Origin of the sequence: Rheinheimera sp., assembly GCF_036782235.1 — a bacterium.
In the GTDB taxonomy this organism is placed as follows: Bacteria; Pseudomonadota; Gammaproteobacteria; order Enterobacterales; family Alteromonadaceae; genus Pararheinheimera.
Map to the genome: position 1 here is coordinate 1 of NZ_DAIPZL010000005.1, position 57671 is coordinate 57671.

The window sequence follows — 57671 nt, forward strand, 5'->3', positions numbered from 1 at the left end:
GTAAATATCCGCACAAAAAATAATGCCAGTCAGCTTAACTGACTGGCATTACAGCCAAAGCTGCTTTTTTTATTGTGAATGGTACCAAGTGGCCCAAAGCAGATGTTTATCTTTTAATCAGTCACCGCAGCGGTTCGATCTTTGGGTTAAACCTTTGTCTGAGCGCTTTGAAACAACCGAGCAGAGCCCATCCTGAAGAAAATCACAAAAGCAACAAACCACAACAACAGGCTGTCGCCGGTGCGGCTATATAAAGTGCGGCCCTGCGCCAGTTGCACTTGCGCTGTTAATACGCCATCGGCAAATTGTGGCAGCTGCGCCTGTAAGCTGCCGTCCGGCCGCGCTATACCGGTTAAGCCGTTATTGGTGGCGCGCAACAAAGGCCTGCCAAACTCCAGCGCACGCATCTGGGCAATCTGCATATGCTGCAGCGGGCCAATAGAAGCACCAAACCAGGCATCATTGCTGACTGTTAATAAAAAGTCGGTGTCATTGGTAAAGTTGGCCTGAATTTGCCTTGGGAAGGCAATTTCAAAACACAGGGCAGCCAGCAGCTGATAACCGTTGGCGTTCAGGTTAGGCTGCAGCCAGTCACCACGGGCAAAAGAGCTGTTGGGTAAATCAAAAAAGGGCGCAACGTCTCTGAGCCAGCGTTCAAAAGGCACAAATTCACCAATTGGCAATAAATGATGTTTCTGGTAACGGTTTTTGCTTTCGTACAGGTAATCACCGGCTGTGGTTTTGCTGCCTGATTTGCCAAGTACAATAATGCCGTTGTAGGCATCACCATTATTTTTGTAATCAAGAATGCCGGTGATCACTGCACTTTGTTGCTCGGCAGCCTGCATATCCAGATTTAACAAATAAGCCTGGGCCAAAGGTTCCAGCTGCGGAATAGCAGCTTCGGGCCACACCACAATTTGCTGCTGTAAATGCGGTTTACTCAGCTGCATATACTTTTTCATGGTCGGCAGCTCTTGCTCCGGATCCCAGCGCAGTTCCTGTTTAATATTGCCTTGCACCAGCGCCACTGAGACTTGTTCGTCGGTCAGTTGCCAGCCTTTTAACGAATTTAATAACGGACTGCTGAGTAATAACAACGCAGCCACAGCAAGCGGAATAAAACGTTGTTGCTGTTTAACTGCGCTGCTGAGTGCCGGCAGCACTGCAGCTGCGGCAAACACCAGCAAAAAGGTAATGCCGGTTTCGCCAATCAGCGGCGCCCAAGGCGCCAGCCAGCCTTCAGTTTGACTATAACCTAATGATAACCATGGAAAACCTGTAAAAAGCCAGGAACGCAGGTTTTCACTGAGTACCCAGCAGCTGGCAAACAGCAGTGGAAATAACAGCAGATTGCCTTTGTTGATGCGATACACCGCATAACTGGCCAGAGCCGGGAACAGGCTTAAATAAGCCACCAGCAGCGCCATAATGCCAAGGCTGGCGGCCAGCGGCATACCCCCAAAAGTAGCAATGCTGACATGCACCCAGCTGACACCAAGACCAAACCAACCCAGGCCGTAAGCAAAACCAAAAAGGGCGGCCTGTGTGGCCGATGTGGCGATGCCAAGCGACAGCGCCAGCAGCGCCAAAGTGAATAAAGGTAAAAAATGCAGCTGATAAGGTGCAAAAGCCAGGGTATTGGCAAGGCCTGCCAACAATAACAACAGGCTTAACAACAACGGATGCTGACGGAAAAACACAACAAGATTGGACACGGTTTGTTTACCACTTTAACTGGAACTGACAACCAACAAGCCACCATGTTTTTGCCTGAAGCCGGCAGCAACAAGCGGATCATTGCCGGGTTGTTGGATTTTGTACTCTTTGTTCTGCAGAACGACGCTTATTCAGCGTCGTTCTGTTCGGTTTTAGGTTTGACCACCTGCAGCTGCACTAAACGGCGGCTATTGGCTTTGTACACTTTAAAGGTCAGGCCACCCAGTTCAATCACTTCACCTTTGGTTGGCATATGGCCAAAAGCATGCAGCACTATACCACCTATGGTGCCGGCTTCTTCTTCATCAAAGCTGGTGCCGAAACTTTCGTTAAATTCATCCAGCGGCGTCAGGGCGCTGACCAGATACACATGGCTGCCCAATTGGCGGATATCGGAACCTTCTTCATTGTCGTGTTCATCTTCGATGTCCCCAACAATCTGCTCCAGAATATCTTCAATGGTAATCAGACCCGACACACCACCATATTCATCGACCACTATCGCCATATGGTAGCGTTTTTGCCGGAACTCTTTGAGCAGTGCATCCACTCTTTTGCTTTCCGGAATAATCACGGCAGGGCGCAATAAATCTTTTAAATGCCACTCTACATCGGGCGTCAGTGCATATTGCAGTATGTCTTTGACAATCAAAATGCCTTCGATATGGTCTTTGTCTTCATTGACCACCGGATAACGGCTGTGATTGTTTTCCAGCAGAATAGGCAGGAATTCACTGAGCGGCTGATCAATGTCGATGGTGGCCATTTGTGAGCGTGGCACCATAATATCGCGGGCGCGCATTTTGGATACATCCAGCACCCCTTGCAGCATGCCTTTGGTATCGGAGTCGATCAGATTGCGCGAATTGGCTTCGGCAATGACTTCTTCTAAATCAGACAGGTCCTGAGGTTCTGCGGTAAAAATGGCGGCGATACGCTCAAGCCATGACTTCGCGGCAGAACCGCTTCTCGAGTGTGGATTGTCGTCACTCATAATGTAAAAACCAGCTCCGTGTTAGGTTGAACTCTGTTATTCAGGAATCACATAAGGATCGGCAAAACCAAGTTCTGCCAGGATCTGAATTTCTTCTGCTTCCATTTCGGTCGCATCTTCTTCATTTATATGGTCAAAGCCAAGTAAATGCAAGCTGCCATGCACCACCATATGGGCCCAATGTGCAGTTAAAGTTTTGTTTTGTTCAGCGGCTTCTCGGGCCACCACCTGAGCACAAATCACTAAATCTCCGAGGAGCGGCAGTTCCACACCGGGCGGGCACTGAAACGGAAAACTCAGCACATTGGTGGGTTTATTTTTTTCACGATAATCAAAATTCAGTTGCTGGCTTTCAGCTTCATCGACAATCCGCACCGTCACTTCAGCTTCAGCCTGAAAAGGTAAAATGGCCGCTTCCAGCCATTGCTGAATTTGATGTTCGCCGGGCAGATTGTCGGCTGTACTGGCCAGTTGTAAATCTAAAATAATACTCATGATGCTGCTGTATCCGAATTGGGCGTTGCTTTTTTCGCCCTGCTGCGTGTTTTGGCTGCCGGCGGCTCAGCTGCTATTGCTGGTGTTGCGACAGGGGTTGTGATGGCACTGGCTGCCAGCCTTGCGGCCTGCTCAGCTTCGCGCTCTGCCTGTTTTTCTGCGGCCGCTTCAGCCTCAAAGGCCTCATAAGCCAGCACAATTTTTTGCACCACAGGGTGGCGCACCACATCTTTGGCAACAAAATAGTTAAAACTCAGCGCATCCACTTTGGACAGCACGTCAATAGCGTGTTTTAGGCCTGAATAAGTGCCACGGGGTAAATCCACCTGGGTAACATCACCGGTAATCACCGCTTTGGAATTAAAACCAATGCGGGTTAAGAACATTTTCATCTGTTCAACAGTGGTGTTCTGGCTTTCATCCAGAATAATAAAAGCATCACTTAAAGTTCGGCCACGCATATAAGCCAGCGGCGCTATTTCGATGGTGCCACGCTCAAGATACTTTTCTACTTTTTCAAAACCCAGCATATCAAACAAGGCGTCGTATAAAGGGCGCAGATAAGGGTCCACTTTTTGTGCTAAATCACCAGGTAAAAAACCCAGTTTTTCACCGGCTTCTACCGCAGGGCGGGTCAGCACAATACGGCGCACCTGGTTTTTCTCCAGAGCGTCCACGGCACAAGCCACAGCTAAATAAGTTTTACCTGTGCCGGCCGGGCCAATACCAAAAGTAACATCGTGGCGCAAAATATTGGCCACATAACGGCTTTGGTTTGGATTGCGCCCTTTAATTAACCCTTTTTTGGTTTTAATGCTGACTTCCTGCGCCTGCTCATCCACCTGCACTAAAGTGGCCGGATGTTCTACGCCGCTGATAGCTAAATGCACCTGCTCGGATGTTAAAGGCACCAGCTTACCGCTGTCATTGATGGTTTCCTGATACAGGTTTTGCACCAACTGCTGTACTAACGGCAATTGTGCTGTGAAACCAAGTAAACGGAATTTGTCGTCACGTAAACTGAGCTGAACCCGGAAATGGCGTTCAATCTGGCGGATATGGTCATCAAAGGGGCCGCATAATAACGACAAACGCTGATGATCGGTGGGTTCTAGGGTAAATTCGATACTGCTGACTGGATTATCCAAAGGTCCTGTTCTCTGTGGTTAACGAGGCCGCGGCTTTAGCCTGGTGCGGCCTCTGTAAAACTGTACTCGACTCAGGGTTGATAGGTCTGTACCCCAAGTGGATCTGCTTTTGGCTGACGTGCCAGAATTTGTTGTGGTGACACGTCGCGGCGTAAACCCATTTCTTTTTCGGTGCGAACCACCACACCTTTTAAAGAATTGGTAAATACATCAGTAATTTTGACATCAACAAAACCACCGATCATATCCGGGGTGCCTTCGAAGTTGACGACCCTGTTGTTTTCGGTGCGGCCGGTCAGTTCCATCAAGTCTTTTTTCGACGGACCTTCCACCAGAATACGTTGTTCCGTGCCTAACATGCCACGGGCTATCTGCAATGATTGCTGGTTAATGCGATCCTGCAGAATGTATAACCGTTGTTTTTTCTCTTCTTCACTGACGTCGTCCGGTAAATCGGCAGCAGGTGTGCCTGGACGGGCGCTGTAAATAAAGCTGAAGCTCATATCAAAACCGATACTGGCGATTAAGTCCATGGTTTGGGCAAAATCTTCTGCCGTTTCACCCGGGAAACCAATAATAAAGTCGGATGACATGCTTAAATTTGGCCGGATTTTTTTCAGCGCACGAATTTTGGCTTTGTACTCCAGCGCTGTGTGGTTGCGTTTCATCAGCGTCAGAATACGGTCTGAACCTGACTGCACAGGTAAATGCAAATGATCCACCAGCTCTGGCACGTCACGGTACACTTCAATAATATCGTCTGTAAATTCAACAGGATGGGATGTGGTATAACGAATACGGTCAATACCGTCTATAGCGGCCACTAACCGTAATAACTCGGAAAAATGGCAAATTTTGCCATCATGGGTTTCACCGCGGTAAGCGTTCACGTTCTGACCCAATAAATTGACTTCACGCACACCTTGTTCGGCCAGCTGGGCAATTTCCAGCAGCACGTCATCCAGCGGACGGCTGACTTCTTCACCGCGGGTATAAGGCACCACACAGAAAGTACAATATTTAGAGCAGCCTTCCATAATGGACACAAAGGCGGTTGGGCCTTCAGCTTTAGGTTCTGGCAGACGGTCGAATTTTTCAATTTCAGGGAAAGACACATCCACCACAGGCGAACGGTCGCCCTTCACTGAGTTGATCATTTCCGGCAGACGGTGCAGCGTTTGTGGCCCAAAAATAATGTCAACATAAGGCGCACGTTCACGGATAGAAGCACCTTCCTGTGAGGCAACACAACCACCCACACCAATAATCAAATTTGGGTTTTTCTTTTTCAGCGGGCGCCAGCGGCCCAGTTGATGAAACACTTTTTCCTGTGCTTTTTCACGGATAGAACAAGTGTTCAGCAGAATAACATCGGCTTCTTCCGCCTCTTCAGTCAGCGTATAGCCATGAGTGGCATCCAACAAGTCGGCCATTTTTGATGAATCGTATTCGTTCATCTGGCAGCCCCAGGTTTTAATGTGCAGCTTTTTGCTCATGGTAAATTCTTGCCTGTAAAAGTCGTCAACTACAAAAGGGCTGGCATTTTACCCGAGCCGGCTGCTGAGTGCCAGCATCTGCTGTGTTTAATCACAATGGCAACAACAGGCTTTTTTGTGTTGAACGCCGAATTGCCGCTGCAGGGTTATTTTGTTGCGCTACACTGGAAATATTGCTTATTTAAAGCCGGACTTCAGCGCCGCCTGAACCTCGCCCCGTCTTCCCAATCCCCGGTCCTGCAGTATGGTGACTGGGGATTTTTTCTTTGTGTTGCTTTTCTTTGCTTGATTAGTTACCTCTTTATTTTTTATCCATTTTTTTGCTTTTGCCGGCGGGATTTAAGCCGGCATTTTTACCCCTTACAAAAATTATTTCAGCTTTTACTAAACCATTTTTGTGCTCAGTACGACTCTGTTTACAACAGCTGTCACTGATAACGACACAAAAGGAGTTTTAATGAAAATAGCTGAACCCAGTGGCCAGGATGAGATCCGACGCCAGCGTAAAAAAATAACGCCAGCCCTTGGCTGGAGCCTTGCTGCTGTTGCACTGCTGGTATTGCTGGGCTGGCAACTCAGCCCGGCGCTTGCCCGTTGGCAGGACTCAGAGATGTCGGTATCCATGGCCAGAGTTCGGCTGGACGCGGTCAAAACCGCTGCTTTTATCCGGGATGTGTCTGTGCAGGGCAAAGTGGTGGCGGCGGTCAGTCCTAAACTTTATGCACCGGCCGACGGCACCGTCAGCTTTTTTGCCGAAGCCGGCACCACTGTCAAAAAAGGCGATGTGATAGCTGCGATTGACAGCCCTGAGCTTGATAGCAAGCTCAAACAGGAACAGGCCAGCCTTAATAGTCTGGCCACGGGCCTGGAGCGGCAAAAAATTCAGTCGCGTAAACAGCAGCTGATGGACCAAAAGGCGGTGGATTTAGCCAAAGTGGCACTGACCACGGCCGAGCGGGAAAAACGCCGTGCTGATCAGGGTTACAGCGTAAAAGCCATTAGCCAGATTGATTATGAAAAAGCCGGTGATGAGTTAAATAACGCCAGGCTGCAGTTTGAGCATGCGGTACGGGACGCCAAACTGAATAAAGAAAGTCTGGATTTTGAATCCACAGCATTGTCGCAGGAGCTGGAGCGCCAGACCTTACTGGTAGCCAATTTACAACGTCAGGTGTCGGCTTTGCAGGTGCAATCGCCGGTGGACGGCATTATCGGCAACCTCGCCACCGACAATAAAACCTACTTAAGCAAAAACCAGTTGTTGTTGTCTGTGGTGGATTTAAGCCAGTTTGAAGTGGAAATTGCCATTCCGGAAAGTTATGCCGACGACTTAAGCCTGGGCATGCCGGTGGAAGTGACGCTGGATCAGCAGCTGTATCAGGCACAGCTGGTCAGCATCTCCCCTGAGATTGTTGATAATCAGGTGACAGGCCGGGTTCGTTTTAAAGACAAAACGCCAGCTGGCCTTCGGCAAAACCAACGCCTGGCCAGCCGCATTTTGCTGGAGCAGCGTGACGCTGTATTGCAGGTGGCGCGTGGCCAGTTTTTAGAAAGCTCCAATGGCCAGTTTGCCTACAAGGTGCAAAACGGTGTGGCGGTAAAAACACCTATTACACTCGGCGCCCGCAGCCTGGCTGCTGTTGAAGTGCTCAGCGGCCTGAATGAAGGCGACCAAATTATTATTTCCGGCACCGATATGTTTCAGGGCGCCAATCAAGTTCAGCTGAATCAATAACAGGCTCTGGGAGCCCTGAGGTTTATTTATGTTAAAAATGAAACAGTTAGGTAAGGTTTTTCACACAGGCGAAGTATCTACTCATGCACTGCGTGAGGTGGATTTACATGTCAGAGAAGGGGATTTTGTCAGCGTGACCGGACCATCCGGCTCGGGTAAAACCACTTTTTTAAATATTGCCGGTTTGCTGGAAGTGGCAAGTTCAGGTGAGTTTTTGCTGGATGGTGACAACGTCAATTTATTGTCTGACTCACAGCGCTCTAAAATGCGTAACCAAAAAATTGGTTTTATTTTTCAGGGGTTTAATTTAATTCCTGAGCTGAATTTATTCGACAATGTGGATGTGCCTCTGCGTTATCGTGGTTTTGATGCCAAAGAACGTAAACGCCGGATAGAGCAGCAGCTGGAGCTGGTGGGGCTGGCGTCCAGAATGAAACATTTGCCCAGCCAGTTGTCCGGTGGCCAGCAACAAAGGGTGGCCATCGCCCGTGCCCTGGCTACCAGTCCGAGGTTTTTGCTGGCGGACGAACCCACAGGCAACCTCGACAGCCAGATGGCTCAGAGTGTGATGGCGCTTTTGGAAGATATTAACCGCCAGGGCACCACCATTATTATGGTGACACACGACCACGGCCTGGCGCAGCGCGCCAAACGGCAAATTTTTATCAAAGACGGCCGGGTGTCAGAGCTGACCGCTGTGGAGGGGTTGCACAGTGCCGGTCTGGAAAGGGTAACGCCTCTGCATACCCATGGCAGTGCTGATGCTGCCCGTCAGCTGGGGGTCTGATCATGCTGGCTTATTATTTACGTCTTGCCTTGATCAGCATCCGGCAAAGTCCGGGGCTGAGTCTGCTGATGGTGCTGGCGATTGGCCTGGGTATTGGCGCCGCCATGACCACTGTCACTGTGAATTACCTGATGTCGGCCAACCCCATTCCACATAAAAGTGAGCAGCTGTTTTATGTGCAGCTCGACAGTTGGGATCCACATCAGGCCGCCAATGAAAACGGCGATCCGCCAGATCAGTTGACCTACCGTGACGCCACTGCGCTTTTGGCAGCCAAAAAAGCCTATCGTCAGGTGATACAGGCGCAAATTGGCACAGTGGTGGAGCCTGAAGGCAAAGACAGCCTGCCGTTTCAGGTGTCAGGCCGGGCCAACTCGGCGGATTTTTTTGCCATCTTTGATGTGCCTTTTTTATATGGCGGCGCCTGGAGTGAAAACGCTGACACTGAGCAGCAACGCGTGGTAGTGCTGAGCCAGAGCCTGAATGAGCGGTTATTTGGCGGCAAAGATTCGGTTGGGCAAAAAGTAAAAATGGCCGGTGATTATTATCAGGTGGTTGGCGTGATGGCGAACTGGCAACCCAGACCGCGTTTTTATGATGTAACCACAGGCGCTTTTAACGAAGTGGAAGAGCTGTTTGTGCCTTTTAGCCTGCTGGCAGAGCCAAAACTCAGCCGTAATGGCAACACCAATTGCTGGAAACCCAGTGGTGAAGGTTATCCGGCCTTTTTAAATTCTGAATGTGTCTGGACTCAGATGTGGGTGGAGCTTAGAAACGACAGTGAAAAGCAGCAATATCTTGATTTTTTAAACGCTTATGTTGAGGAGCAGAAAAAGCTTGGCCGTTTTGCCAGACCTTTAAATAACAGGCTCAGTGATGTGATGCAGTGGATGGAAAACCAGCAGGTGGTGGCTGAAGATGCCAGTCTGATGATGGTGATGTCGCTGATGTTTTTATTGGTGTGTTTACTGAACACCATAGGTTTATTGCTGGCCAAGTTTTTAAGCAAAGCCCCACAAATTGGTTTACGTCAGGCGCTGGGTGCCAGCAGGCAACATTTGTTTGCGCAGTATCTGACCGAAGCCGGTTGTATTGGTCTGGCCGGTGGTTTACTTGGCTTGCTGCTGGCCTGGCTTGGCTTGCAGGGCGTGACTTTATTGTATGGCGATAGCATGAAAGGTCTGGCAGAGCTGGACTGGGTGATGGTGATGCTTGCGATGGGGCTGGCGCTGCTGTCGAGCTTATTGGCCGGTTTGTATCCAACCTGGCGTGCCTGCACTGTGCAGCCGTCGCAGCAGTTAAAAAGCCAATAAGGGGACTGTGATGTTTGAACTTGGACCAATTTTCCGCGCTTTATTACGCCAGAAGGTGGGGGCTGTGCTGATTGCACTGCAAATCGCGCTGACGCTGAGCATTATGGTAAACGCCATTTTTATGATGCAAAACCGCAGCACCCTGATGGCGCGGCCAAGCGGCCTGGATGAAGCCAATTTGTTTTATTTAAGCAACACCGTTTTTGCCCAAAACTATCCGCACCAGGCGGCGCTGGAAGATGACTTGCGGCTGATCCGATCTATCCCGGGTGTGGTGGATGCAACTCAGATCAATGCCATACCCCTCAGTGGCGGCGGCTGGTCCATGAGTCTGCAGAAAAAAGCCGGTGAAGGGGAAGACGGCACCGGCGTGGCGGTTTATATGGTGGACGAGCATGGGATCAATACATTAGGGGTGGAGCTGATTCAAGGCGAAAACTTCCAGAACACCGACATTCGCTGGCGTGCAGCTTCTGCCGTCGATTGGCCTGAGCGCACCATTATCAGCCAAGCGATGGCCGAGGCATTATTCCCCGGCAACTGGCAATCGGCGCTTGGACAGACCGTCTATATCAATAACAATGAGCCTATGCAAATTACCGGTATTATCAAAACCTTACAGGCGCCATGGAACGGCTGGGATGGGGTAGAGCGCAGTATGCTGGTGCCATATCAACTGGAAGGGCGCAATAACAGGTATATGATCCGCACCGAGCCAGGCCGGCGTGATGAGCTGATGCCCATTGTGGAAAAAGCGCTGGCAGAATCGGATAAAAACCGCATTATCCGCGGTGTAACAAGCCTGGAAGAAACCCGTGCCAACAGTTACCGCAGCCACAATGCACTCAACCGTATTCTGCTGCTGGTGATTGTGGTGCTGACCCTGATCACGGCCTTTGGCATTGTTGGTTTGGCGATGTTCAGCATCAACAGACGTAAACGTCAGATAGGCACCCGCCGTGCGCTGGGCGCCACTCAGCTGCAGGTAATGCGCTATTTTATGCTGGAAAATTTGTTGATCACCAGTTTAGGTGTGCTGATAGGGGTGGCCGCAGCGATAGGGCTCAATATCTGGCTGGTCAGTCAGTTTGAACTCAAACCGCTGGAACCCATGCTGTTGCTGACGGGGGTTGTGGCGCTTTATCTGGTGGGGCAGCTGGCGGTGTTGTATCCGGCGCGTAAAGCAGCCGCTATTGCACCTGCCACAGCGACCCGCAGTGTTTGATTAAGGTTCTGATCACAGCTCTGATAGCTGTCGCCTTTACGGCGACAGCTAGCGACAGCTTGTTAAGCCCGGCTGTTACAACAACCTTTGTCTGGTGCTGATATAACCGGCGTAAAAAATCACCAACACCCCGGCAAACCAACCCATAGTGACAGGCTCCTGCCAGAACAGATACCCAAACAACCCGGCAAAGACCACACTGCTGTAAGTCCACATGCCAATATCGCTGGCAGGGGCCAGCGCATAAGCTTTGGTCATGGCCATTTGACCTGCGGCGGCCAGCACACCCATGCCGGCAAAAGCCCACCAGGCGATTTCGGGCAAAGGTTGCCAGGCAAAAGGCACCGGAATAAAAGAAATAACCGCCGTTAACAGGGAAAAATAAAACACAATACGGGCGGCGGGTTCAGTGTCGGACATATAACGGATGGTGGTTTTGGTGATAGCGACCAGCACAGCAGATAATAATCCCAGCATTAAAATCAGCGTATTACCAGCTTCTCCCTGTAGTGGGATCGCCAGAAAAACGCCAACAAATCCAAGGGCTATCGCAAAGAGTGTTAACCGGCTTGGCCGCTCTTTCAGCCAGATCCGCGCTATTAATGGCACCACAAAAGGCGACAGTAACAACACCAGCATGGCCTGCGCCAAAGGCAGTTGGCTTATCACATAAAAAAAACAATACATGGAAATAATGCCGGTGGTGGCGCGACTGGCATGCAAATACCAGCGTTTGGTGTACAGAATTTGGCGACCCTGACTGACAATCCAGGGCAACATCACCAACAGCGCAAAAAAGTTGCGGAAAAACACCACCTGCGCCTGACTGGCGCTGTCGCTGGTCAGTTTCACTAAAGCGCCAATGCCGGCAAAACAGGCTTCAGCCAGCAATAACAACAATGCAGCAACATAAAGGGGTTTAAGCGGCACACCCGACTCCGGACATCGTGGCCTTGAGGTGCGCGCAGTGTAGCAGAAGTGTCGTTTATTGTCTGAGCTCAGCCTGGCTTATTGTGAGCGCCAGGCCGAAAAAGCGTGCTGGCGCGCTTTGTGCCGGCTTAACCCAGCTGATGTTCGAGCTTGAGCCGCTCCAGCAGTTCAGTGGCGGGCATAGGTTTGGCAAATAAATAACCCTGAATAAAATAACACTGGCGCTGGGTAAAAAAGGCCAGTTGTTGTTCGGTTTCCACCCCTTCGGCAATACAGTACATACCAAGGCTGTTGGCCATACTGAGCATGGCATCGATAATGGTTTCATCATTGCTGTCGATGCCAATGTCTTTGACAAAACTCCGGTCAATTTTAATGGCGTCTATCGGCAACTCTTTTAAATACTTCAGCGACGAATAACCTGTGCCAAAATCATCCAGCGCCAGCACTATGCCTTGTTCACTGAGCGCCAGCATAGTGGCGATGGCAATTTCATGATCCTGCATCAGCGCACTTTCGGTCACTTCAAAACGCAGGCAGCGTGCCGGGATCTGGTACTTTTTCAGCAGCAACGAGGTTTGCCGGCTTAAATCTTCCTGTGCCAGGTGGTGGGTGGATAAATTCACCGACAGATATACCGGGAAACCAGCCTGGTGCCAGCGCTGTAAATCGGCCAGCGCACGCTCCAGTAAATCCAGTGTCATTGGCACTATTAAGCGTAAATCCTCAGCCAACGGAATAAATTCCGACGGCGGCACCAGGCCATTGGCGGATTGCCAGCGCATCAGTACTTCAACTCCAACCATCTGCTGACTGCGGCTGTCGTAAATCGGCTGGTAAAAGTTAATAAATTCACTTTGTTGATAAGCACTGCGAAGCATGGTTTCTTTGGCCAGCTGCATATAGGCTTTTTCGTTCATTTCATTAATAAAAAACTGGAAGTTATTACGGCCGCTGTCTTTGGCGTGATACATGGCCACGTCGGCATGTTTGAGCAGTTCTTTGGCGTCACTGGCGTCTTCCGGGTAGACCGCAATGCCGATACTGGGCGAAATACTGACAGTATGGGCACCCAACTGCATCGGCTCGCCAATGGTTTTAATCATTTTGCGCGCCACATGGCTGATATTGTCGTCGTTTTTATAACCTTCCAGCAGCACCACAAACTCATCACCGCCCAGTCGAGCCACTGAGTCGGATTCACGCAAAGTGTCGGTTAATCTTTTGGCGACTTTTTTCAGCAGTAAATCGCCGATATCATGGCCGAGGCTGTCGTTAATTTGTTTAAATTTATCCAAATCAATAAAACACAAGGCCAGCGAGCGGCGCTGCCGTTTGGCCGACTCAATACCATGGTAAATGCGGTCCATCAGCAGGGCTCGGTTGGGCAAGCCGGTCAGAATGTCGTAGCTGGCCAGATACCTGAGTTCTTCTTCGGCCTGTTTTTGCGCTGTGATGTCGGTAAATACCAACACAAAAAACTCCACCTGCAAATCATCACCCACAGCAGTGATATTGATCAGGGTAGGGCGCTCAGTGCCATCCGGGCATAATACTGTTTCTTCCCCTTGCCAGTGCTGATTCACTGTCATGCCGGATAACAACCTGGTGTAAAAACGGCGGCGGTTTAGGCTGATGCCTAAATCGTGGGTGCGCGGGTTATTCAGATATTCATCCATATTGCCAAATACGTCGGTAAAGGACTGGTTGGCGGCAATGACTCTTTGTTCTAAATCCAGCAGCACCACCCAGTCACGGGTTTGCTGGAAAGCTTCGCCAAAAAGCCGGGCTTTTTCTTTGCTAACCCGGGTTTCGGTAATATTGCTGTAGGTTCCAATCACCCGTTCAATTTTGTTTTGTGCTGAAATTTCAGTAACTTTGCCAATATCGCGGAACCATATCCAAAGGCCGGATTTATGTTGCATGCGATAGCTGTGGTCAAAAATTTTGTCCGGTGCACTGACAAATCTTTGCCATGCCTGCTGATAAGCTTCCCGATCATCCGGGTGGATCAACGACAAATGTTGTTGCATCGTCAGTGGATTTAAATCTTCGTTGTAACCGAGCATCTGATGAATACGCTGGGCATAAATACTGTTTTTATGGGCATGCCATTCCCAGGCGCCGCTGTCGACTGCTTCCAGCGCCTGTTTCAACCGTTGTTCGCTGGCCAGCAGTTTTTGGTGGGCATTGGCCAGCAACCGCCGTTGTTTACGTCTGGCCTGCCACCACAATAACAACAACAGTAATAATAAAGAGCCATAAGCCGTCAGCGCTGTTTCTGAGCGCCAGGGTGCGGCGCCTATGGTCAGTGATATATGGGCAGGCGCACTTTGCATGCCTGTCATCGGCGAAATGGCCACCACGCTAAAACGGTAATGGCCGGCTTTGAGCTGCGGAAAAACGACGGCCGGTACAGCTTGTTCCGGATACATCAGTTTTTGTTCGCCATCGAGCCAGAATTTGTAGCTGATTTTGCCGCTGTCACGAAAGTTCAGTGCGGAAAACTGCACTTCAATGCCAAGGGCATCATGGTCAAAACTGAAACTCTGGCCGCTTAAATCACCGAGGCTGTTACTGATATGCTGGTTCAGTGCCTGAATGGAGGTGATCACAACTTTAGGTGGCATCGGCGCTTCCATTAACCGGCGTGGGTCAAATAAAGTAATACCGCGGCTGGTGCCATAAACCAAATCACCATTGTTTAGCCTGGTGCTGGCGGCAAAGACAAAAGCGTGGCTGGCCAGACCATCTTTTTTGCTGAAGTGTTCTATACGCAGGGTTTTGGTATCAAGTCTGGATAAACCATAGTTACCTGCAAACCACAGATTGCCTGCTTCATCCAGTTCGTTGGAATACACAGTGTTGCTCAGTAGCTGATTGTCGGCATGAAAATGATGTTTGAGCGTCAGGCTGCCAAGGTCAAAACCTAATAATCCTAAACCCTGAAAAGTCACCCACAAGACATTTCGGGGATCGACACTGAATTTGTCGGCAAAACGGTCACGACCAGGCTGATAATCATTTGCCTGATAGATTTTTTGCAGTCTGGCGTCGTGCTGGTTGTAAAGCCACAGTTGATCGGCGGCACTTAACAGCATTTTATCGTGCTGGCCTGGTAATAAACCCAAAAACCGACCGGCGTAACGTGGCGGGATTTGCTCTTTAATGCCCGGCAGTTCCGTCAGCTCACCGCTTTGGGGTTGATAACGGTAATAACCGTCTTTGTTATAAAACCAAAAACTGCCATCTTCACCCCGCCAGTGCCCCAGCGAGTTATTCTGCAATAAGGCTTGTTGTGATTCTTGTTGTAATTTTGGCGGCAAAAATGTGCGTTGTTGCGGGTCGTAATAACGCAGGCCATCTCCTGTTCTGAGCCAGAGTTTGCCGTCAGGCTCAGGGTAAATCCGCCTGACCTGCATGGCAAAGCTGGCTGGTAAACCGTCCGGATAAGGCCAGAGTTGTTGTTCGCCATTTTGCAGATCCAGCTGATACAACCCCTGCTGATTAGCGATCCACAGTTGCTGATCCTGTCCCTGGGCCAACGCAAAGGCACCGCGGATGGCCGATTGGGAGTCCTGTGCCTGTTCAGCTTTCAGCTCAATATTATTAAAACTGGTGCTGCGCGGGTGCCAGTAAAAAGCACCATCGTCGCGGCTGGCCAGCCATAACCCCCCGTCGCTGCTGGCGACTAAATCAACAATAGTGTCGTTGCCAATCTGATGGCTGCTGTCGCGAAAACGCCATAGCAAATGGACGTCGCGGCGACGTTCATCAAATTCAAGCAAACCTTCATTGCTGGCCAGCAACAACCTGTTCTGATGTGCCAGCATTCTTGTAATCACCCGCTCAGACAGCAGCGTCTGAATGCCGGCGTTATTGTTGTTATGCAGTGCTGTCAGCGGCATAGTCAATAAACTGTTGCTGCTGGCAATATAAAGTTGCTGCTGATAAGCATATAAATGGCGGATCATGGCGCCCTGACCGTTGGCATCGGGCAATAACAAAGCTTTAGTTTGCAGGCTGTGGGTATCGAGTTGGAATAAACCTCTGTTGCTGGCAATGAGCAACTGCTGCTGATGTAGCCACAGCTGACGTACTCTGTTGTTGCCCTCACGCTCTGGCATGGTAAAAATGCGTTGTAATGTGCCGCTGCCGGTCTGATAACGGTATACAGCGTCATTAATGGCCACTAATAACTGGTCAGGGGCTTCTTCCAGCACGTCGGTCAGGACCGGCATTTCCAACTGCTCCTGGGCAGCTAAATCCAGTATCAGTTCAATATGGCCGCTGGTTCTATCCAGTAAATACAAACCAACATCAGCCGAAGCCGCCCAAAGTCGCTGTTTGCTATCTTCCAGCAGTTGCACAAAATTCAGATCGGTCAGGTTTTGCTGTTTAGATTGCACCAGCACATTGCGGGTGGCATCAAAGCGGTTTAAACCGTTACTGGTGGCTATCCATAAAAAGCCTTCACGGTCGAGGTACAGGCGTTGCACAGTGCCACGCGACAACCCCTGATCTACCGTCAGCGGCAATAACAGTGGTTTTACACTTTGCGCGTAAAGTGGGGTGCTTAACAGCCAACAGCAGGCCAGCAGGAGCAATATACTACGCATCAGAGCTCTGTGACTGAAAAAACATATGAGTACTGTCTGTTGTCGGGATGTCAATAAAATTGAAAATATCGCAATTGACTGGCCAAAGTCCAGAACATCACGCTGTTTTTGCGTTATATCACTACTTTTAGTGTTGAACTAAAGTGGGAACAAAGCCACCATCAGCAATAACCAGCCACTGGCGATTAATAACACCACTGCATGCTGAAATTGCCGGCTGATTTGCACAAATCGTTGAATATCAAGGGCATTGGGTTCGGCCGGCGGGCCAAAACGAATACGGCGTTGTTTGGTGGCGCTGTAATAACGCGGGCCAGCTAAATTGCGCTGCAAAGCTGCGCTGCTGGCGGCCAGCAACCAGCGCTGCGGCAGGGCATAATCGCCATCTTTGGCCAGTTTGCGGTAATAATGACTGCCGTGCCAGTTTTGCAACAACGCCAGCAACAATGCACTGAACCACTGTGGCAGCCAGGCCAATAAACTGAATAACCGGCTGACCGGTTGGCCAAACTCAGCAAAAGAGGGTTGTTTGGGGTTCCAGCATTGTTGTAATTCCAGCAAAAGCCGGTAGCCAAATGCTGCAAGACCGCCACCGGCTAAAAACCAGAACAAAACGCCAAACCATTGTTTGGCCAGACGTAACGTCAGGCTTTCAATACTGGCTTTGCAAAGTCCAACCTCAGATAACTGCTGACTCTGGCGCAGCACCAAAGGTTTAATCAAATCGCGCGCCAGACTCAGTTGTTGTTTATCCACCGCAGCCGCCACCTGCAATGCCTGTTGTCTGGGTTGTTGCCAGTCCAGGCAGCAATACAGCAGCAAGGCGTGCCAAAATTCCGGCCACTCCGACAAACTGGCAAAAGCTGCCGCTAAGGCGAGCAGTGGCAATACCAGCACCAGCATGGCCAGTGAACCTGAAATTAATAACTGTTGTTTGCCATAACCTGGTTTATTCACCTTGTTGGCAAGGCCGATAGCGGCCTGGCGTACCACCTGCAATGGCTGATAACTGGCGGGCAGCGGAAAGATGGCACTGAGTGCAATCATCAGCAGCGCCAGCAAAGGTTGCTGCAACAACGGCTGTTGCAGCACAGTTAAAAATTCAGGTAATTGCAGGGCAGGCCAGTCCACAACAGCCTCAGAGGCTCAGGGCCTGAAGTTTAGGCAACAAAGCCATCACCATAGCGCTGCTGTTGCGCGACGCCACTTCCAGATAAGCATCAAAGGAAGTTGGTGATTCTTTGCCGGCAATGTCGCTTAAGCTGCGGATCACCACAAAGGGGGTGTTCAGCTGATAACAGGCCTGGGCAATAGCGGCACCTTCCATTTCTACTGCCAGCATGGCCGGGAATGTCGCGCGGGTTTTGGCAATGCGCTCGGGGTCGCACATAAACACATCACCTGTGGTGATCAGACCTTTTTTGGTTTTGCAAAAACCAAGGGACGCAATACATTGTTCGGCGGCATCAATCAAAGCCGGATGGGCGCTAAAAGCGGCAGGTAAACGTGGGACCTGACCAGGTTCATAACCAAAGGCTGTGACATCCACATCGTGGTGGCGCAGCTCGGTCGAAATCACAATATCGCCCACGTTCAGCTCAGGATCAAAACCACCGGCTGAACCTGTGTTGATCACTGCGTCGGGCTTAAACTGACTGATCAGTAAAGTGGTGGCCACTGCCGCCGTCACTTTACCAATGCCCGATTGCACCAGCACTACATCAACATCATTCAGCTTTCCCTGATGGAAAGCAAAACCGGCGATCTGCACAGTGTTGGCATGTGTGAGTTGTTGTTTGAGCAGGGCAATTTCCTGCTCCATGGCGCCAATAATTCCGACAAGCTGCATAAGGTTCTCGCTGAGTAAAAAGCCACATTATACGAACTGTGGCTTTGGCTTGCCGAACTTTTTCAAACAGCTGCAACCTTGATAGTGCCGGCCGCTCCTTTGGTCAGTTTACCGGCCTGATAATCGCGGATCGCTTGCTCTATCTCTGCGGCACTGTTCATCACAAAAGGACCATACTGAACCACAGGCTCACCTATAGGTTTGGCAGCCAGCACCAGCAGCCGCACCGCTGTTTTGGCCACAAGGTGCAGGCTGTCGCCTTTACCCAGCACGGCCGCATGATGGGTTTTAACCAAGCTCTCTCTGCCGTCGGCACTGATCTGTACCTCACCCTCAAAAGGATAAACCAGTGCATTATGTTCAGCGGGCAGCTGTAACTGTAGCTCGCTGCCTGCTGGTAAGCTCAGATCATAATAGTGGGGATCTGTGCTTAACCCCTGAATAGGGCCAGCCGTGATTTGCTGTTCAGCACTGAGTGTCAGGGCCCCGGCAATCACCACGGCATGGCCACCATTGGCTAAAGTGCGGCGGCCAAGCTGTGCAGGTTTTAAATCCACATAAGCCGGGTCTTTCATTTTTTCCGCTGCCGGCAAATTTAACCACAGCTGAAATCCACGCATCAGGCCGGATTCCTGTTGTGGCATTTCAGAGTGAATAATACCGCTACCGGCCGTCATCCACTGCACACCGCCCGACATTAAGTGGCCTTCATTGCCCAGATGATCCTGATGCAGCATATGGCCATCCAGCATGTAGGTGACAGTTTCAAAACCCCGGTGCGGGTGGGGCGGGAAACCGGCGATATAATCGGCGGCTTCTTCTGAACCAAAACAATCCAGCATTAAAAAAGGATCCAGCCGCAGCTGTTGCTGCAAACCAAGGCTGCGACGGATTTTTACACCGGCACCGTCCGATACCAGTTGCGCCGGAATAAGCTGTTGAATATGACGTTCGCTCATCTGAGTTACCTTTTGTGTTTAACTTTGGATAAGCTTAGTAAACGCTGTTTTGATTAGAAAGAAAAGCGCATATAAATGCGCTTTATATCCTAAAAAATAGAATCATTAAACGTTGGCTGTGGCCATTTGTTGCTGTTGTTGCATCTGCTGTTCGTGTTGTAACAACCAGACTTTGCGGCCTAAACCGCCGGCATAACCGGTCAGGCTGCCGTTATTACCAATCACTCTGTGGCAGGGCACCACTATCGCCAGCGGATTACGGCCATTGGCCGCGCCCACAGCCCGCACTGCTTTTGGATTCTGAATAAAATCAGCAATGGCGCCATAACTACAACTTTGTGCATATGGAATATGCACCAGAGCCTGCCATACCTGCTGTTGAAATGCAGTGCCCGTGGCGGCAAGTGGCAGACTAAAACGGGTTCTATGCCCGGCAAAATACTGCTGAAGCTGCACCAGCGCATGCTGAAGATGCTGCTGAGCTTGTTCAGTCGCATTCACTGCATTTTGTGGCTGTGCTGTCTGTAACGGTAAAGTTTGGTGTGCTGCCTGCTCAATTAGGCTGCCACTTCGTACCGGTGCCAGTTCTGTGGCTTTGACGGCAGCAAATTCTGCCGGTAAATCATCGATAAAAACAATGGCACTAATGCCATCTGCATTGGCTTGGATCTCAAGTTGGCCAATGGGGGTTGCCATAACGGTGGACAGGGTCGGCGGTGTTTTGTTCATCATGATGTCCTTTGCTGTTTTGCAGCCATATCAGTTGTTGCAGCTGTTGTGGCCTTTTTGGCGGGCAGGCCAAACCACAGTTGTAAAGTGGCGTAACTGCGCCATGGGCTCAGGCTGTCCGGGCTGATTGGGTTTTGCCGGGCCGCCAATGCTTTTTGAATGCCTAAATCACCCGCCAGCCAAATATCAGTGTCAGACAGACCACGCATTTTGCTGTAAGCCACTGTCCAAGGGCCTATGCCTTTGACGCTAAGCCAGCTATCGGGCTCAGCCAAAGGCGCTGCGGCCACAGCTTTGGCAAGCCCCCACAGAGTGTCGCGTCTGGCTTGCGGCACTTTGATCATCAATAAATCAGACTGCAGAATTTGTGTTGGCGTTGGGAATAATTTTTTGCCGATTTGCAGAGGTAAGTCGCTGCCAAGGGCGCTGACCAGCCGGTTAAGCTGAGTGCAGGCGCCGGCCACACTCACCTGCTGCCCAAGCACAGCGCGCACTGCCGCTTCCCAGGCAGACCAGACGCCGGGAATACGGATGCCCGGTTGCAGTTTATCGCCAAAAAACGGCAGCAGCTGTTGCTCTATGGTCATCAGATCGGCATCTAAATCCAGCAGACGGCGAATATGTGCTATCACAGTGTTCAGGCTGTCCGGGTAAGGCCAGTATAAGGTCAGTTGCAGATTGTTGTCGGTGCCGGGAGCCGCTTCAAACCAGCCGGCGCGGGTCTGGTTATCTAAAGTTGCCTGCTGAGCAGGTAAGGAAAAAGTGCGGCCATAACTTTGCTGTCCAAGCCACTCCAGGCCATCAAGGCTGCGTGCTTGCCAGAATTGTAATAATAAATCCCAGTTGAGCGGCGGGCGGTACGGCAGTTTTAATGTCAGCATCGGGGTACTCGTTAAGTCGGGTTTACGGCGGATTTGGCTGGGGGTGAGTTTTAGTTGTTTGATAAAAGCATCATTAAAGCGGCGCACACTGTGAAAACCGGCTTGTAATGCAATATCGGCCACAGGTAGGGCCGTTTGATGCAACAAAGTTTTGGCAAACAGCAGCTGTTGATACAAAGCATATTGTTTTGGTGATACCCCTAGTTCACGCTGGAACAGTTTGCGTAAATAACGCTCACTAATGCCAAGGCGGCTGACGAGTGCAGCCTGGTCAGCATCAATCAGTGCACCTTCGGCAATTAAACGCAGTGCCCGTTGCAGTGTGCTGTTACTGCCTTGCCAGGCCGGTGAGCCGGGCGCACTGTCGGGCCGGCATCTTAAACAAGGTCGGTAACCGGCAGCAGCAGCTGCTGTGGCTGTTGGGTAATAACTAACGCCGCTTTCATCCGGCAGCCGCGCCGGACACACGGGCCGGCAATAAATGCCGGTGCTTTGCACCGCAATATAAAACAGGCCGTCAAACCTTTTATCGCGGCTTAAGCGGGCTTGCTGGCATTGTTGTGCACTGAGCATAAAGCATGTTCCACCATAAAAACTTTGCTCAGTGTATCTTGTCAGGCCGGCCGGATCAGCCAGATCCGGCACTCAATCAAAAAATTGTCAGATGTTTAAATCAACCTGCTGGATTAAGCCAGCGCTGCCTTGCTGTGACAGAAAAATACCACTGCGGGCAATACGCCCAAGCAGCGCCTGGCCATCATATAAACCGAAAGCTGTGGCAACAGAGCTGGTGGAGATTGCTGCTATGCCAAAATCCGCCAGAGGTTTTTGCCTGGATACACCATCCCATAACTGCAGTTGTTGCCAGCTGTTGTCTGTTGGGTCAATAAAACCGTTTTGATTTGTATCCAGTGCAGCGAGCTCAGTAAAACCCTGGTTGCTGGCAGGGCCAAATAATTCCAGGCCTGAATCGGCTTTGCCGTTCTGATTTTTATCATGCACCAGATAATATTGGCCGTTGCCAAGACCCGGCAGCAGGCCTTCGGCGCCCTGACCACTAAAATCAAAGTTGCTGCCCGTTGTTTGTAGCTGCACCGGGCTGCCAGTTAAGCTCAGTACTAAAGGATCTTTCAGTGCTGCCTGCTGATAACTCTGAAATGACTAATATTCTTCTTGCATTTCAAATGCAAAAGACCAGCTGATATGACTGCCATCGGCCAACGTCGCTTCACCGCTAAAACTGGCGCTAAGTGCCTGATACCGGTAATTAAATTCCAAAATGGTGCTGCCGTTGTCTGCAACTGCAGTTTCAGCGGCAGGGGATTCAGTCGTTTGTTGCTGCTGCGCGGCAATTTTTTGCGCTGAGCTGCCTTCAATCCAGGACAATAATTTGCCGGATGTCAGCTGTTCCAGAATACGTTTCACCACCCCTATGCTTTGTAAGGCATTAAAAGGTAAAGCATCTTCATTTTGTTCTTCAGATGTCTTAGACTCGGTGCTGGTTTTTTCGGCGACTGTGGGTTCGGGGATAGTTTTGTCAATCACCGGCACTACCGGACGCTGTACTTGGGTAGGGCGGTTTGGAATTTGCATGCGGTGTTGCTGAAAAACCGCCTGTTCCTGTACCGCAAATTGTTGAGTAGCCGTGACGATATTCATCATAAGCTCCGTATGTAAACAATGATGCAATAAGGCTATCGGCAGTCATTGGTTAAACTTTAAGCAGGTAAGGTTATGTTAGAAGCTTTTTTCCGTCAGCTAAGCACTGAACCCGAAACCATCAGTTTTCAGCAGAGCATCGCGCTGATTGATGCTTTATATCAGTTTACGCCCACAGCTTTTAAAAACGGCGCGCTGTTGAATGCGGCAGGAGAAAATAACGGCTCGTGCAAAATTTTGTCTTTTGCCGCTATGCACAAATTGTCTGAACCTCAGACTTTACAGTTGTTTGGGGATTATTACCGGCTAGAGGTGTTGCCGGATTTAAAGGGCGATAATCATGCCAATATCCGCAACTTTATGCGCACCGGTTGGGATGGCGTGGAATTTAGTGGTCAGGCACTTAGAGCCAAAGCGTCTACTTAACCTAAGCCGGAGCGCTGGTTTTAACAGCGTTCCGCTTGTAGTTTGTTGCACTTGGCCAGCACGGATTCGATTTTTTTTGCGGAAAAAGGTTTGGCAATAAAACCACAGGCGCCAGCCAGAATACTTTGTTGTACGTTTTCAACAGTGCTGTGGGCGGTCATAATCACCACATTGGCGTCCGGATTAATTTCTTTGAGTTGTTTTAATAAGATTTTGCCGTCGCAATCAGGCAATTCGATGTCTAAAAACACCACATCCTGTTTCATTTTGCTGTAGCTGCTGATGCCATGGCTGCCGTCAGAAGCTTCACTCACATGACTGATGCCAAGCAACATCAGGGTCTGACGCAGATATTCCCGCACCGAAGTTACATCGTCGATAATCAGCACTGAACAATCGGAAACTTTCATCATTCTTCCTTAAATGTCTGAGATCCATCTTTTGTTAAGTTGTAGCTGGCACTTGCCGGACTGGCAAGTTGAATAAATTCAGTTCTTTGCGATTAATGGCACATTTATAGGTACTTTGCAAAAATTTGTAACTGAAATCTTCCACATGCTAGCAAATTTTGTCCTGTCTGGTATAGCCACCTTTGCTTTTTTGCTGGTACCGAAATAAAGCAGCCTGTTGCACAGTGCGCTTTACGCTGCGTTGATGCTGAGTTATGGTGAAGACTTAAGCAAATACAGCAGCAAATGGACGTTTTGTGTGCAGTTGATTGATTGCAGCGAGATTTTCGCTTTACCTTTGACTTTCCTTTTGTATAATGGCCGCTCCAACGCTAGGGGCATAGTTCCAATTGGTAGAACAGCGGTCTCCAAAACCGATGGTTGGGGGTTCGAATCCCTCTGCCCCTGCCACTTCTTCTGAAGATGAAATTGAATACACATCAGCAGCAACTGCTGCAAATTCTCCGAATAAAACCACTGAATCTGCATGCAGATTTTTTGTCGTTTTCTGTTCAGTCAGCTGTTGAAGCGCAAAATAACCTTGTTAACCAGCGCCAGGCAGTAGAAGCTCTGGCTTTGTCGTCCGATGCGGATACCGGCTTTGCCACCTCGGCAGAAACTACAGCAGAAACAGCACCTCAGTCATCCGCCAACATCGAATGGCCGCTGTTGCAGCTGCAACAGGATATTCAGTTATCGCTAAAACAAAAATCGGTACAGCTGTCTGCTGAAGTGGGCTGGCAAACCTCGCCTGAGCTTAATGCCTGTTATCTCGATGGCATGGTGCTGCATACACCGGCGCTGTCTGATCTGACAACAGCTGAAACCAAACGCCAGTTATGGCAATTATTAAATGACGGATGGTCTGATGTCTGATGTGCTGATCCGCCCCGCGCTGGAAAGTGATATCGACGCTATGTTGGCGATCGAACAAAGCGCCACCAGCCACCCCTGGAGCAGGGCCACTTTTAGCGGTTGTTTTGGCGAGCGTTATTTTAATTTTGTGTTGCAACAAGGCGATGAAATACTTGGTTTTTACATTGGTAACTTTGTCGCCGGTGAAGCCAGTTTATTTGATATTTGTGTCGCGCCCAAAGCACAGGGGCAGGGCTTTGGCCGTTTGTTGCTGGAGCATTTTATTGCGCAAGCCGAGGCAAAACAGGCCTTTGATTGCTGGCTGGAAGTACGCGAGAGCAACCAGAGCGCCATCCAGCTTTATCAGAGTGCCGGTTTTCACCAAAACGGCAAAAGAGCCAATTATTACCCAACAGCCAATGGCCATGAAGATGCCATTTTAATGGGCTTGCCACTGCGTTTTGGTTAACCCTTTTGTTTACCTCTTTTTGTGCCGCCCTGACCCGGTCACTTTGCGCTTAGCCAATCAAGCTGTAGAGAATGTCAGCTAAAAATCCCATCAGACAGATGCTGCTATGGCTGTGCCTGCGCTTTGCATCCTGCTATAATCGCCGCCATTTTGCACAAAGCTCGGCAGCCGCCGCTGATGTTCAGCCGGTGAGTCTTGTTGACTGAATTGATATTGGAACCTACGCACGCATGGCCTCTGCACAATTTCTTGAAGAAGTGAATAAACGTCGCACCTTTGCGATTATTTCTCACCCCGACGCCGGTAAAACCACCATCACTGAAAAAGTGTTGTTGTTTGGTCAGCTGATTCAAAAAGCCGGTACCGTGAAAGGGAAAAAATCCGGCCAATACGCCACCTCCGATTGGATGGAAATGGAAAAAGAGCGTGGCATTTCGGTGACCACTTCTGTGATGCAGTTCCCTTATGCCGACTGTTTAGTGAACCTGTTGGATACACCAGGCCACGAAGACTTCTCGGAAGATACTTACCGTACCTTAACGGCGGTGGATTCCTGTTTAATGGTGATTGACGGCGCCAAAGGTGTTGAAGATCGCACCATTAAACTGATGGAAGTCACTCGTTTACGTGACACGCCTATTATCACTTTTATGAACAAAATGGACCGTGATATACGCGATCCTATTGATTTACTTGACGAAGTTGAAAGTGTATTAAAAATCGCCTGTGCCCCTATTACCTGGCCTATTGCATCAGGGAAAGAGTTTAAAGGGGTGTACCACATTCTCCGGGATGAAGTGGTGTTTTATAAGTCAGGCCAGGGCCATACCATTCAGGAAGTGGATATTGTGAAGGGTATCAACAACCCTGAGCTGGACGCCCGTATTGGTTATTACGCCCAGCAGCTGCGGGATGAAATGGAACTGGTCAAAGGCGCCAGCCATGAATTTGATTTAGAACTGTTTTTAAAAGGTGAACTGACACCGGTATTTTTTGGTACTGCTTTAGGTAACTTTGGTGTGGACCATATGCTGGACGGTTTAACCGACTGGGCGCCGGCACCACAACATCGCGCGACCACAGACAGGCTGGTTGAACCCACCGAAGAAACCTTCTCCGGTTTTGTGTTTAAAATTCAGGCCAATATGGACCCGAAACACCGTGACCGTGTGGCCTTTGTACGCATCTGCTCAGGTAAATACGAAAAAGGCATGAAAATGCACCATGTGCGCATCGGCAAAGACATGCTGGTGCCACAAGCCTTAACCTTCCTGGCGGGTGATCGTGAGCATGTGGAAGAAGCTTATCCTGGCGATATTATTGGTTTGCATAACCACGGCACTATTCAGATTGGTGACACTTTTACTGCCGGAGAAAAATATTCTTTTACCGGTATTCCAAACTTTGCGCCTGAACTGTTCCGCCGCATCCGGTTGCGCGACCCGTTAAAACAAAAACAGCTGCTCAAAGGTTTAGTGCAGCTGTCGGAAGAGGGCGCTGTGCAGGTATTCAGACCACTGGATAATAACGATTTAATTGTCGGTGCCGTTGGTGTGCTGCAGTTTGACGTGGTGGTACACCGCTTAAAGTCGGAATACAACGTGGATGCTATTTATGAAAGTGTGAACGTGACCACAGCCCGCTGGGTGTATTCAGATGATGGCAAGGCGCTGGATGAATTTAAAAACAAAGCCAGCAGTAACCTGGCGCTGGATGGCGGTGACAACTTAAGTTACCTGGCGCCTACTATGGTGAATTTAAACCTGGCGATGGAACGTTATCCAAAAATGAAATTCCATAAAACCCGCGAGCAAACATTCGCGAGTAAGGCAAAATAATTCATGAATATTAAACAGTTATTATCAGATAAAACCCAGGCAGCCATGATTGCCGTGGGTTTGCCGGCAGAGACCAACACAGCCGTAACCCAAAGCACCAAAGCAGGTTTTGGTGACTATCAGATCAACGGTGCTATGGCTGCGGCCAAGCTTCTGAAAACCAATCCACGTGATTTGGCTCAGCAGTTGCTGGAAAAACTGGATTTGGCTGACATCGCCGAAAAAGTGGAAGTGGCAGGCCCTGGTTTTATTAACGTTACGCTGAAAAATGACTGGCTGGCAGCGCAGTTACAACCAGCCTTGCTGGATGCGCGTTTAGGTGTGAGCCCAAACCCGCAACCACAAAAAGTGGTGGTGGATTATTCGGCGCCGAACCTTGCCAAGGAAATGCACGTCGGCCATTTACGCTCCACTATTATCGGTGACGCTGTGGTACGCGCGCTGGAATTCTGGGGTGATGACGTGATTCGCCAAAACCATATGGGCGACTGGGGCACACAATTTGGCATGCTGATCGCCCATCTGGAAGATAAGCTGGCAGCCGGTGTTGACCTTGAAACCGTTGCTCTTGCCGATTTAGAAGATTTTTACCGCGAAGCAAAAAAACGTTTTGATGATGAAGCAGGTTTTGCCGATAAATCGCGTGACTATGTGGTGAAACTGCAAAGTGGCGACGCCCATTGCCAGAAGTTATGGCAGCTGTTTATCGACACCTCGATTAAACACAGTGATGAAGTGTACCGTGCGTTAAACGTCACCCTGGGTCATGAACATATTAAGCCGGAGTCGGCTTATAACCCTATGTTGCAGCCTATTGTTGATAGCTTAAAAGCCACCGGTATTGCAGTGGAAGATCAGGGCGCTTTAGTGGTGTTCCTGCACGAGCTGGCTGACAAAGAAGGCAACCCGTCACCTTTTATTATTCAGAAAACCGGCGGTGGTTTTTTATATGCCACCACCGACTTAGCGGCCTGTAAATACCGCAGCCATGAACTGAACGTTGACCGTATTATTATTTTCACCGACGCCCGTCAGGCGCTGCACTTTAAACAGGTGGAGCTGGTGGCGCGTAAGGCCGGTTTGCTCAGAAGCATGACGTCGTATGAGCATTGCCCTTTTGGCACCATGATGGGTGAAGATGGCAAACCATTTAAAACCCGGACCGGCGGCACGGTAAAACTGGCTGAATTGCTGGAAGAAGCAGTCGTTCGTGCCAAAGCTGTGGTTGAACAAAAATCCACTGAGCTCAGCGAAGACGAAATTGCCGAAGTAGCGCGTAAAGTGGGTATTGGTGCAGTAAAATTTGCCGATTTATCAAAAAACCGCACTTCAGATTACATCTTCAGCTGGGATTCTATGCTGAGTTTTGAAGGCGCAACGGCCCCTTATCTGCAATACGCTTATACCAGGGTGCGCAGTATTTTACGCCGCGCTGAAGTGGCAGAAAACTTTAATGCTCCGCTGCAACTGGTTGAATCTCATGAAAAACAACTGGCATTAAAAACGCTGCAGTTTGAAGAAACGCTGCAGCAGGTGATGAAAGACGCCCAGCCCAATCTGCTGTGTAATTACCTGTATGAACTGGCCAGTTTATATATGAGTTTTTACGAAGCTTGCCCTATCTTAAAAGAAGGGGTTGAACCGGCGCTGCGTGACAGCCGTTTAATGCTCAGTATTGGTGTTTCCCGCTTGCTGGCCAAAGGTTTAGACCTGTTGGGCATCGAAGTGATGGAACGGATGTAACAATGAAAAAAGCGCTTCGGCGCTTTTTTTCATCGGGCTGATGGTTGAGGACTTAAATGATCAAAATTGACGATATTCGCCGCAGTTATGTTAAAGACAAGCTGGATTTCGACAAATTAAACGCCGATCCTTTTGTGCAGTTTGAGCTCTGGCTCAAAGATGCTATTGCTGCTGAATTACCAGATCCTACCGCCATGTGTGTGGCTACAGTAGATGAACACGGCCAGCCATCACAACGGCTGGTGCTGCTTAAAGATGTCAATCCGGAAGGTTTTGTGTTTTACACCAACCTCGGCAGTCGCAAAGCCAAAGAGCTGGCTGGTAATCCGAAGGTTTGTCTGCATTTTCCCTGGCATCCGCTGGAGCGGCAGGTCATTGTTTATGGCACGGCCACAGAGTTGCCGGTCAGTCATGTGGTGAAATATTTTTTATCCAGACCCAAAGAAAGTCAGCTGGCGGCCTGGGCGTCGGAGCAAAGCCGGCCTGTGTCGACCCGTCAGGCGCTGATGCAAAAATTTGCTGAAATTAAACATAAATTTGAACACGGTGAAGTGCCGGTGCCGTCATTCTGGGGCGGTTTTCAGATAAAACCCCATGCCATTGAATTCTGGCAGGGCGGCGAGCACAGGTTACATGACCGTTTTATGTACCAGTTACAGGCCGATGGCCGCTGGACTATTGAACGGTTGTGTCCATAACAGCTTCCATAACAGTTGAGGCGGCCTTGTGAATACAGCTCTGTTGCCGGCGCTTTTTGACAGTCATTGCCATCTGGATTTACCAGAGTTATGGCAGGACTGGCCTTTGCACTGGCAACAAGCCAAAGCGGCTGGGGTTCAGGCTTGTTTAATTCCGGCGGTGCAGCTGTCAGCCTGGTTGCCTTTGCTGGCGTTAAAACAGCAGCAGCCTGAGTTTTATATTGCGCTCGGTATTCATCCCTGGTGGGCCAAAGCACATTCAATGCAAGCTCTGACAGAGCTAGATGGTTTGCTGGCGCAGCAGTCTGACCAGATTTGTGCTGTAGGTGAAATAGGACTGGATTATGCAATTGCAGCAGACACTTTTGCCATACAACAACAGCTGTTTGCCGCTCAGTTGGCACTCGCTGGCCAATACCAAAAACCAGTGATTTTGCATCACCGTAAATCTATGGTGCAGTTATTGGCTGAGCTGAAACGGCAAAAATTTCAACAGGGCGGCATTTTACATGCCTTTTCCGGCAGCCCGGAGCAAGGGCAGGATTTTCTCGATCTGGGTTTTAAGCTGGGCATTGGCGGTACTATCAGTTACCAGCGTAGTCAGAAAACCCAAAATGCGGTGCGCCGCCTGCCACTGTCGGCTTTTGTGCTGGAAACCGACGCACCGGCTATGCCGCTTTATGGTTTTCAGGGGCAAATAAATAGCCCCAAACAGCTGGCGCTGGTGTTCCAGCATTTTTGCAGTTTAAGGCCGGAAAGGCCGGAAGAAATTGCCAAAACGTTATGGCAAAACACCCTCGAGGTGCTAAGGCTCACGGGAGCAGCGGTTCAAAGTTTTCAGTCAGCGCCAGCTGGCTGTTAACTTTTAATATGTTCGTGACTATCTAAAGCGGCGTGATGCAGCTGTTGATTGCTTGCCAGCTTGTGCGAGAGCAGTAATAAACTGGATCGCGCCATTAATGCCACCAGAGCCGCCAGTGCCAGCATCCACAATACCTGTTCCATCATCGCGTGCCAGGCGCTCGACACAGCGCTAAAGCCGGTATCCTGTTTTAAGCTGATTTTGATATAACCCAACAGCTGCGAGCCCTGATAAATTTCCTGCACCATGGGTTGCAACTCAACCTTGTGTTGTGGTGCATATAACAACCGCGCTGGCTCACTGCCGCTGGATTCACTTAAGCGCACGCCGTTGGCGTCGTACACCACCACATCGTGTAAATAAGGGCTGGACGCCAGCTGTTGAGTCAGCGCCGTCAGGCCGTCAAGCTGGTCGTTTTCAATCAGATAAGCGGCGGTTTGTGCCAAAGCTTTTAAAGTTTCGCGCATTAATACCGAACTTTGTTCAGCAAACAGCCGTTGCCCCTGATTGCTGCTGTCATGCCACCACTGCAATAAAACAATCAGGCCGGTAATAGCCAGCAGCAGCTGTACAGAGCGGAATAGTTTTGCTGATTTTTTTCGCGTTTTTGTCGCCGAATTTGTCATTTTCACTACACCATAGACTGACAGGGGCCGAAAAATGTCGGTAGAATGCCACGGCATCAGGTTGAAGTATAGGGATCAGTGTGGGCTTTTTTCTGAACTGGACACGGCAGCAGCCGGTAGAAATCGACTTTTTTTCGTTATTACAACAGCATTCTTTATTGCAGCTGCACACCGCAGCCGATGGTTTTGTCTTATCGGCCACAGAGCGAGCTGAGGCGTTAGAAGCAAGGCAAGGCGTCAAGGCCAGAATTTGTTGGTTTGGCGCGCCTTTAGGCACAGAAAAGCTGGCACAGCTGCTGGAGCTTTTACGGGCCGAACAGAGCACAGTACTGCTTAGTGCCGGCTCACCACATCCGGATTTAACTGCCGCCTGTTATCTTGGCCTGAGTCAGCCCTTGTCTGAGTCTTTGCAGACGAAGCTCAAAGACTTCGGCAGCAGCATCGCCGCTGAACTGGTGTATCTTGATGGCTCAGTTTGCTTAACCAGCCCTGGTTTGCTGGTCATGGATATGGACAGCACCGCCATTCAGATTGAATGTATTGATGAAATTGCGGTGCTGGCCGGTGTGGGCGAGCAGGTGGCAGCGGTGACAGCAAGGGCGATGAATGGCGAGCTCGATTTTGCCCAGAGTCTGACACAAAGGGTGGCAGCGCTTGCCGGTGCACCACAAACTGTGCTGGTTGACGTTCTGCAACAGCTGCCGCTGATGCCGGGTTTAACTGCGCTGGTGGCGCATCTGCAGGCCAGACAATGGCAGGTGGTGATAGCCTCCGGTGGTTTTACCTATTTTACTGATGCCCTTAAAGCGCAGCTTGGCCTTACTGCCACTTATGCCAATGTGCTGGAGATAGCCGATGGCAAACTGACCGGCAAGGTGCTGGGCGCTATTGTGGATGCACAGCGTAAAGCTGAAGTGGTGGCGCAAGTGGCGGCTGAATATCAGATCCCACACAGCCAGACAGTGGCTATCGGCGATGGCGCCAATGACCTGCCGATGCTGGCTAAAGCAGCACTTGGTGTGGCTTTTCATGCCAAACCCAAAGTACAGGCGCAGGCCAAAGCCGCTATCAGGCAGGGCTCGTTGTTACAGTTATTGTATTTGTTAGATGCGGCGTTATGAAACATCAGCAAAGTTCGGAATACCTGGACCTTCAGCAGTATCAGCTGCATTTACGCAAGCTGACCCCTTTGCACATTAGCCAGGCGCCTGTGCTGATGCTGCATGGTGCTATTGAAAACGGCCGGATTTTTTATAGTCAGCACGGCAAGGGGCTCGGTTGTTATCTGGCCGATCAGGGTTTTACCGTGTACTGCGCTGATTTTGCCGGCCGTGGTTTATCCAAACCTGCGGTGGGACCGGCTTTTAACCACAGTCAGCATCAGCTGATCTGCCAGGATATTCCGGCCCTTATTCAGCATTTATATCAGCGCCATCAGCAAAAAATTCATCTGATTTGTCATTCATGGGGCGGGGTGGTGCTGGCCGCCAGTCTGGCACGTTTTCCGGCTCTGCTGGATAAAGTGCAGAACAACGTGTTTTTTGGCACCAAAAGACGTATATCGGTAAAAAGTACTGCTAAAACCCTGCAGATTGACCTGCTGTGGAATAAAGTCTCGCCCTGGCTTTGCAAACGTTATGGGTACTTGCCGGCGAAAAGCTGGCGTTTTGGTGCCGACAACGAACCGGCGCAGTTTCTGCTGGACACAGTGCATTGGATCAACAATCCGCATTTTGTTGATCCGACCGATCAGTTTGATTATGCCAAAGCAGCCCAACAACTGCAGTGGCCGCCCTGCTGGTTTTTTGCCGCTGTGAACGACAAAATTCTTGGCCATCCGGATGATGTACGGTTGTTTATGGCAGAAAGTAATCTCTCCGATGCCCGTTTTAGTTTGCTTGGCAAAGCGCAGGGAGACGCGCTGGATTACGATCATATCTCAATGCTGACCCATCCACAGGCGGTGCAAGGACATTTTCAGACCTTGTCGGACTGGTTAAAACAACAAAACTGAGTTGCAGGAGGCCGCGAAATCCGGCCTTTTGGCGGTCTAAATTGTTAGTTTTAGTTTGACGCCACTGCTGAAGTGGCAGCTTAAGCCTGCTGCAAAGTGGCAATAAACTGACGGCGTTTTTGCAGCTGTGCAGCTATTTGAGTGGCACTTATCCCATAACGCAGCAGCACTTCGTCACTGATATCTATCACATCACCCACACCTACCACACTCCATAATTCTTCTTCCAGCACCTTGGCTTTATGAATGGCATAGAGGCTGACATAACCCAGCTCTTTGGCGATGTAATCAGTGTCAGGCCGACCGGTTCGGGATAAAAACACCTTAAAACAAAACAACAAATCCTGGCTGATAGCGTCCTGCACAAAACTTTGCCTGGCCTGGCTGGTTTTTAATTCAAAATCAAACTCAGTGACAAAACTGGCTTCACTGCGCGCTGTGGCCGGTTGATAACGGATAAACACCTCATACATCTTGGGTGCATCCTGGCGTTTCATCGCTTTGAGCTGAGTGGCAAAATGCAGGTTAGTGGCATTGTTTTTCAGCAGCGGCTGCAGATTCATTTTGCTGTTTTTGCCACCTGCTAAACCCAGAATGTAATGCAGGTTATTCGGTTCAGCTCCACGGCCCACCACATTTAAGTCATAACGAATGCCGTGGCGGTGCATATAAAATGGCAGGCTGTTTAGCGCTTTAACGTACATATTACGCAGCACAGTGCCAAGGCCGGCATACTTAGGCGTCTCTTCGGCCGGCGTCAGTTTGTCTTTATTGCTTTTAATCAGTTGCTCAAAAAACGATTTGCCCTGATGCGGTTCTTCCTGTTCCCAGATTTTTAAGTTCATGATGAGCTGGCTTTTACTGACCGCCATCACTTCATAATCCAGTTGTTGCAGGTCAAATTTACTGGAGATTTTTTGCATGTCGGGCAAGGAGAGCCGTATACGCTCGCCTTTTTGCAAACTGACAGGCTGCGCTGTTTCCACCTGCAGACCTTTGCTGGAAAAGTCGCGGGTATGGGCTTCAATGTGTTCGTCGCCCAGTTGTAGCAGCACTTTGGTTTTATATAAATAACGTGTTTCACCACGTAAATTAACGTATTGCAAAGCCACAGCTTCCAGTGGTGGTAGCTGGTCGACTTTGGCGTGGCCAAAAATTTTCAGTTGTGACAACAAATTTTCGTCATAGCGGATTTGTTGATACAAGGCGATATTTTCTTCAGTAGTAATATCGGTCAGGCTGGCAATATACCGAAAATCGCGGATCAGGTTCTGCACCAGCTGGGATGGCGGCTGGTTCAGTTTACTGATGTCCTGATCGGCGGTATTGGGCAAAGACAACAGCTGATGGGCATACTGGGGGTGAGTGCGGTGCACCACCAGATGAAAAACCCGGAAACTGGGTTTGCGGGCAGCAAAACCAAAAAACACTTTTTGCAGTTCAGGCTGTTGTTGTAGCTCGTCTGAAGTGGCGCTATAAAAAAACAGTTTGCCTTTGGCAGCATGGGTAAAACAATACAAAATACAGGAACGCTCAACCGGAGCTTTTTGCAAACAAGCTTTTAATCTTTTACCAGACAACAACTGCATCAGCACTGAGCGTTGTTGTTCATCCTGAAAATACTGCACATGCTGGCGGTTGTTTTCGGTGGTCATGGCACAAACCGGCACAGGTAAACCGTCCCGCACTGCCAGAAACACAGGTAAAGAGCTGATCCTGGGCAGGTAAAACTGCTCATAACCTTTGACCACCACTGCATCGAGCGTGTTGTCGAGATTTACTTTATACCGTCTTTTATTGCCCTGGATAAACTGGCGTAAAAACTCGCTAAAGCCATGTTCGTCGGCCATTGGCAGCCTTTTCACTCTGGCGTACACAGCGCGGTCAACCACTTCAGTATCGATGACCTGATAAGGCACACCCTGATTCAGGCCTAAGGCAAATTCTTGCTCCAGACCTTTGAATGTAATGGCAATTTTTTGCCCTGCTGACAGCGATCTGCTGCCAGGGATTTTAAGTTTACTGCCGGACACTGACAAATCGACCGTGCTTGCCGGAAACACTTCGCCGTTTTCCAGTGCAATTTCGATGTCGATGCTAAAGTTCATCCGCTCTTCACCGCGGCTGCAATAACTGGCAAATTGCACCAGGGCAGGGCCGGTTTTGACCTGTTCCGGCTCCTGAGTTTCCACTACAGCTTGCGGTGGTGTTTCACCGGCAATCACCGCCTGTAATCTTTGTTCTGTTTCCTGTTTGTGCCGGACTCTGTAGTTATTGTCGGTGTTCATCACCTCTTCAAACAGGCCCATAGTAAAACGGCCGTAACGTTTGAGGCCGCGTTCAAAGGCTTTAATGGCGGTATCGTCCATATAATGGGTGCGGCCACCATGTTCATAAGGCCGCACTTCACCGTCGACTTTGCCACGCAAATCGATGTAATAGCTGCAGGGCTGCCCCAAACGTTTCAGTTCCATTTTCAGCAGGAACTGTTTTGGTTTGGGCAGATCTGAAGTCAGAATGCCAAACACCTCGTTAAACTCAGATGTGTTTATCAAGGGGATTAAGCGTTCGATCACGCCGATATAAGGCAGCAAATCGGGTGTCGTCATAAGGTGAGTGTCTGAGCCATAAAGACTTGTTGTTGTGATACCATGTCTTACATTAAAAGCAAAAATTATGCCTTTCAATTGTTTCGGTGAAAATTATGGCCAAAGTAAAGACCGCTTACGTCTGTAACGATTGTGGTGCTGACTTTGTACGCTGGCAGGGACAGTGTACTGAATGTGGTGCCTGGAACACCATCAGCGAAGTGCGGATGCCTGCCATCAGCGCCAAAAGCAGCCGCAATTTAGGGGGCGGTTATGCCGGTGCCACTGTGGCTAAAGTGATGCGGCTGGATCAGGTGGATTTACAGGACGTACCGCGGTTTAGCTCTGGTTTTGCTGAGTTTGACCGGGTTTTAGGTGGCGGTATAGTGCCAGGCTCAGCCATTTTAATAGGCGGCAGTCCGGGCGCTGGTAAAAGTACCTTGTTGCTGCAAATTATGTGTTATCTGGCGGCGCAGGGGCCGGCGCTTTATGTCACAGGCGAAGAATCGCTGCAGCAGGTGGCGCTTCGGGCGCACCGGCTGGGTTTACCTACCAATCAGCTCAATATGCTGGCAGAAACTCAGGTGGAAACTATTTGTCAGCTGGCGCAGCAGGAAAAACCACGCATTATGGTCATCGACTCTATTCAGGTGATGCAGATGATGGACATTCAGTCTGCACCTGGCAGCGTGTCGCAAGTGCGTGAAAGTGCTGCTTTTTTGACGCGTTTTGCCAAACAACAGAATGTGGCTGTGATTATGGTTGGTCATGTCACCAAAGACGGCTCTTTGGCTGGCCCTAAGGTGCTGGAGCATTGTATTGACTGCTCTGTGATGCTCGAAGGGGATGGGGACAACAGGTACCGCACTTTGCGCGGCACTAAAAACCGTTTTGGTGCTGTCAACGAGCTGGGCGTTTTTGCCATGACAGGCCAGGGCATGAAAGAGGTGAAAAACCCTTCAGCTATTTTCCTCAATCGCGGCAAAGACGAAGCTGCCGGCAGTTTAGTGATGGTATTGTGGGAAGGCACCCGGCCTTTATTGGTGGAAATTCAGGGGCTGGTGGATTATTCGCCGTTGAATAACCCACGTCGTGTCACAGTGGGTATGGAGCAAAACCGCTTGTCGATGTTATTGGCGGTGATGCACCGTCATGCCGGTATTCAGATGTCGGATCAGGATGTGTTTGTGAACGTGGTGGGGGGGGTCAAGGTAAACGAAACCGGCGCTGACCTGGCCACCTTACTGGCGTTGGTGTCCAGTTTCCGCAATAAACCACTGCCGGTTGATCTGGTGGTCTTTGGTGAAGTGGGTTTGTCCGGTGAAATCCGCCCTGTGCCGAGCGGTCAGGAAAGGCTGCGTGAAGCTGCCAAACATGGTTTTAAACGGGCGATAGTGCCGCTTGCCAATGTGCCAAAAGAACCAATTGTCGGTATGACTGTGATTGGGGTGCAAAAATTGCCGGAAGCGCTGGATGCTTTATAGGCTGAACCTTTTAGGGTGTAAAAGTAAACAGCAATAAAAAAGGCCGTGATACGGCCTTTTTGTTGTGAAAGCGTTAAGGGTTTTAAAGTTTTATGGCACGGCAAAGCTGCTGTGCCAATCAAGCTTTGTTTAGTTACTGCTTTGTTCCGGCATTTCTGCCTGTGGGAAGTTCAGCGCTAACACCGCTTTGGCATCGTCACGCAGTTTATTTAAACCCAGTGCATCGTAACTTGTGATCATTAGCTGTAATGCTTCAGGCACTTTTGATGAATCACGATAAAATTCAACGATATATTTAGCACGGTTGGCAGCGGCTAAGTGAGCGCCACGGCGGCTGTAATAATCGGCCACCAACAGCTCATGGCGCGCCAGTTTTTCTTTAATAAAAATCATCCGCGCCTGACCATCGGCAGCATACTTGCTGCTCGGGTAAGTGCTGGTCAGAATCTTAAAGTCTTCAAAGGCTTGTTTGGTGCTGGCCATGTCGCGGTCTGCGCGGTCAATACCAAAAAACTCCTGGAACGAGTTTTCGTCGGCTTTCTGATTGGTTAATCCACGCATGTAATAGACATAATCCAGATCCGGGTGATTTGGGTTTAACCGGATAAAACGGTCTATACTGGCCAGGCATTGTTTAATGTCACCTGATGCATGGTAAGCATAAATTAAGTCGAGTTGAACCTGGCGGGCCATAGGGCCAAATGGATAACGGCTTTCCATGGCTTTTAACAATTCGATGGCTCTGCTGTATAAACCAGAGTCGAGAATTTCTTTAGCGTCGTTATAAGCAGCTTGCGCTGACTGGTTAGTGTTGACCAGCACTTCTTCTGATTTGTTGCCGGCACAGGCGGTTAGGGCGGCAGAAACACACAAAACTACAAAAAATTTAGCTTTCATTGAAAAATCCACTACTACTTCAGCCGATTGGCTGTCTAGTCGTTCATAAAATCGTTAAAATAGACGCAATACACCGATTCTAACCCAGACTGTTCGGGTATGCACACAGGATAACTGGTTCCGACATGACAAAACAGATAAAACTTGCAGAAATTGTACCTGACCATCTTTACGGCAAACGCTTAGATCAGGTGCTGGCAGAAATGTTCCCTGATTATTCACGTTCAAGAATAAAAGAGTGGATTTTGGCCGGCTGGGTGCTGGTCAATGGCCGTGTCTGCGAAGTGCCACGCGAAAAATTATTGGGTGGCGAAAATATTGAAATTAATGCCGAGCTGCCGGAAGACGAGCGTTTTGATGCTGAACCTATAGAGCTGAACATTGTTTATGAAGATGAACATATTCTGGTGATCAACAAACCGGCAGGTTTGGTGGTGCATCCGGGCGCAGGTAACCACGACGGTACTTTATTAAATGCGCTGCTGCACCATTGCCCTGGCATTGCTGAAGTGCCACGCGCCGGTATTATTCACCGTCTTGATAAAGACACCACAGGTTTAATGGTGGTGGCTAAAACCATTCCGGCGCAAACTCATCTGGTTGAGATGATGCAGCACCGCGAAATTACCCGTGAATACGAAGCTATTGCCCATGGCTGTATGACAGCAGGTGGTATGGTGGATGAGCCTATTGGCCGTCACCCGACCAAAAGAACCCATATGGCTGTGACGTCCAGTGGCAAACCTGCGGTCACCCACTACCGGGTGATGGAAAAATTCCGTAACCACACCAGACTGAGGTTAAGGCTGGAAACCGGCCGTACCCACCAGATCCGGGTGCACATGACCTACATTAACTACCCGCTGGTGGGTGACCCTGTGTATGCCGGCCGGCCGCGTCCACCGCGTAAAGCCGATGAAAAACTGCTGGCTGTACTGCGGAACTTTAAACGTCAGGCGCTGCACGCCGCTATGTTACGTTTAGCGCACCCTATTACCGGTGAATTGCTGGAATGGCATGCGCCTATTCCTCAGGATATGGTGGAACTGACACTGGCGCTGCGCGAAGACACCGCCATTCACGGTATGGATAACCAATAATGCCTGACCATGGGTTTATTTATCCGGACTGGCCGGCACCTGCCAATGTAAAAGCCTTGTGCACCAGCCGTCTGGGAGGGGTGTCAGAAGGGGTCTTTGCCAGTCTGAATCTTGGAACTCATGTTGGTGATGATATTGCTGCAGTGATGCAAAACCGCTTGTTATTAAAACAGCAGGCGGATTTACCTGATGAACCTGCCTGGCTCAATCAGGTGCATGGCACTGAGGTACTGGTGCTGGAAAACTGGCAAGGTGGTGTTGCAGACGCCGATGCATCTTTTACTCAGACTGCCGGTAAAGTGTGTGTGGTGATGACGGCTGATTGTTTACCTGTGCTGTTTTGTGACCAACATGGGCAACAGGTTGCAGCTGCTCATGCCGGCTGGCGTGGTTTGTGTAACGGCGTGCTTGAACAGACATTACAGCATTTTGCCAATCCGGCTGAGGTGATGGTATGGCTGGGGCCCGCCATAGGCCCAACTGCTTTTGAAGTTGGTGCCGAAGTACGGCAGGCCTTTATCCAGCAAGATGCGGCCGCCAACCGCGCTTTTGTGCCCATCGGTCATGGCAAATATCTTGCCGATATTTATTTATTGACAGGGCAGCGTTTAACAGCGGCCGGTGTAACGCAGATTTATGGTGGCAGTTATTGTACTGTCAGCCAGCCGCAGCAGTTTTTTTCCTACCGCCGGGACGGTCAAACCGGCCGTATGGCGAGCCTGATTTGGTTTAGCCAAGGCTGAACTTCAGCGTTTTTTTGACGGAAGTCAAATTTTTGACGTTTGCTGCTTGAAAATGCAGCAAACGCCCTCCATCTTAACTGCAACCTAGCTTGTTACTATGGAGTAACCTCATGCGCTTAGAACGTTTTACCAGTAAATTTCAGGAAGCCATTGCCACAGCGCAATCTTTAGCGCTGGGCCGTGATCATCAATTTATCGAACCTGTGCACCTGATGCATGCCTTACTGAATCAGGATGGTGGCAGTGTGCGCGACTTACTGAACAAAATTGGCACCAATCTGCACGATTTGCGCTCTAAAGTGTCGCAGGCGATTGAACGCTTGCCAAAAGTAGAAGGCAGTGAAGGCAATTTGCAGCTGTCAAATGGCACCATTAACCTTTTGAATTTATGTGACAAACTGGCACAAAAACGCAAAGATCAGTTTATCTCCAGCGAGTTATTTGTGCTGGCCGCCTGTGAAGACAAAGGTGAGCTTGGCGCGTTATTAAAGCAGCTGGCGGTCAGCAAAGAAGGGGTTGAAGCGGCCATTGAACAGCTGCGGGGCGGCCAGAAAGTGGATGACGCCAATGCCGAAGACACCCGCCAGGCACTCAGTAAATACACCATAGATTTAACCGCCCGTGCCGAAGCCGGCAAACTTGACCCTGTGATTGGCCGCGACGAAGAAATTCGCCGTTGTGTGCAGGTATTGCAGCGCCGTACCAAAAATAACCCTGTGCTGATTGGTGAGCCCGGTGTGGGTAAAACCGCCATTGTGGAAGGTTTGGCGCTGCGGATTGTGAATAAAGAAGTGCCTGAAGGGCTCAAAGACAAAAGGGTGTTGTCGCTGGATTTAGGGGCACTGCTGGCGGGCGCCAAATATCGTGGTGAGTTTGAAGAGCGTTTAAAAGCTGTGCTGTCTGAGCTTGCCAAAGAAGAAGGTCAGGTCATTTTGTTTATTGACGAAATTCATACCATGGTGGGCGCAGGTAAAGCCGATGGTGCCATGGATGCCGGCAATATGCTCAAACCTGCACTGGCGCGTGGTGAGCTGCACTGTTTAGGCGCCACCACTTTAGATGAATACCGCAAATATATTGAAAAAGACGCAGCGCTTGAGCGGCGTTTTCAAAAAGTACTGGTGGAAGAGCCTTCAGTGGAAGACACCATCGCTATTTTGCGCGGTTTAAAAGAGCGCTACGAGTTACACCATGGCGTGGATATTACCGATCCGGCCATAGTGGCAGCGGCAACGTTGTCACACCGTTATGTCAGCGACCGGCAATTGCCAGACAAAGCCATTGATTTAATTGACGAAGCTGCGTCCAGCATCCGGATGCAAATGGACTCCAAACCGGAAGAGCTCGACAGGCTCGAGCGGCGTATTATTCAGTTAAAACTGGAAGATAATGCCCTTGCCAAAGAAACGGACGATGCCAGTAAAAAACGCCGTGACTTTATTCTGGAACAGATTGCCGAACTTGATAGTAAATACAACGAGTTAGACGAAGTCTGGAGCTCAGAAAAAGCAGCATTACAGGGCACTCAGAGTATTAAGGCCGATTTAGAGCAAGCCCGACTGGATATGGAAGTGGCGCGCCGTGCCGGTGATTTAAACCGGATGTCACAGCTTAAATACGAACGTATTCCGGAGCTTGAAAAACGGCTGGATTTAGCGGCACAGGCAGAAATGCATGAAATGACTTTATTACGCAATAAAGTCACAGAGACCGAAATTGCTGAGGTGTTATCCAAGGCAACAGGTATTCCGGTTAGCAAAATGCTGGAGGGCGAGCGCGATAAACTACTGAAAATGGAGCAGTCGCTGGCACAAAGAGTGATAGGCCAAACCGAAGCAGTGCTGGCGGTGTCAAACGCCATTCGTCGCTCCCGTGCCGGCCTTGCCGATCCGAATAAACCTATAGGCTCATTTTTGTTTTTAGGCCCCACAGGTGTGGGTAAAACAGAACTGACCAAAGCACTGGCGCATTTCCTGTTTGACAGTGAAGATGCGATGGTACGCATTGATATGTCCGAGTTTATGGAAAAGCATGCGGTGTCCCGTTTAGTCGGCGCCCCACCGGGATATGTAGGTTATGAAGAGGGCGGTTATCTAACCGAAGCGGTGCGTCGTCGTCCTTATTCCGTGATCCTGCTGGATGAAGTGGAAAAAGCCCATCCGGATGTGTTTAACATTTTGCTGCAGGTGCTGGACGATGGCCGTTTAACCGATGGTCAGGGCCGCACTGTCGACTTTAAAAATTCTGTGATCATTATGACGTCCAACCTGGGCTCTGATTTAATTCAGGAGCATTACCACCAGCAAAGTTATGATGAGATGAAAGCGATGCTGATGGGCGTGTTAAGCCAGCAGTTCAGACCTGAGTTTTTAAACCGGGTGGATGAAACTGTAGTGTTCCATCCGCTGGATCATGCACAGATCAAAAATATTGCCGGTATTCAGCTCAAACGTCTGGCACAGCGGCTGGCCGACCGGCAGATGACTTTAGAAGTGTCGGAGGCTGCGCTGGAGAAAATTGCTGCTGTTGGCTTTGATCCGGTGTTTGGCGCCCGCCCGCTGAAAAGGGCTATTCAGCAGTATGTGGAAAATACGCTGGCGCAGTCGCTGCTCAAAGGCGACATTTTGCCAAACTCTGTGGTCAGAGTGGACGTAAGCGACGACCGTTTTGTGGTCAGCAGCAGAGTTCAGGCGTAAACTCTCTGCCATCAGTGAAAAACCAGTGCCGGAGGTGCTGGTTTTCAGATAAAAAAAGAGCTGCATTGCAGCTCTTTTTTATGGTTTAAATCCGGGGAAGCAAAAGGGGGATTAATGCTTTGCCGGATCGTCACAGAATAAATGAATTTGTTGTTCGGCCAGCGTGCGTTGTGCATCCATTTGCACATCAGTCAGTTGCTGCCTGCTGCCATCTTCCATATCAATAAAAACCGGTAAATCCTGCTGCAGAATTTTCAGATTTTTGCGGGCCTTTTCACAACTGGCCAAGCGGGCTTGTTGCTGCTCTGTGGTTTTTTTCTGCGGTTTAATGGCCGTTGTTTGCTGTGCCGGGCCTATCACAACGGTTTCATATTCCACATTTTGAGGTGGTAACTGACTGACATGCAAAGTGTTGTTCTTATCACGCCACTGGTACATCACTTGCTCTGCGGCTAATAGATCACAGCAAAACCATAACGACAACACAAGCAGAAACATTGTTTTCATAAAGGCCTCTGTCAGATTGCAGCAGACTGAATTTCAAGTGTAACGAACATTGGCAAAATTGCCTCTGCGCCAGCAAAATTCAGTCTGCGCACTGCGCCTTTATGCTGTATGGCTTAACTAAAAGTTTTGGCCAGGCTGGTCAGTTCCGACGCTTTGTCATGCAGCACATGACTGTTTTCGGCCACCACCGCCATATTGTTACTGTTGGTGTCGGCAATACTAGTGATGTCCTGCACATGGCTGGCAACCCGATGCGCTACCACATCCTGCTGCATTGTTGCTGTGGCAATCTGTGCAGAAGCCGATGCAATCTGATCGACCATAGCGGCAATATCATTGACCTGCTGGGCACTGAGCTGGCTTTGTTCCACACAATGTTCTGCCTGCTGACGGCTTTGTACCATCACGCTGCCCCAGCTTAATAAGGTTTGCTGAATTTCACGGATAGACAGCTGAATTTGTTCAGTCGCATTGTGGGTGCGTGAAGACAATGCCCGCACTTCATCGGCCACTACGGCAAAACCGCGGCCATGTTCGCCGGCCCGGGCCGCTTCAATAGCGGCATTTAATGCCAGCAAATTGGTTTGATCGGCAATGCCCTGAATTTCAGCCATCACAGCACCAATACGCTGTGCTTCAACGGCAAGGCTATCTGCAGTGCTGGCGGCACCATCCACTTCTTTGGCCAGCTGTTGCACTGTGTTGGTGGTCAGCTGCATCGCTTGTTGCGCCTGCTGACAAATCTGGTGTGTGCTTTGTACCTGAGTGGTGGTGTGGGCAGTACGGGAGGAAATTTCCGCCACTGTCTGGGTCAGCTCCTGACTGGCCTGGTCAATCAGTTGTAATTGTTGCTGCTGTTTCTGAATACCGCCTTTGGTCTGATCCACAGCTTCTGCCAGGGTGTCGGCAATGTTGCGCAGTTGTGAGGTGCTATCGCCGGTGCGGCCCAGCACTGTGGCTAATTTGGCCTGCAAAATTTTGATCTGAAAATCGGCCACACCAAAGGGACCAAAGCCGCTGTAAACATAACGGCTGACCGAGTCACCCTGTTGTTGCAGCTCCTTTAAATGTTTAGGTGTCACGTGCAGCTCATCATAAAAGCAACTGTGCTCAATCAGCGGCAGCAACAGCGCCAGTAAAAACCAGGGCGACAGCCAATAACAGCCGGCAGCAACAACGGTCAGCATCAGGGCTGCTGCAACAAGTTGACGCAGTGACAGATTAAAACGCCAGCCGACTAATGCTTGCCCGGCGCGGACTTTTTGGTAAGTCAGTTCAGCACGGCGAATCAGTTCTGGCGTTGGGCAACGTCGCACCGACTGAAAGCCCACCAGTTTATGCTGTTCAAAAATAGGGGTGACAAAAGCATCGACCCAATAATACCGGCCATCTTTACAGCGGTTTTTTACCATACCACGCCAGGACTGGTTTTTTTTCAGCGTGTCCCATAAGTCCGCAAATGCCTCTTTTGGCATATCCGGATGGCGCACAATATTGTGATTTTTACCTACTAATTCGTCCACGCTATAACCTGCAACCTGACAAAATGCCGGGTTGGCATAGGTGATCACCCCTCGGGTGTCTGTGGTAGATACTAGCTCGACATCAGGGCTAAAGGTAACGGCTTCGTTGATCAGTTGTTGATTTCTTCGGTTCATATCAGTGACTTGGACTTTAATTAGGGCGGTGATACAGTAGTTTACTACAAAGTTTTGTTTAAGCATTAAAGAAAATAGGAACGTCAAATGGCTATCGCCGACATCATGACAAAAAAGGTAAGGGTGACCACTGAAGACGCCCCATTAGCCAGCTTGCGTGCTTTGTTTGTCGACGCCAAATTTCAGCATGTGCCTGTGATCGACAATTTGCACCGGCTGATTGGGATAGTGTCGGTGAAAGATTATTACAAAACATTAAGCCCGGTGATGGATGCAGCATCGGAACAAACCACTGAGCTTTTTTTGCAAAGCCGTAAAGTGCGGCATGTGATGACCACACCTGTCATCAGTGTTTCACAGGACTGTGCTGTGCTGACGGCGGCCAAATTGCTACTTGATCGCAATATCAGTTGTTTGCCCGTGGTGGATGATCAACAACGGCTGATTGGTATTGTGTCCTGGAAAGATATTTTGCGTCTGGTGGTGCAATCGCAACAAAAACGGCAGCGTCGTTCACAGGAAGAAGAGTAAGCTGTTTTCGTTTTTTTTGACCCTTGTTTTTTGTAAAGGGACGCCCAATCATTGGCAAACAGCATCCTTATAAGGAATACACTTGAGTCAGTTTTTATCAGCACAAATGGCAAAGTTGCAGGCCGCACCCTGGAAAAATACCCTCAAAGGTATCCGCCGGGGTATTGAACGCGAAACTTTGCGCATCAAACCGGATGGCCGTTTAGCACAAACTGATCATCCGCCCGCGCTGGGGTCTGCATTAACTCATCCTCTAATCACCACTGATTTTTCTGAGTCTTTGCTGGAATTTATTACACCGGCGCAGCAGGATATCGACACCACTATTGCGCAGCTCACAGATATCCATCGTTTTGCCATCCGTCAGCTTGCAGAAGAGCGGTTGGGCTCTGGCAGCATGCCCTGTTTTATTGAACATCAGGACGAGATCCGGCTGGCTTATTACGGTACCTCTAATGTGGGCCGGATGAAAACTTTATACCGTAAAGGTCTGAAAAACCGTTACGGCAGCATGATGCAGGCCATTAGTGGTGTGCATTTTAACTTTTCATTGCCTGAGGACTTCTGGCAGGGTTATCAGCAAAGCCTCGGCAATACTGAGCCACTGCAGGATTTTATTTCGGCGCAGTATCTGGGCCTGATCCGCAACTACAAAAGATATGTCTGGTTGATTGTGTATTTATTTGGTGCTTCTCCGGCTATGTGCAAATCCTTTTTACAGGGCAGGGACAGCAAATATCCTTTCCAGAAGCTGGGTAAAGGCAGTTTGTATTTGCCTTATGCTACCAGTTTGCGGATGAGTGATTTAGGTTACACCAACAGCGCACAGTCGGCTCTGAATGTCAGTTACAACAGTTTGTCTGAATATATTCATGGTTTACAGCAAGCCATCAGTACCCCGTCAAATGAATATCAGAATATTGGCGTCAAGGTTGAAGGTGAATATCAGCAGCTCAATGCCAATATTTTGCAGATAGAAAACGAGTTTTATTCCACCATCAGACCCAAACGCACCACCCAAAGTGGCGAGCGGCCAACCTGTGCTCTTGCTAAACGCGGTGTCGAGTATATTGAAGTGCGGGCTTTGGATGTGAACCCTTTTAGTGCTGTGGGCATCACCGCTTCGCAGATGCGTTTTCTTGATTTGTTTTTGCTGTACTGCTTACTGGAACAAAGTCCGGCCATGTCCGCGGAGGAGCAACTGCGGGTCGACAATAACCTGCGTAAGGTGGTCACAGATGGCCGCAGATTAAATCTGGAACTGCTTGATGGCGACAACCCAAGATTAATGCAGGACTGGGCAGAAGAAATTTTTGCCGCTTTAATGCCGCTGGCGCAGCTGTTTGACGAGGTGCAGGGCGGCGAAGCTTATCAGACAGTATTAAAACAGTTTTATTTAAGCCTGCTTGATCCGGCGCAAACCTTCTCCGGCAAAGTACTGAATCAGCTGATTGCCGCTCAGCATGACAACAGTGTGGTGAGCCTTCAACTGTCAGAGCAATACCGGCAGCAGTTATTACAGGGTGACTATCAGTTTTATGCTGAGGCTGATTTTCTGCAGATGGCCACTGAGTCTCTAGCACAGCAAAAGTTGATAGAACAACAAGATAAAATTAGTTTTGATGATTATCTGCAGCAGTATTTTATTGAAGATCCGGCGCAGCTTTGTCAGGGCAGCAGTCAAAGTTAACACAACTTTGCCGTGTAACTCTTGCCAGATAGCAGGGTTTTCACTCTGCTATTTTTTTGCCTGCAGCATCAAAGTATCAAAACCGCGCCTGATGACACGGCGATAGCTAGTGTTTACAGCAGCAGTCTGCTGCATCAGTAGGATGTTACATCATCACAAGCTAGCCGCAGCATTTGTCGTCCACAGTAAAAAAACAAGCAAAAAAACGGCCACTGAAGTGGCCGTAAAACTAAGGATAAGGAGAATCCAGGGATGAAAACAAAAACTTGGTTGAATCCATTCGCTAAGTTAGAAGCTAAGTCGTAACGAAAGTTCAGCAAGTTTAGAATATTTTCTATTTTTTTAGTTTGATGTGGCAAAAACAGATTATCTCTTTGTTTTATATCAGTAATTATTTTTGATTTTCATCAGCAGTGACAATGGTGTCGCTGTAGTTAGTTGCTTTTTTTCAGGTGAGGGAAAATCCGCACCGACTTGATCATATTGTCCTGTACCTCAACAATTTCCAGCGGGTAACCCAATAGTTTCAGGCTCAGGTTGGCTTGGGGAATTTCTTCCAGGTATTCCAGCACAAGCCCATTTAGTGTTTTAGGGCCATCAGTTGGCAGATTTAACTGCATTTCCCGGTTCAGATCCCTAAGGTTAATGCTGCCGTCCACCAAAAACGAACCGTCAGGCTGTGGCTGAATTTCTTCACTGTTTTGTTCGGCAATGTGGGTGGTAAATTCGCCAACCACTTCTTCCAGAATATCTTCCAGTGTCACCAGACCCTGAATATCACCGTATTCATCCACCACCAGGCCAATACGTTCTTTGGAATTCTGGAACTTCACCAGTTGGGTGTTCAGCGGTGTGCCTTCGGGAATAAAATAAATATCGTTGACTGAGCGCAGCAGTGTTGCCTTAGTGAGCTGGTCTTTGAGCACCAAACGCATCACGTCTCTGGTATGTAAAAAGCCGATAGCGTCGTCAATGCTGTCACGGTACAGTAAAATACGGCTGTGCTGGGTATTGGCCAGCTGACGGATAATGTCTTTCCAGTCATCGTTAATATCGATGCCAGCCAGTTCATTACGCGGGATCATAATGTCTTCAACAGTGGCATTTTCCAGATCCAGCACACCCACCAGCATATTCTGATGTTGCTCAGGCAATAAAGCGCCAGCCTCATGCACCACGGTTCGCAGCTCTTCACTGCTTAAGCTATGACCATGGTGATGTTCAGCACTGATGCCAAAAATTTTCAGGAAGTTATTACAAATCCAGTTCAGCAGCCAGACCAAAGGATATAACAGCTTCATCAGCGGGTTTAACAACAGCGAACTTGGAAAGGCTACTCGTTCCGGATGTAAAGCAGCCAGGGTTTTGGGGGTAACTTCACCGAAGATTAAAATGATTAGTGTCAGGACAAAACCTGCGATAACGATACCGTAATCCCCGTATAGACGCATACCAATAATGGTTGCAATTGACGAGGCTGCGACATTTACCAAATTATTCCCGACCAGAATCAGGCCTATTAGCCTGTCACGACGGCTAAGCAGAGTCGATACGCGTTTAGCCCCGGGATGATTTTCATTGGCCAAATGCTTAAGCCGGTAAGGATTTACCGACATCATGCTTGTTTCAGTGGCAGAAAAATATGCAGAACAAAACACCAGAACACCAAGGATGATAAACAAGGTGCTGGTCGATATGTCGTCCAAGAGAGATAACCTATATAGCCGCTAAGGCCTATTTAATATTCCAAAGCGGCTGTAGAGTCAAGAATTACAAACGTTGCAGCAGGATTTCGCGCACAAAACGGCTGCCAAAATAAGCCAGAGTTAACAATAAGCTGGCGCTGATAGTTAAAGCGTTGGCCACTCTGCCACGCCAGCCAAGCCGGGCATGACCAATTAACAACAGTGAGAACAATGCAAAAGCGAGCAGACTCAGCATGTTTTTGTGGATATTGTGTTTGCCAAACCAGTCAGCGGTAAAAATAGCGCCACTAAGTAAGGTCAGCCCCAGCAGTACAGTACCGGCCAGTAGCAGCCGGAATAATAGCTGTTCGGCCTGCATTAAAGGCGGGAACACAGCACCGGTCTGCAGTGGTGTTTTTTGCTTTAAACGCTGGCTGATATAACTGACCTGCAGCGAATATAAAGTGGCCATAATCAGCATCACATAAGCAATAAAAGCCACTATCACATGGAGCAGCAGCCAGGTATTTTGCTCAAAATGTTGTACCTGAGCACCAACCGGCAGCATAGCCACTGCCAGCTGAACCAGAGCGGCAAAACCAAACACTATAGGTAATAACAAAGCGATGGGCGTGCGAAGTGCGGTGACAGTAAAAGATAAGGTAATGAGCCAGCACACCAGAGAACTGACATTTAATAAACTGAAATTCTGGCCGTCGCTGCCAAACATGGCCTGACTTAAGCCCAGCATATGCAGCACTATACCCGCTGTTGCTGCAGAAAAAACCAGTTTTAAGTTTGGGCCTTGTGGGTGATACAAACGCTGTGCAACAGCCACAGTTGCAATCAGGTAACAGAAAAAAGCCAGCAGAGGTAACAGCGCGAGCGACATGCGAATAATTCCGGTTTAAAGCGCAAAAACCTATTGTATTGCAAGCTTTGCAAGAATGACAGAGCCGACGGCTGACGGCGGATGCTTACTCGGTTATAATCAGCGCCATTTTGACATTCGTGGTAAAAAAACATGTTTGAAAACCTGTCCGATCGTTTAACCCGCACGCTGAAAAATATCAGTGGCCGCGGTCGCCTGACCGAAGACAATATCAAAGAAACGCTGCGTGAAGTGCGCATGGCGCTGCTTGAAGCCGACGTGGCTTTGCCTGTGGTGCGGGATTTTGTGAATCAGGTGAAAGAACGTTCGGTTGGCCTGGAGGTCAGCAAAAGTTTAACGCCGGGTCAGGAATTTTTAAAAATCGTCCGTAAAGCGTTGGAAGAAGCCATGGGCGATGCCAACGAAGAACTGGCATTAAACAGTCAGCCGCCTGCTGTGGTGCTGATGGCGGGGTTACAAGGTGCGGGTAAAACCACCTCTGTGGGTAAACTGGCCAAGTTTTTAAAAGAGCGTAAAAAGAAAAAAGTGATGGTGGTGTCGGCCGACGTCTATCGTCCTGCCGCTATTAAACAGCTGGAAACTTTGGCCAAAGATGTAGGTGTCGAGTTTTTCCCGAGTGATATCAGTCAGAAGCCGGTGGCTATTGTCAGTGCAGCTATTGCCCAGGCCAAACTGGGTTTTTACGACGTCTTATTGGTAGATACCGCCGGCCGTTTGCATGTTGACGGCGAAATGATGGATGAAATCAAAGCATTGCATGCGGCGATTAATCCAATTGAAACCCTGTTTGTGGTGGATGCCATGACAGGTCAGGATGCGGCCAATACCGCCAAAGCCTTTAACGAAGCACTGCCGCTGACCGGTGTTATTTTAACCAAAGCGGACGGTGATGCCCGTGGTGGTGCTGCTTTATCTATCCGTCACATTACCGGTAAACCTATTAAGTTTATTGGTATGGGCGAAAAAACGGATGCCTTAGAGCCATTCCATCCGGACCGTATTGCGTCACGTATTCTGGGCATGGGGGATGTACTCAGTCTGATTGAAGAGCTGGAACAAAAAGTTGACCGCGAACAGGCGGCTAAAGTTGCAGCTAAGGTGATGAAAGGCCAGGGTTTTAGTCTGGAAGATTTTCGTGATCAGCTGGTGCAGATGCGCAATATGGGCGGCATGATGTCGATGCTGGACAAACTGCCAGGTATGAAAAACCTGCCGGCAGGTGCCAAAGATCAGATGAACAACAAACAGTTTGTCAAAATGGAAGCCATCATCAATTCGATGACACCCAAAGAGCGTCAGTTTCCGGATTTAATTAAAGGTTCGCGCAAAAAACGTATTGCGTCAGGTTCAGGCACCCAGGTGCAGGATGTCAATCAGCTGCTGAAACAGTTCACCCAGATGCAAAAAATGATGAAGCAAATGAGCGGCAAAGGCGGCTTAATGAAAATGATGCGTGGCCTTGGCGGTAAGTTACCCCCTGGTATGCTGCCACCGCGTTAACTGCTTGTTTAATCAAAGAAACCGGCTAGAAACAGCCGGTTTTTTATTGCCTGCGCCTGGATGCTGTTGTCGGCAATGTCTCACAACAATTAGCGTTACTGCGGCTTTGCTCATCAACAGTTGCGGCGTATGCTGCCGGGGCACTCTTACGGATGAGGTGAACCATGGCAACTCCACTGGCGTTTCTAAGCGAAATTGGCCGTCGTATTGACCCCCTAACCGATATTGTTGGAATTTGTCAGCAAGTCAGCAGCCTGATAGTGCAGGCGTTACATTTGCCCGACAATGTTATTTACCTGCAAAACCCCGAACAGCGGCTGCAGCAGGTGGCCGCTGCCGGTGCCAAGTTTTGCCAGACACAAGGTGTGCTTGAACCACTGCAGCTGGAGCTCGGCCAGGGTGTGGTTGGCACTGCGGCATTAAAACAAAGCAGTTTGTGTATCGCCGATACCGGCTGCTTTGGCCATTATGTAGTGGACGATGCCCCCAGGTTGTCAGAGTTATCGGTGCCCTTAACTTATCAGGGGGAATTGCTCGGTGTCATTGATGCGGAACATCCACAGGCTGGTTTTTTCACCTCTGAACATCAATACTTTATTGAAGTTGTTGCTGCCATGCTGGCGCCGAGGCTGGCTGACTTGTCTGCCAAAGCCAAAATGCAGTGGCGTTTTATCCAGGGCGGCGCCAAAGTGAGCCATAGCCAGCGCCGGAACCCGCTCTGGTGCAGTCAGGCGCAGTTTATGGAACTGGTGCAACAGCTGCTAAAACACTTTTATCAGCCGGCCAACTGGCAGAGCAGCTTGCTGCAGGGCAGCGCTTTGTTTCAGCAGCACTGCAACGAACAACATCAGGAATTCACGGCTTTGCAGAGTGTTCAGGCGGAACACATCCGCCAGCAGTTGTCGCACTTGCTAATCCAGATGCAGCAAAAAGAAGCCACTGCACTTTGGGCCGCTATTATCAGCGACAGATATATTGATAAACGTCAGGGGCAATTGCAGCTGGCCGATAAATATCACATGGGATTTAGTACATTTCGCCGTTATCAGGCGCAGGCCATTGCTTATCTTGGTGAGCAGCTCTGGCAGCTGGAACAGAAGGCAAGACAGCATTAAAACCATCAAACAATAGGGCCGGCTTCAAGCCGGCCTTATTGTTTGGACAGTTGCAACACAGCTTTTTAGCCAAGCCAAAGCAGATTTCATTTGTCAGCCGCCATCTATCCAAAAACGAAACATTTTTTGCCTTTTTGGGCTGTTGAAGCAGGTGACTGCTATTGCTGATAAGCAAAAACCGAGCAGTTTCAGAGCACTTTCTGAGCAGTTTGCTCAGGGAGAAACTTGTATCCTGATTGCGAGTTGTGAACATCACTAAATGCAACAAGGAGGCAAGCATGAAACTACTCACTCTGGCACTAACCCTGACGGCCATCAGCACTTCGCTGCAGGCAGCAACTTATGATCTGCCATTTAAAGGACAAAACTTTGGTGATCATGAAAAAGTGCATACTTTTGACCACGCCCAGAACACGTCACAAAAACATGGTTTTGATATGGGCGCACGCCGTTATGACTTTGACAATAGCCGCTGGACTTCAGTCAATACCACGGTGGCGGATTACAACGCCGCACCTACCAATGACAAATTTACCATTTATAACAAATCCATTTACGCGATGCGGGCCGGTAAAGTGGTGGGCTGCTGGCGTAACGCTCCGGAAAATCCAAGGCCTAAACTGTCCGGCGATTCAGAAACCACCAAACCCTGGCTGCACAGCAATCTGAAAAACGGCCTGATGCCTGGTGGTGGCAACATGTTGTGGATTGAACACGACGACGGCACCCGGATGTTATATGCCCATATGATCCCAGGCACTATCAGCTCTGCTTTGTGCCCCAATAATGATGTGGCTTATCCGGCACCTATCGGCAATAACAGCGAGATGAAGTACGTTGCAGTGCCGGAAGCTCAGCAAGCCGTGATCAGTAAAGGCCAGTATCTGGGTCGGGTGGGTAATAGTGGTAATTCAACAGGCCCTCATTTACATGTGCATCTGCAGGATAGTAGTGGTGTAGGCCAGCTGATCACCTTTAACCGTGGTATGGCGGCCGTGCCGGATGATACTAAACCTTATCCGGTCTGGACCCGTTTTGCCGGTAGCACTATTCCTGGCGGTTCACAGTTGATTTGGGCCCCGCGCACTGTCGGTAGCCAGTATGTGCGCCATGGCATGGCCGCCGTTGCCATGCAGGGCTGGTTTAGTCATCTGGCCGATTCAGGTTTTAAACCAGCCTGGTTTGATGGTTATACCGTAAATGGCAGCACCTTTTATAACATGGTATGGAAACCTGCCAATCTGGCCTGGCGTGCCTATTTTGGCCAGTCCGGTGCGTCTTATCAGACAGTGTTTAATGATGCGATGAATGATGGTTATGTGCCGGTGCAGGTCGACTCTCATCAAACCGGCAGTGGCACCCGTTACAGCGTTATTTTTGAGAAAAAAGCCATGGCGTTCCTGGCAAGGCACGGCTTGACCTATCAGCAGCATCTGGATGTGATGGAACAGGCTAAAGATTTGAATATGCGTCCGGTGAACATTTCTGTGGTGTCATCAGGAGGAGAGCGTCGTTACACCACTTTATATAATCAGCAGAATGTGGGTGGCTGGACTGTGAGTTCGCAACTCAGTGCCGCGGCTTATCAGGCTAAAGTCACCAGTGAATGGGATGCAGGACGCCGACCAATTTATCTGAATGCTTATGTGCATGGCGGTAACGTGAATTACACAGCAGTGTTTGCCCAGGCGCCGGTGAATAGCTGGGTGGCGCGCCACGGTCAAACTTCAGCACAGTTCCAGACCTCTTTTAACGACTTTAGTGCTCAGGGTTATCTGACGGATGTTGTGGCAGGTATTGATGGTGAAGATGTGCATCGTTTTGCCGGCCTCTGGAGCAATAACTAACAATGTGATGTAACAGGCGAAGTGCAGACTTCGCCTGTTTTTCCGGACCTTTTAGCACTCAGGGAAGAGAACATGAAAAACACTGTACTTATTGCCACTTTAATATTCACTTTTGCCAGCGGTTATTTAATTGCCAGCCAACTGGCGCAGTCTTCACCACAGGTGCTTGAAGTGCCAACCCAAAACATGCAGCCAGCCTGTGAACGGCAGGAGCCGGCGAATGCAACAAGAGCGCAGTCTGCGGCTTTCAGTGACAGCCAGCTCAGCTTGATGCCGCAGCGTCAGGTTCAGCAGCCGCAGCAGGCACAAACGGAGTTTGCCAGCCAGGCCAGACAACCTGCCGAATTAAGCCTTGCAGCTTACAGCAGCCAGGTGGCCAGTCAGCTACCTGCCGCAACAGAGCTGATTATCCAGCTTGATCACAGTGAGTTTGCGCAGCTGTTAGAAAACCATCAGCAACAACAGGGTGGTGAGATGGCAGCCATGGATTATCAGCAGCAACTGGCGGATTTTTTTGCGGCACAACCTGCATTTCACCTGCAGCAACTCGATTGTCGCGCCGATTTGTGTTTGCTGGAGTTTGAACTGCAGGATGACAATCAATGGGGGCAAGTTTTTGGCGTTTTGAGCTCCCAGCCTTGGTGGCAGTCTGTCAGTTATCAGGCGCTGAGTGCGCAGCCTGCAGATGGTCAGGCAGCGACAAAACAGTCGCGTCTGCTGATCCTGCAACAACAGCAGATGGCCGCCTTGCAGGACTACAACCAAACACAAATGCTGGCGGATGATGGTGCCAGTCAATGAGACGGGTCTTTCAACACCTGGGGCACAGCGCAGTTGTTTTCGGGTTTTGACTGTCTGTTGCACCTTTGTCTTGCGTCCAACTCAGCGACTGAGGTTAAATTTGCCATAAGCCGCCATTGGGGCGGCTTATGGCATAACTGCTGCGGCAGTTTTGCTGTTTAGTCAGTATTTTCCCCGCAGCAGATTTTGAGCTGCCGGATAAGGACATCGAAGTGACCCCACAAACTACAGAAACAGTGATTCGTGACAGCGATTTTTTTGTTGAACCTGATATTTATTATTATGTGGCGGCGCTGGAGGTGAACACACCAGCCATGCACCGTTTGGTTTGTCGTGATGACAAAGAAATCACAGTGGTGACTACAAAAGCCGGGCTTGCTGATTTAACCATAAAACAGCAGAACCAGGACCAATGGCGTCTTTTGGTGATCAACTGCGCCAATCCGTTTTATTGTGTTGGCTTTTTGCAAAAAATCAGTAGCGCCATGACAGCGGCCGGTCTGGATATTTTGTTGGTATCGGCTTTTAGCCGCGACTATGTTTTTGTACTGCAGCAGCATCTGGAGCAGGCTGTTGGCATTTTGCAAAACATCGGATTTGTAAAGCGCGAGCGCCACAACTAACGGCTTTTGCTCAGGGCGAAATCTGAGCAAAGCCGTGAAATACCTTGCATTCATGCTAAAAATCCGTACAATTCGGCGTCCCTGTGGTTTGACTGCAGGGATTTTTATTTCAATAAAACCTGAACGATTGATTTAGAGGACGGTATGGTAACTATTCGTTTACAACGTGGTGGCGCGAAAAAGCGTCCATTTTACCAAGTTGTGGTCGCAGACAGCCGTTTTGCTCGTGATGGCCGCTTTATTGAGCGCGTGGGTTTCTTTAACCCAATCGCCAGCGGTACTGAAGAGAAAGCGCGTATCGACCTGGACCGCGTTGACCACTGGGTAGCACAAGGTGCTGCTTTAAGTGATCGCGTGGCTTCACTGGTAAAAGCAGCTAAAAAAGCTTCTGCTTAATTAGCAAACTGGTTGGAGTTTAAACCTTGAACGGTAAAGATTTAGTTGTCTTAGGTAAGTTTGGTGCTGTTTACGGTATCAACGGGTGGCTAAAAGTAAACTCCTACACAGATATCCCGGAAGGGATTTTTGATTACACACCCTGGCAAATTCAATTACAGGGTAACTGGCGACCAGTGCAGGTTACAGGTTGGAAACGTCACAGTAATGGCTTAATTGCCAAGCTGGAAGGCGTGAATGACCGTGATCAGGCGCAACTCTATGTTAATGCTGACATAGCTGTGACGCCCGCTGCATTACCAAAGCTCGAAGATGGCGATTATTACTGGAAAGACCTGATGGGAATGAAAGTAATCACTGAAGCTGGCTACGACTTAGGTGAAGTAGTGGACATGATGGAAACAGGCTCAAACGACGTTATTGTTGTGAAAGCCAACCGGAATGATGCATTTGGTCAGAAAGAGCGTTTGTTGCCGTTTTTAACTGACTCTGTCATTAAAGCGGTGGACTTAGCGCAAAGTCGGATCATTGTTGACTGGGATCCTGAATTTTAATGGCCGAACAGCCAAAATTGTGGTTTGGGGTTGTTACCCTGTTTCCGCAGATGTTCGATGCTGTGACAAAGTTCGGTGTAACCAGCCGGGCAGTCAAAAACGGGTTGATCGACGTACAGTGCTGGAATCCAAGGGATTTTACCTCGGATAAACATAACACTGTGGACGACAGACCTTTTGGCGGCGGTCCTGGTATGTTGATGATGGTGCAGCCTTTAACAGACGCGATTCGCGCCGCTAAAGCTGCTGCAGGTGGAGACGTTCATACCATTTACCTTTCGCCGCAAGGCCGGAAGTTAGATCAGGCAGGCGTAGCCAAACTTGCGACTTATTCGAAGCTGCTGTTAGTAGCTGGCCGTTACGAAGGAATTGATGAACGCGTAATAGAGTCGGAAATTGACGAAGAATGGTCAATCGGCGATTACGTGCTGAGTGGGGGCGAATTGCCTGCGATGACGCTGATTGATGCGGTATCGCGACTGGTACCAGGTGTACTGGGGCATGATTTATCCGCAGTTGAGGATTCGTTTGCCTCCGGACTGCTGGATTGTCCGCACTATACCAGACCAGAAGTGTTAGATGGCAAACAGGTTCCTGCTGTATTACTCAGTGGACACCATGAAAACATCAGACGCTGGCGTCTGAAGCAGTCTCTTGGGAGAACATGGCTTCGGCGACCAGAATTGTTAAATGTCCTGGCTCTGACTAAGGAGCAACGCAAACTTCTGGAAGAGTTCCAACAGGAACACCAGGCGTTGCAGCAACGATAGTTTATCCAGGTAAAGTGAGATTGTTATGAGCAAAGTTAGCCAAAACATCATCAAAGAACTTGAAAACGAACAGCTGAAAACCAACGTTCCAGCTTTCGGCCCAGGTGATACTGTGGTAGTTCAGGTTAAAGTTAAAGAAGGCGATAAAACTCGTCTGCAGGCTTACGAAGGCGTTGTTATCGCCAAGCGTAACCGTGGTTTACACTCTTCTTTCACAGTTCGTAAAATTTCGAACGGTGAAGGTGTTGAGCGTGTATTCCAAACGCACAGCCCAATGATTGACAGCATCACGCTGAAACGTCGTGGTGCCGTACGCCGTGCCAAGCTTTACTACTTACGCGATCGTTCAGGTAAATCAGCGCGTATCCGCGAAAAGCTTAACTAAGCACTTGAAGGCTGCCTTATGGCAGCCTTTTTTTACCTTTGACAAAATTCCTTGCACAATACAAAAGTCACAATGCCATGCCTGAAAATTGCAGTTATTGCCTTTTTATTGTTGCCCCATCCCAAGCGCTTTTGGCTTAAACGCAAAAATTCCCCAATTTCTACAACAACTTAATCTTTTTGTTCAGATCTTTTTTCTGCCGCAAAGCCGAACTACAATTGCCACAGTTTCCCGCCAAAAGGATGTTGTTGTGCATTCAGCCAGTTTTATTGAAAAACGCCGTTTTATTGTCAAGCTTGGCAAAATGTTGCATAAGTTCGGCACGCCGGCTTACCGGCTGGAAGTGCATTTGTTAAATGTGGCCGAGTTTCTGGGCATTGGCGCCGCTTTTGCCATTACACCCACTGTACTTACATTTGTGATCTGGCAGCCGGGTGAAGAAAACGAATACACCCATGTGGCGCGGGTGATGCCGGGTGAGCTGGATCTTGGCTCCTTGTCCCGCACCGATGAAATTGTGGATGCGGTGTCCAATGGCAGCCTCACCCTGGAGCAGGCAACGGCACGGTTGAATGAAATTGCTGCCATGCCCAACCCTTATTCCCGTATTTTTACCTTTTTAGCTTTTGGCGCAGCCGGTGGTGCTTTTGCCATGCTGATGAAAGCCAGCTGGCATGATGTGTTCTGGGCA

51 protein-coding genes and 1 tRNA gene (1 of these 52 running past the window's edge) are annotated in these 57671 nt (G+C 49.4%); 30 read left to right on the forward strand and 22 right to left on the reverse strand.

The annotated features are described in order from the left end of the window. Positions 1-146: 146 nt before the first annotated feature. From lnt to miaB, 5 genes are all read right to left on the reverse strand, one after another. Positions 147-1718: an apolipoprotein N-acyltransferase gene (gene lnt / locus V7P87_RS07465; RefSeq protein WP_333796873.1), complete on the reverse strand. Its 1572-nt coding sequence runs from the start codon at positions 1716-1718 to the stop codon at positions 147-149. Between the two features lie 128 nt (positions 1719-1846). Next, complete coding sequence (locus V7P87_RS07470) at positions 1847-2713, reverse strand: HlyC/CorC family transporter (protein WP_333796874.1); 867 nt, start codon at positions 2711-2713, stop codon at positions 1847-1849. 36 nt (positions 2714-2749) lie between these two features. Next, on the reverse strand, positions 2750-3208 hold the full coding sequence (gene ybeY / locus V7P87_RS07475) for an rRNA maturation RNase YbeY (protein WP_296299843.1): 459 nt from the start codon (positions 3206-3208) through the stop codon (positions 2750-2752). Beyond that, positions 3205-4356, reverse strand: a complete 1152-nt coding sequence (locus tag V7P87_RS07480) for a PhoH family protein (RefSeq protein WP_333796875.1) — start codon at positions 4354-4356, stop codon at positions 3205-3207. Before V7P87_RS07480 ends, ybeY begins: the two co-directional genes overlap by 4 nt. A 71-nt stretch (positions 4357-4427) precedes the next feature. Continuing rightward, positions 4428-5852 (reverse strand): tRNA (N6-isopentenyl adenosine(37)-C2)-methylthiotransferase MiaB, encoded by a 1425-nt coding sequence (gene miaB / locus V7P87_RS07485; protein WP_260657349.1) that lies wholly within the window; start codon positions 5850-5852, stop codon positions 4428-4430. Between the two features lie 457 nt (positions 5853-6309). Here miaB and V7P87_RS07490 point away from each other — a divergent pair, with 457 nt between their 5' ends. Genes V7P87_RS07490 through V7P87_RS07505 form a run of 4 tightly spaced genes read left to right on the forward strand, consistent with a single transcriptional unit; the run spans position 6310 to position 10912 of the window. Then, positions 6310-7587, forward strand: coding sequence for an efflux RND transporter periplasmic adaptor subunit (locus V7P87_RS07490; RefSeq protein ID WP_333796876.1), 1278 nt, complete (start codon positions 6310-6312; stop codon positions 7585-7587). A gap of 28 nt (positions 7588-7615) precedes the next feature. Further along, on the forward strand, positions 7616-8374 hold the full coding sequence (locus V7P87_RS07495) for an ABC transporter ATP-binding protein (protein WP_333796877.1): 759 nt from the start codon (positions 7616-7618) through the stop codon (positions 8372-8374). A 2-nt stretch (positions 8375-8376) separates the two neighbouring features. Beyond that, the gene (locus V7P87_RS07500) at positions 8377-9687 is read left to right on the forward strand and encodes an ABC transporter permease (RefSeq protein ID WP_333796878.1); all 1311 of its coding nucleotides are present in this window, start codon (positions 8377-8379) and stop codon (positions 9685-9687) included. A gap of 10 nt (positions 9688-9697) precedes the next feature. Beyond that, positions 9698-10912, forward strand: a complete 1215-nt coding sequence (locus V7P87_RS07505; RefSeq protein WP_333796879.1) for an ABC transporter permease — start codon at positions 9698-9700, stop codon at positions 10910-10912. Between the two features lie 75 nt (positions 10913-10987). Here V7P87_RS07505 and V7P87_RS07510 read toward each other — a convergent pair whose 3' ends face one another. The 9 genes from V7P87_RS07510 to V7P87_RS07550 all read right to left on the reverse strand — a co-directional run bounded on the left by V7P87_RS07510 (position 10988) and on the right by V7P87_RS07550 (position 22538). Next, positions 10988-11842, reverse strand: coding sequence for a DMT family transporter (locus tag V7P87_RS07510; protein ID WP_296299851.1), 855 nt, complete (start codon positions 11840-11842; stop codon positions 10988-10990). A 128-nt stretch (positions 11843-11970) separates the two neighbouring features. After that, positions 11971-16461 carry an EAL domain-containing protein gene (locus tag V7P87_RS07515; RefSeq protein WP_333796880.1) on the reverse strand — a complete coding sequence of 1497 codons (4491 nt, stop codon included), beginning with the start codon at positions 16459-16461 and terminating at the stop codon, positions 11971-11973. A 138-nt stretch (positions 16462-16599) separates the two neighbouring features. Next, positions 16600-17592: a cobalamin biosynthesis protein CobD/CbiB gene (locus V7P87_RS07520; protein ID WP_333796881.1), complete on the reverse strand. Its 993-nt coding sequence runs from the start codon at positions 17590-17592 to the stop codon at positions 16600-16602. 7 nt (positions 17593-17599) lie between these two features. Then, positions 17600-18310: a 5'-methylthioadenosine/S-adenosylhomocysteine nucleosidase gene (gene mtnN, locus V7P87_RS07525; RefSeq protein ID WP_333796882.1), complete on the reverse strand. Its 711-nt coding sequence runs from the start codon at positions 18308-18310 to the stop codon at positions 17600-17602. A 62-nt stretch (positions 18311-18372) separates the two neighbouring features. Continuing rightward, a complete protein-coding gene (locus V7P87_RS07530; protein ID WP_333796883.1) occupies positions 18373-19269 on the reverse strand; it encodes a pirin family protein in 897 nt (298 codons plus the stop codon). A 105-nt stretch (positions 19270-19374) separates the two neighbouring features. Then, positions 19375-19998 (reverse strand): methylated-DNA--[protein]-cysteine S-methyltransferase, encoded by a 624-nt coding sequence (locus tag V7P87_RS07535; protein WP_333796884.1) that lies wholly within the window; start codon positions 19996-19998, stop codon positions 19375-19377. Then, on the reverse strand, positions 19998-21452 hold the full coding sequence (locus V7P87_RS07540; RefSeq protein WP_333796885.1) for a DNA-3-methyladenine glycosylase 2 family protein: 1455 nt from the start codon (positions 21450-21452) through the stop codon (positions 19998-20000). The genes V7P87_RS07535 and V7P87_RS07540 overlap by 1 nt, the downstream gene beginning before the upstream one ends. A gap of 87 nt (positions 21453-21539) precedes the next feature. Next, positions 21540-21974 carry a hypothetical protein gene (locus V7P87_RS07545; protein ID WP_333796886.1) on the reverse strand — a complete coding sequence of 145 codons (435 nt, stop codon included), beginning with the start codon at positions 21972-21974 and terminating at the stop codon, positions 21540-21542. A 66-nt stretch (positions 21975-22040) separates the two neighbouring features. After that, positions 22041-22538 carry a hypothetical protein gene (locus V7P87_RS07550; RefSeq protein WP_333796887.1) on the reverse strand — a complete coding sequence of 166 codons (498 nt, stop codon included), beginning with the start codon at positions 22536-22538 and terminating at the stop codon, positions 22041-22043. A gap of 75 nt (positions 22539-22613) precedes the next feature. On the opposite strand from V7P87_RS07550, the gene V7P87_RS07555 reads away from it, so the two are divergent. Beyond that, on the forward strand, positions 22614-22964 hold the full coding sequence (locus V7P87_RS07555; RefSeq protein WP_333796888.1) for a HopJ type III effector protein: 351 nt from the start codon (positions 22614-22616) through the stop codon (positions 22962-22964). A 20-nt stretch (positions 22965-22984) separates the two neighbouring features. On the opposite strand, the gene V7P87_RS07560 is transcribed toward V7P87_RS07555, so the two are convergent. Next, positions 22985-23374 carry a response regulator gene (locus tag V7P87_RS07560; RefSeq protein WP_333796889.1) on the reverse strand — a complete coding sequence of 130 codons (390 nt, stop codon included), beginning with the start codon at positions 23372-23374 and terminating at the stop codon, positions 22985-22987. A gap of 373 nt (positions 23375-23747) precedes the next feature. Between V7P87_RS07560 and V7P87_RS07565 the strand changes: the two genes are divergently transcribed. The 7 genes from V7P87_RS07565 (at position 23748) to V7P87_RS07595 (ending at position 29878) form a co-directional block, all read left to right on the forward strand. Further along, positions 23748-23824 (forward strand) — tRNA-Trp (locus tag V7P87_RS07565). A 12-nt stretch (positions 23825-23836) separates the two neighbouring features. Continuing rightward, complete coding sequence (locus V7P87_RS07570; RefSeq protein ID WP_333796890.1) at positions 23837-24289, forward strand: hypothetical protein; 453 nt, start codon at positions 23837-23839, stop codon at positions 24287-24289. Beyond that, a complete protein-coding gene (gene rimI, locus V7P87_RS07575) occupies positions 24282-24737 on the forward strand; it encodes a ribosomal protein S18-alanine N-acetyltransferase (RefSeq protein WP_333796891.1) in 456 nt (151 codons plus the stop codon). Before V7P87_RS07570 ends, rimI begins: the two co-directional genes overlap by 8 nt. 230 nt (positions 24738-24967) lie before the next feature. Continuing rightward, positions 24968-26575 carry a peptide chain release factor 3 gene (gene prfC, locus V7P87_RS07580; protein ID WP_333796892.1) on the forward strand — a complete coding sequence of 536 codons (1608 nt, stop codon included), beginning with the start codon at positions 24968-24970 and terminating at the stop codon, positions 26573-26575. A 3-nt stretch (positions 26576-26578) separates the two neighbouring features. After that, positions 26579-28318 (forward strand): arginine--tRNA ligase, encoded by a 1740-nt coding sequence (gene argS, locus V7P87_RS07585; protein WP_333796893.1) that lies wholly within the window; start codon positions 26579-26581, stop codon positions 28316-28318. Positions 28319-28374: 56 nt separating this feature from the next. Then, positions 28375-29016 carry a pyridoxamine 5'-phosphate oxidase gene (gene pdxH, locus V7P87_RS07590; protein WP_442967942.1) on the forward strand — a complete coding sequence of 214 codons (642 nt, stop codon included), beginning with the start codon at positions 28375-28377 and terminating at the stop codon, positions 29014-29016. A gap of 28 nt (positions 29017-29044) precedes the next feature. After that, positions 29045-29878 (forward strand): TatD family hydrolase, encoded by an 834-nt coding sequence (locus V7P87_RS07595; RefSeq protein WP_333796894.1) that lies wholly within the window; start codon positions 29045-29047, stop codon positions 29876-29878. Here V7P87_RS07595 and V7P87_RS07600 read toward each other — a convergent pair. Further along, a complete protein-coding gene (locus V7P87_RS07600) occupies positions 29875-30504 on the reverse strand; it encodes an AhpA/YtjB family protein (protein WP_333796895.1) in 630 nt (209 codons plus the stop codon). The two genes, V7P87_RS07595 and V7P87_RS07600, sit on opposite strands and share 4 nt — an antisense overlap. An 80-nt stretch (positions 30505-30584) precedes the next feature. Between V7P87_RS07600 and serB the strand changes: the two genes are divergently transcribed. Then, the gene (gene serB / locus V7P87_RS07605) at positions 30585-31625 is read left to right on the forward strand and encodes a phosphoserine phosphatase SerB (protein WP_333796896.1); all 1041 of its coding nucleotides are present in this window, start codon (positions 30585-30587) and stop codon (positions 31623-31625) included. After that, positions 31622-32518, forward strand: coding sequence for an alpha/beta fold hydrolase (locus V7P87_RS07610; protein WP_333796897.1), 897 nt, complete (start codon positions 31622-31624; stop codon positions 32516-32518). The genes serB and V7P87_RS07610 overlap by 4 nt, the downstream gene beginning before the upstream one ends. 80 nt (positions 32519-32598) lie before the next feature. Here the strand turns inward: V7P87_RS07610 and V7P87_RS07615 are convergent, their stop codons facing one another. Continuing rightward, on the reverse strand, positions 32599-35127 hold the full coding sequence (locus V7P87_RS07615) for a PilZ domain-containing protein (protein ID WP_333796898.1): 2529 nt from the start codon (positions 35125-35127) through the stop codon (positions 32599-32601). Between the two features lie 95 nt (positions 35128-35222). Here V7P87_RS07615 and radA point away from each other — a divergent pair, with 95 nt between their 5' ends. Further along, a complete protein-coding gene (gene radA / locus V7P87_RS07620; protein WP_333796899.1) occupies positions 35223-36590 on the forward strand; it encodes a DNA repair protein RadA in 1368 nt (455 codons plus the stop codon). 129 nt (positions 36591-36719) lie between these two features. Here the strand turns inward: radA and V7P87_RS07625 are convergent, their stop codons facing one another. Next, complete coding sequence (locus V7P87_RS07625; RefSeq protein ID WP_333796900.1) at positions 36720-37487, reverse strand: outer membrane protein assembly factor BamD; 768 nt, start codon at positions 37485-37487, stop codon at positions 36720-36722. Between the two features lie 125 nt (positions 37488-37612). Between V7P87_RS07625 and rluD the strand changes: the two genes are divergently transcribed. The 3 genes from rluD (at position 37613) to clpB (ending at position 42026) form a co-directional block, all read left to right on the forward strand. After that, positions 37613-38587 (forward strand): 23S rRNA pseudouridine(1911/1915/1917) synthase RluD, encoded by a 975-nt coding sequence (gene rluD, locus V7P87_RS07630; RefSeq protein ID WP_296299882.1) that lies wholly within the window; start codon positions 37613-37615, stop codon positions 38585-38587. Next, positions 38587-39330 (forward strand): purine nucleoside phosphorylase YfiH, encoded by a 744-nt coding sequence (gene yfiH / locus V7P87_RS07635; RefSeq protein WP_333796901.1) that lies wholly within the window; start codon positions 38587-38589, stop codon positions 39328-39330. Before rluD ends, yfiH begins: the two co-directional genes overlap by 1 nt. Positions 39331-39440: 110 nt before the next feature. Then, positions 39441-42026: an ATP-dependent chaperone ClpB gene (clpB, locus tag V7P87_RS07640; RefSeq protein ID WP_333796902.1), complete on the forward strand. Its 2586-nt coding sequence runs from the start codon at positions 39441-39443 to the stop codon at positions 42024-42026. Between the two features lie 111 nt (positions 42027-42137). On the opposite strand, the gene V7P87_RS07645 is transcribed toward clpB, so the two are convergent. Next, complete coding sequence (locus V7P87_RS07645) at positions 42138-42533, reverse strand: DUF4124 domain-containing protein (RefSeq protein WP_333796903.1); 396 nt, start codon at positions 42531-42533, stop codon at positions 42138-42140. A gap of 113 nt (positions 42534-42646) precedes the next feature. Continuing rightward, positions 42647-44191 (reverse strand): methyl-accepting chemotaxis protein, encoded by a 1545-nt coding sequence (locus V7P87_RS07650; protein ID WP_333796904.1) that lies wholly within the window; start codon positions 44189-44191, stop codon positions 42647-42649. An 87-nt stretch (positions 44192-44278) separates the two neighbouring features. On the opposite strand from V7P87_RS07650, the gene V7P87_RS07655 reads away from it, so the two are divergent. Next, on the forward strand, positions 44279-44722 hold the full coding sequence (locus V7P87_RS07655; protein WP_333796905.1) for a CBS domain-containing protein: 444 nt from the start codon (positions 44279-44281) through the stop codon (positions 44720-44722). 82 nt (positions 44723-44804) lie between these two features. Beyond that, entirely contained in the window at positions 44805-46412 is a 1608-nt protein-coding gene (gene gshA / locus V7P87_RS07660; protein ID WP_333796906.1) for a glutamate--cysteine ligase, read from the forward strand. Positions 46413-46846: 434 nt separating this feature from the next. Here the strand turns inward: gshA and V7P87_RS07665 are convergent, their stop codons facing one another. Next, complete coding sequence (locus V7P87_RS07665) at positions 46847-48118, reverse strand: HlyC/CorC family transporter (RefSeq protein WP_333796907.1); 1272 nt, start codon at positions 48116-48118, stop codon at positions 46847-46849. Positions 48119-48182: 64 nt separating this feature from the next. Then, positions 48183-48989: a cytochrome C assembly family protein gene (locus V7P87_RS07670; RefSeq protein WP_333796908.1), complete on the reverse strand. Its 807-nt coding sequence runs from the start codon at positions 48987-48989 to the stop codon at positions 48183-48185. A 132-nt stretch (positions 48990-49121) separates the two neighbouring features. Here V7P87_RS07670 and ffh point away from each other — a divergent pair, with 132 nt between their 5' ends. From ffh to V7P87_RS07720, 10 genes are all read left to right on the forward strand, one after another. Beyond that, positions 49122-50489 (forward strand): signal recognition particle protein, encoded by a 1368-nt coding sequence (ffh, locus tag V7P87_RS07675; protein ID WP_260657386.1) that lies wholly within the window; start codon positions 49122-49124, stop codon positions 50487-50489. A 164-nt stretch (positions 50490-50653) separates the two neighbouring features. Next, a complete protein-coding gene (locus V7P87_RS07680) occupies positions 50654-51604 on the forward strand; it encodes a GAF domain-containing protein (RefSeq protein ID WP_333796909.1) in 951 nt (316 codons plus the stop codon). Between the two features lie 278 nt (positions 51605-51882). Further along, positions 51883-53451, forward strand: a complete 1569-nt coding sequence (locus V7P87_RS07685) for a hypothetical protein (protein ID WP_333796910.1) — start codon at positions 51883-51885, stop codon at positions 53449-53451. 72 nt (positions 53452-53523) lie between these two features. Beyond that, positions 53524-54252 (forward strand): hypothetical protein, encoded by a 729-nt coding sequence (locus tag V7P87_RS07690; protein WP_333796911.1) that lies wholly within the window; start codon positions 53524-53526, stop codon positions 54250-54252. 212 nt (positions 54253-54464) lie between these two features. Next, positions 54465-54875: an ACT domain-containing protein gene (locus V7P87_RS07695; protein ID WP_333796912.1), complete on the forward strand. Its 411-nt coding sequence runs from the start codon at positions 54465-54467 to the stop codon at positions 54873-54875. 144 nt (positions 54876-55019) lie between these two features. Continuing rightward, positions 55020-55271: a 30S ribosomal protein S16 gene (rpsP, locus tag V7P87_RS07700; protein WP_260657391.1), complete on the forward strand. Its 252-nt coding sequence runs from the start codon at positions 55020-55022 to the stop codon at positions 55269-55271. A 26-nt stretch (positions 55272-55297) separates the two neighbouring features. Then, positions 55298-55825 (forward strand): ribosome maturation factor RimM, encoded by a 528-nt coding sequence (gene rimM, locus V7P87_RS07705; RefSeq protein WP_333796913.1) that lies wholly within the window; start codon positions 55298-55300, stop codon positions 55823-55825. Positions 55826-55842: 17 nt separating this feature from the next. Continuing rightward, positions 55843-56595, forward strand: coding sequence for a tRNA (guanosine(37)-N1)-methyltransferase TrmD (trmD, locus tag V7P87_RS07710; RefSeq protein ID WP_296300090.1), 753 nt, complete (start codon positions 55843-55845; stop codon positions 56593-56595). 25 nt (positions 56596-56620) lie between these two features. Further along, positions 56621-56980 (forward strand): 50S ribosomal protein L19, encoded by a 360-nt coding sequence (gene rplS, locus V7P87_RS07715; protein WP_333796914.1) that lies wholly within the window; start codon positions 56621-56623, stop codon positions 56978-56980. Between the two features lie 250 nt (positions 56981-57230). After that, positions 57231-57671 carry the beginning of a threonine/serine ThrE exporter family protein gene (locus V7P87_RS07720; protein ID WP_333796915.1) on the forward strand. It continues 786 nt past the right edge of the window, so the window shows 441 of its 1227 coding nt (coding positions 1-441); its start codon is at positions 57231-57233; its stop codon lies off the right edge, out of view.

Coding starts and splice junctions, on each gene's coding strand:
- V7P87_RS07530 (WP_333796883.1), bottom strand. CDS start 19,269: ATGAGCGAACGTCATATTCAACAGCTTATTCCGGCGCAACTGGTATCG.
- V7P87_RS07655 (WP_333796905.1), top strand. CDS start 44,279: ATGGCTATCGCCGACATCATGACAAAAAAGGTAAGGGTGACCACTGAA.
- yfiH (WP_333796901.1), top strand. CDS start 38,587: ATGCCTGACCATGGGTTTATTTATCCGGACTGGCCGGCACCTGCCAAT.
- V7P87_RS07555 (WP_333796888.1), top strand. CDS start 22,614: ATGTTAGAAGCTTTTTTCCGTCAGCTAAGCACTGAACCCGAAACCATC.
- V7P87_RS07570 (WP_333796890.1), top strand. CDS start 23,837: ATGAAATTGAATACACATCAGCAGCAACTGCTGCAAATTCTCCGAATA.
- clpB (WP_333796902.1), top strand. CDS start 39,441: ATGCGCTTAGAACGTTTTACCAGTAAATTTCAGGAAGCCATTGCCACA.
- V7P87_RS07690 (WP_333796911.1), top strand. CDS start 53,524: ATGAAAAACACTGTACTTATTGCCACTTTAATATTCACTTTTGCCAGC.
- radA (WP_333796899.1), top strand. CDS start 35,223: ATGGCCAAAGTAAAGACCGCTTACGTCTGTAACGATTGTGGTGCTGAC.
- prfC (WP_333796892.1), top strand. CDS start 24,968: ATGGCCTCTGCACAATTTCTTGAAGAAGTGAATAAACGTCGCACCTTT.
- V7P87_RS07685 (WP_333796910.1), top strand. CDS start 51,883: ATGAAACTACTCACTCTGGCACTAACCCTGACGGCCATCAGCACTTCG.
- V7P87_RS07515 (WP_333796880.1), bottom strand. CDS start 16,461: ATGCGTAGTATATTGCTCCTGCTGGCCTGCTGTTGGCTGTTAAGCACC.
- V7P87_RS07540 (WP_333796885.1), bottom strand. CDS start 21,452: ATGCTCAGTGCACAACAATGCCAGCAAGCCCGCTTAAGCCGCGATAAA.
- mtnN (WP_333796882.1), bottom strand. CDS start 18,310: ATGCAGCTTGTCGGAATTATTGGCGCCATGGAGCAGGAAATTGCCCTG.
- V7P87_RS07470 (WP_333796874.1), bottom strand. CDS start 2,713: ATGAGTGACGACAATCCACACTCGAGAAGCGGTTCTGCCGCGAAGTCA.
- pdxH (WP_442967942.1), top strand. CDS start 28,375: ATGATCAAAATTGACGATATTCGCCGCAGTTATGTTAAAGACAAGCTG.
- rpsP (WP_260657391.1), top strand. CDS start 55,020: ATGGTAACTATTCGTTTACAACGTGGTGGCGCGAAAAAGCGTCCATTT.
- ffh (WP_260657386.1), top strand. CDS start 49,122: ATGTTTGAAAACCTGTCCGATCGTTTAACCCGCACGCTGAAAAATATC.
- V7P87_RS07670 (WP_333796908.1), bottom strand. CDS start 48,989: ATGTCGCTCGCGCTGTTACCTCTGCTGGCTTTTTTCTGTTACCTGATT.
- V7P87_RS07680 (WP_333796909.1), top strand. CDS start 50,654: ATGGCAACTCCACTGGCGTTTCTAAGCGAAATTGGCCGTCGTATTGAC.
- ybeY (WP_296299843.1), bottom strand. CDS start 3,208: ATGAGTATTATTTTAGATTTACAACTGGCCAGTACAGCCGACAATCTG.
- V7P87_RS07560 (WP_333796889.1), bottom strand. CDS start 23,374: ATGAAAGTTTCCGATTGTTCAGTGCTGATTATCGACGATGTAACTTCG.
- V7P87_RS07610 (WP_333796897.1), top strand. CDS start 31,622: ATGAAACATCAGCAAAGTTCGGAATACCTGGACCTTCAGCAGTATCAG.
- rluD (WP_296299882.1), top strand. CDS start 37,613: ATGACAAAACAGATAAAACTTGCAGAAATTGTACCTGACCATCTTTAC.
- V7P87_RS07615 (WP_333796898.1), bottom strand. CDS start 35,127: ATGACGACACCCGATTTGCTGCCTTATATCGGCGTGATCGAACGCTTA.
- miaB (WP_260657349.1), bottom strand. CDS start 5,852: ATGAGCAAAAAGCTGCACATTAAAACCTGGGGCTGCCAGATGAACGAA.
- V7P87_RS07625 (WP_333796900.1), bottom strand. CDS start 37,487: ATGAAAGCTAAATTTTTTGTAGTTTTGTGTGTTTCTGCCGCCCTAACC.
- V7P87_RS07495 (WP_333796877.1), top strand. CDS start 7,616: ATGTTAAAAATGAAACAGTTAGGTAAGGTTTTTCACACAGGCGAAGTA.
- V7P87_RS07650 (WP_333796904.1), bottom strand. CDS start 44,191: ATGAACCGAAGAAATCAACAACTGATCAACGAAGCCGTTACCTTTAGC.
- V7P87_RS07490 (WP_333796876.1), top strand. CDS start 6,310: ATGAAAATAGCTGAACCCAGTGGCCAGGATGAGATCCGACGCCAGCGT.
- V7P87_RS07500 (WP_333796878.1), top strand. CDS start 8,377: ATGCTGGCTTATTATTTACGTCTTGCCTTGATCAGCATCCGGCAAAGT.
- V7P87_RS07550 (WP_333796887.1), bottom strand. CDS start 22,538: ATGAATATCGTCACGGCTACTCAACAATTTGCGGTACAGGAACAGGCG.
- V7P87_RS07505 (WP_333796879.1), top strand. CDS start 9,698: ATGTTTGAACTTGGACCAATTTTCCGCGCTTTATTACGCCAGAAGGTG.
- V7P87_RS07600 (WP_333796895.1), bottom strand. CDS start 30,504: ATGACAAATTCGGCGACAAAAACGCGAAAAAAATCAGCAAAACTATTC.
- V7P87_RS07645 (WP_333796903.1), bottom strand. CDS start 42,533: ATGAAAACAATGTTTCTGCTTGTGTTGTCGTTATGGTTTTGCTGTGAT.
- argS (WP_333796893.1), top strand. CDS start 26,579: ATGAATATTAAACAGTTATTATCAGATAAAACCCAGGCAGCCATGATT.
- rplS (WP_333796914.1), top strand. CDS start 56,621: ATGAGCAAAGTTAGCCAAAACATCATCAAAGAACTTGAAAACGAACAG.
- rimI (WP_333796891.1), top strand. CDS start 24,282: ATGTCTGATGTGCTGATCCGCCCCGCGCTGGAAAGTGATATCGACGCT.
- V7P87_RS07535 (WP_333796884.1), bottom strand. CDS start 19,998: ATGAACAAAACACCGCCGACCCTGTCCACCGTTATGGCAACCCCCATT.